Source organism: Pseudonocardia hydrocarbonoxydans, assembly GCF_006539565.1.
Classification (GTDB): Bacteria; Actinomycetota; Actinomycetes; order Mycobacteriales; family Pseudonocardiaceae; genus Pseudonocardia; species Pseudonocardia hydrocarbonoxydans.
The window spans coordinates 1-56,896 of sequence record NZ_BJNG01000006.1; the positions used below are offsets into that span (position 1 = coordinate 1).

The window sequence follows — 56,896 nt, forward strand, 5'->3', positions numbered from 1 at the left end:
TACGAAGCGGACGAACAGCCAGGCGCCCAGCACGCTGCCCAGCGGGTCGGCGGCCATCAGCAGGCCGACCACGGCCGGGCCCGCGTCGATCTGGTCGGCGTAGGGGGCGGCCAGCGCCTCGGGAACGACGTAGAGCCCGACCATCCACACCAGCACCACGAGTGCGCGCCGCCGCGGGTCGCCGGCGATGTCGACGACGCCGGCGAGCAGGTCGCGGGCACCGGTGCGGGTGGTGGTGTCGGCGCGCGGACGGCGGGCGAGCCCGAACCGGAACAGCAGGCCCGCCGCCAGGAACGTCACGGCGTTCAGCGCCAGCGCCGACGACGGGCTGACCGCCGCGACGAGCAGCCCGCCCGCCGCGAACCCGACGACCTGCGCGGTCTGGCCGGTGATCTGGGAGACGGCGAGGCCGCGTTCGTAGAGGTCACCGGGCAGCAGCTCGGGCAGCAGGGCGCCGCGGGCCGCGGTGTGCGGGGCGCCCAGCAGCACCACGACGACGAGCAGACCGCACAGCGCGGGCAGCGGGAGCCCCGGCACCGCCATCACACCGACCAGTACCGCGCGCGCCGCGTCGGTGACGGCCAGCACCTCGCGGCGCGGGAAGCGGTCGGCGAGCCCGCCGAGCAGGACCCCGCCGACGATCGCGGGCAGGAACGTCAGCGCGTAGGTGGCGGCCGCCCACGCCGCGGATCCCGTCCGCCCGTAGACGAGCACGGCCAGCGCGACCCTGGCCAGCTGGTCGCCCGCCACCGACAGCAGGTCGGCCAGCCACACCGCGCGGTACTCGCGTACCGCGAAGACCTGTCGCAGCGTCCGGTCCCTCATCGGTTCCCCCCGGGGACCGAGAGTAGGCACCCGGACGCCGCGCGTCACCCCGCTGAGGTGCCCGCGGTGGGCCCGAGCAGGTCGGAGACGTGGGCGATCTCGTTGACGGTGCGCACCAGCCTGCGCCCGTCGCGCGTGGCCAGCACCCGGCTGATCCCGGTGTAGTCCAGCGGGAACGCCAGCGGCCGGTCGATGCCCAGCAGGTGCGCCAGCCAGCAGTTGATCACCCCGGCGTGGGCGACGACCACGACGGCGCCGCGGCCCGGGTGCGCGGCGACGATCCCCTCCAGCGCGGCGGCGACGCGGGCGGTGAACCCCGCGACGTCGACGCCCTCGGGCAGCAGCCCGTCGACGATCCGCTGCCAGCCGGCCGGGTCGACCACCGGCATCTCGTGCACCGGGACGTAGTGCGGGGACTCGGCGTCGTACTCGCGCAGGTCGTCGACGACGACCGGCTCGACGCCCGTCGCGGCGGCCAGCGGCGCGGCGGTGGCGCGGGCCCGGGCCATCGGGCTGCTGTACAGCGCCTGCACCCCGCCGCCGACGGCGTCGACGACGCGGTGCGCCTGCTGCTGCCCCAACGCGGTGAGCCGCGGGTCGGCGACACCGCCCGCGGCGCCGTCGACGCGCTCGGGCAGGGCGTGGCGGACCAGTACCAGCTGCACCTCAGTCGGGGACGTGGGCGCCGTGCCCCGCGTCGCGCAACGCGGCCCGCAGCGCGTCGCGGTGGCCGTCCTGCTCGGCGGCGTCGACCGTGGAGGCCGCGTTGGCGAAGTCGAAGGCGGCCATGTCGTCGGCCGGGAAGACGTGCAGGTGCAGGTGCGGCACCTCGAACCCGGCGACGAGCAGCCCGACGCGCGGCGGCGCGTACACGGTGCGCACGGCCTCGCCGATCGCGTGCGACACCGACGTGAGGTGGGCGAGCAGCGCGGCGTCGGCGTCGACCCAGTGGTCGATCTCGGCGCGCGGCACGACGAGGGTGTGCCCGGGCGCCAGCGGGTTGATCGAGAGGAAGCCGACGGCGAGCTCGTCGGCCCAGACGAACCGGCCGGGCAGGTCGCCGTCGATGATCTTCGTGAACACGGTGGTCATAGGAGGCACACACTAACCTGGGGATCATGGCCCGAACCATCGCGACGAACACCACCGTCGACCGCGAGGAGCTCCTGGAGTTCCTGCGGCCCCGCCACCACGTGATCCTCATGACACCGCGTGCCGACGGCTCGTGGCAGGGCTCGCCCGTCACCGCGGGCGTCGACCCCGAGGGCCGGATCGTCGTCGCGACGTACCCGGAACGTGCCAAGTCGCGCAACGTCGCCCGCCACGGCAAGGCCTCGGTCGTCGTGCTGTCCGAGGAGTTCGACGGGGCGTGGGTGCAGGTGGACGGCGACGCCGAGCTGATCGAGCTGCCCGACGCGGTGGAGCCGCTCGTCGACTACTTCCGCTCGATCTCCGGCGAGCACTCCGACTGGGACGAGTACCGGCGGGCGATGGTCGACCAGGGCAAGGCACTGATCCGGATCACCCCCACCCGCTGGAGCCCGATCGCGACCGGGGGGTTCCCGGCCCGCCTCGCGTGAGACGGGCCGTCGGCCCGTCCCGGTAACCTCGCGCCGTACTCCCCACCGAATCGATTGCGAGAACCTCATGCGGCCGTGGCCGGGTCACGCCTACCCCCTGGGTGCCACCTACGACGGCGCGGGCACGAACTTCGCCCTGTTCTCCGAGGTCGCCGACCGGGTCGAGCTCTGCCTGTTCGACGACGCGGGGGCCGAGGAGCGGGTCCCGCTCACCGAGGTCGACGGGTTCGTGTGGCACGGCTACCTGCCCACCGTCGAGCCCGGGCAGCGCTACGGATTCCGGGTGCACGGCCCGTACGACCCGAACCAGGGCCTGCGGTGCAACCCGAACAAGCTGCTCATCGACCCCTACGCCAAGGCTCTCGACGGCCCGGTGAAGTGGGACGAGGCGGTGTTCGGCTACCCCTTCGAGGACCCCGACGCGCGCAGCGACGCCGACTCCGCGCCGTTCGTGCCGAAGTCCGTGGTCGTCAACCCGTTCTTCGACTGGGGCTCCGACCGGCCGCCGAAGATCCCCTACAACGAGACGGTCATCTACGAGGCGCACGTCCGCGGCCTGACGATCGCGCACCCCGACATCCCCGAGCCCCTGCGCGGCACCTACACCGGCCTCGCGCACCCGGCGATGATCGAGCACCTGAAGAACCTGGGCGTCACCGCGGTCGAGCTCATGCCGGTGCACGAGTTCCTCAACGACCACCACCTCCAGGAGAAGGGCCTGTCCAACTACTGGGGGTACAACACCGTCGCGTTCCTCGCCCCGCACCACGCCTACGCCATGCAGACCGGGCGCCCGGGCAACCAGGTGCAGGAGTTCAAGGCGATGGTCCGCGACCTGCACGACGCGGGCATCGAGGTGATCCTCGACGTGGTCTACAACCACACCGCCGAGGGCAACGACCGGGGCCCGACGCTGTCGATGCGCGGCATCGACAACCACGCGTACTACCGCATCGTCGAGGACGACCCGCGCTACTACATGGACTACACGGGCACCGGCAACTCGCTCAACGTCCGCAACCCGCACACCCTGCAGCTGATCATGGACTCGCTGCGCTACTGGGTCACCGAGATGCACGTCGACGGCTTCCGGTTCGACCTCGCGTCCACCCTGGCCCGCGAGTTCTACGACGTCGACCGGCTGTCGGTGTTCTTCGACCTCGTCCAGCAGGACCCGGTGATCAGCCAGGCCAAGCTGATCGCCGAGCCGTGGGACGTCGGCCCCGGCGGCTACCAGGTCGGCAACTTCCCGCCGCTGTGGACGGAGTGGAACGGCAAGTACCGCGACACCGTCCGCGACTTCTGGCGCGGCGAGCCCGGCACGCTCGGCGAGTTCGCCCAGCGCCTCACCGGCAGCTCCGACCTCTACCAGAACGACGGCCGCCGCCCGTTCGCCTCGATCAACTTCGTCACGGCGCACGACGGCTTCACCCTCAACGACCTCGTGTCCTACAACGACAAGCACAACGAGGCCAACGGCGAGGACAACAACGACGGCGAGAGCCACAACCGCTCGTGGAACTGCGGCGTCGAGGGCCCCACCGACGACGAGGGAGTGCTGGAGCTGCGGGCGCGCCAGCAGCGCAACATCATCGCCACGATGATGATCAGCCAGGGCGTGCCGATGCTGCTGCACGGCGACGAGCTGGGCCGCACGCAGGGCGGCAACAACAACGTCTACTGCCAGGACAGCGAGATCGCCTGGGTCGACTGGTCGCTGGCCACGAAGAACGCCCCGCTCATCGGGTTCACCGCCGGCATGGTCGCGCTGCGCCACGCCCACCCGGTGTTCCGGCGGCGACGGTTCTTCGCCGGGCGCCCGATCGCGCCGCGGCGCCGTTCCGACCCGGCCGCCGCCCTGCCCGACATCGCCTGGTTCACCCCGTCCGGCGAGCAGATGACCGAGCAGGACTGGGACTCCGGCTTCGGCAAGTGCGTCACGGTGTTCCTCAACGGCGACGCCATCTTCGACGTCGACTCCCGCGGCGAACGCGTCGTCGACGACTCCTTCGTGATCGCGCTGAACGCCCACCACGAGGACATCGACGTCGTGCTGCCCGGAGCCGACTACGGCACGCGCTGGGCGGTGGTCGTCGACACCACCTCGGGCCTGGTCACCACGCTGGCCAGCGCGCCGGGCATGGCGGCGGCCGAGCCCGACACCGTCGGCGCGGGAGCCACCCACCGCGTCACGGCCCGCTCGCTGGTGGTCCTGCAGCGCACCGAGGGCCCGTGATCCCGCGCCGGTCCCCGCGGGCGGACAGGGGCCCGCGCCCCCGCTGACGGGGGTCAGGGGCTCAGGGGGCGAAGCCGGCGTCCGGCGCCACCGCCACGTCCAGCAGGAGCGGTGCGCGCCGGGCGCCGAGGCCGGGCAGCTCGGCGTCGAGGACGGCGAGCAGCTCGTCGTGGTCCCCGATACGCCGCGCCGGGCAGCCCAGCGCCGTGGCCAGCCCGGACACGCTGACCTCCTCGAACGGCGGCCACGGGGCCCGGCCGCCGCCGTGCTGCTCGGCGAGCCGGTCCATCACCGCGTACCGGCCGTTGGCGAGCACGACGACGAGCACCCCGACGCCGTAGTGCGCCGCGCTCCACAGCGCCTGGATCGCGTACAGCGACGACCCGTCCCCGACGACGGCGACGACCGGGGTGTCCGGGCGGGCCATCCGCACCCCGACGGCGGCCGGGAGCGCGAACCCCAGCCCGCCCATCGCCGCGCTCAGGAAACCGAGCGGGGCGCGGGCCGGGACCAGCCGGTGCAGGTCGGGGCGGCTCGACGGGGTCTCCTCCACCAGCACCGACTCCGCGGGCAGCCGGGAGCCCAGCGCGGCGAGCACGTGCGCCGCGCGCAGCGGCTCCCCCGGCCCCGGCGCGGCGGGCGCCGTGCGGTCCGGGCCCGCGACCGGGACGCCGTCGCGGGCGGTCACCGTCTGCGCCAGCGATCGGCACACCGCGGCGGGTGGCGCGATCAGGGCGAGGTCGGCGACGCTGTGCAGGGCGTCCTCGGTGTCGTCGGTGACCAGCGCGACCCGGGTGCCCGGGGACACCAGCGGCCCCGGCTCGAACGGGTACTGGCGCAGGACCGGCGCGCCGACGGCGAGCACCAGGTCGTGCCCGTCCAGGGCCGCCCGCAGCCGGCCCCGGCCGGCCGGGAGGTGCCCGGCGAAGAGCGGGTGGTCCTGCGGGAAGCCGGCGCGGGCGGCGAACGGCTCCTGCCACACCGGGCAGCCCAGCCGCTGCGCCAGCGCCACCAGCGCCGCCCAGGTGTCGGGGTGGTCGGCGTCGGAGCCGACCACCAGCGCGGGCGCGTCCGCGGAGTCGACGAGCGCGGCCAGCTCGGCCACGGCCGCCGGGTCGGCGGCCGCGGCGTGCCGCAGCACCGCCGGGGCGGGGTGCTCGTCGTCCCCGGCCGGGGCGGCCCAGTCGTCGCTGGGCACGACCACCAGTGCCGGGCCGCGGCCGGTCACCGCCTCGTGCCGGGCCCGCGCCACCAGCCCGGGCACGTCCTGCGGGCGTTCGGGGCGCCCGACCCACACCGGGTGGCTCCCGGCCAGGCCGTCGAGGTCACCGGCCAGGAAGGGCCGGTAGGCGAGGTGGCGGCGGTCCTGCTGGCCGACCAGCACCACCAGCGGCACCCGGTTGGCCCGGGCCGTGGCCAGCGCCCCGACCGCGTTGCCCAGACCGGCGGTGGTGTGCAGGACGGCGAGGGCGGGCCGGTCGTGCCCGGTGGCCCAGCCGGTGGCGATCCCGACCACCGAGCCCTCGTGCAGGGCGAGCACGAACTCCAGGTCCGGGGGCAGGCCGGTGAGCAGCGTGATCTCGGTGGACCCCGGGTTGGCGAACACGGTGGTCAGGCCGTGCCGGCGCAGGACCTCGAACGTCGCGTCGCGGACGGTGCGGGTCACGCCCGCTCCGTCCGGGACCCGCCGGCGACCGCGGCGATCGCGACCGCCCCCACCGCGGCCACGGCCGCGAAGATGTAGAAGCCCCACGGGTAGGCGACCCCGGCGGTGAGCAGCGCCCCGCCGATCAGCGGCCCGGCGATGGCCCCGATCCGGCCCACGCCGCTGACGCTGCCCAGTGCCGTGCTGCGCATCGCCGCCGGGTAGTACTGGCCGACGAAGGCGTAGCAGAGCACCTGCGCGCTGAACACGAAGATCCCGGCCAGCAGCACGCTGAGGTAGACGCCGACCCCGGGCAGCCGGATGCTCAGCAGGGCCAGGAACAGCGCACCGAGGGCGAACCAGGTCATGGTGGCGAGGCGGGTGCCGATGCGGTCGGCCACCCGGCCCGCGACGAGCAGGCCGATCACCGCGCCCGCGTTCAGCGTCAGCAGCAGGGCCAGCGAGGCGCTCAGCTCGTACCCCGCGGAGATCATGATCTGCGGCAGCCAGGTGTTGAGCCCGTAGACCAGCAGCAGGCCCATCACCGAGGTCACCCAGAACGCGAGCGTGGCGCGCAGGTGGCCGCCCCGGAACAGCTCCCGCACGGGGTTCCCCGGCGCGGGCCCGTCGGCGGCGGGTTCGCGGGCGCGCAGGAAGTCCTCCGACTCGGGCAGGAAGCGCCACAGCAGCGGCACGAGCACGAGCGCGGGCAGCGCACCGATCACGAACATCGCCTGCCACCCCCACGCCGGGATCACGACGATGCCCAGCAGCGCGGTGGCCACCGCCCCGACGTGGTAGCCCGTCATGAGGACCGTGGTGGCGCTGCCTGCCCCACCGGCGGGCGCGTACTCGTTGACCATCGCCAGCGCCACGGGCAGCACGCCGCCCAACCCGAGCCCGGCGAGGAAGCGCAGCAGCCCGAACACCTCGGGGCCGGGGGCGAACGCGCAGGCCAGCGTCAGCACCGAGAACCCCACGACGGTGAGCAGCATCGTGCGGCGCCGCCCGATGACGTCGGCGACCGGACCGATCGCCAGCGCCCCCACCATGATGCCCAGCAGCCCGACCACCGAGATCAGCGCGCCGGAGTTGGGGTTCAGCCCCCAGTCCGAGCCGAGCAGGGCGGGCAGCACCACCCCGAGCACGACGATGTCGTAGCCCTCAAGGGCCACCGCCGCCCAGCACAGGGGGCGTACCCACCCCGCTCCGACCCGTGGACGCGTCCGTGCCGACTCCGTTGTCATGGGCGGGGAGTGTGACCCCGCCCGGACCGGCCGGTCAGGCCCGATTCCCACTCAGCGAAGAGCCCGGCCGATCGCGGCGGCGGCCATCCGGACCGCGGGGACCAGCGGCGCGAGGTTGTCGGTGGTGTGCGGGACCACGACGGAGATCCCCGCCAGAACCTCCCCCGCCGGCCCGAGGACCGGCGCGGCCACCGACGCCACGCCGTCGGTCATCTCCTCCCGCGAGAGGCAGGACCCGGTGCGCCGGATCTCGGCGAGGGCCGCGGCGAGGCGCTCGGGATCGGTGATGGTGCCCGACGCCAGGCGCGGCAGGCCGGTGGCGAGCACGGCGTCGAGGACCTCGGCGGGGGCGTGGGCGAGCAGGACCTTCCCCGGGCCGCTGGCGTGCAGCGGCAGGCGCTTGCCCACCTGCGAGCGCAGCTCGAGCGGGGTGTGCCCGGCGAGGCGCTCCAGGAACAGGGCGTGGGCGCCGTCGAGGACGACCAGGTGCACCGGGAACCCGGTGACGGCGCACAGGTCCTGCAGGACGGGCAGGGCGGCGTCGCGCAGCCCGCGCGCGACCGGCGCCAGCGACCCGACCTCCCACAGCCGCATCCCGACCCGGTAGCGGCCCCGGCCGACCCGTTCCAGCGCGCCCCACGCGACGAGCTCGGCCACCAGCCGGTACGCGGTGGCCGAGGGCAGCCCGGTCGCCCGGGCGAGGTCGCCCAGCGTCTGCTCGGGGCGGTCGGGGGTGAACGCGCCGAGCACGGCCAGGCCCCGGCCGAGCACCGACCGCGTGGCGGGGCTCACGCGGACCGAGGGTAGGGCCCGCTCGCCCGGCCGGGGAGTGGTTCGTCGGATAGGTTCCCGCGCGTGCCAGATGCTCGGAGAACCGTGGCCCCGTCGTCCACCTACCGGCTGCAGTTCTCGAAGGACACCACCTTCGACGACGCCGTCGCCCTGCTCCCCTACCTCGACGCCCTCGGGATCGGCGCGCTCTACGCCTCGCCGCTCCTGGAGTCCGGCGCCGGCTCCAACCACGGCTACGACGTCGTCGACCCCACCCGGGTGTCGGCCGAGCGCGGCGGTGAGGAGGGCAGGCGCCGCCTCGTCGACGCCGTCCGCGCGCGCGGCCTGCGGTTCGTCCTCGACATCGTGCCCAACCACGTCGGTGTCGAGGTGCCGAAGGCCAACCCCTGGTGGTGGGACGTGCTGCGGCTCGGGCGCGACTCCGAGCACGCCGCCACGTTCGACGTCGACTGGGCGGCGGGACCGATCCTGCTCCCGATCCTGGGCGACGACTCGCTCGACGACCTGGCCGTCGAGGGCGACGAACTGCGCTACTACGAGCACGCGTTCCCCCTCGCCCCCGGCACCGGCGACGGCACCCCGCAGGAGGTGCACGAGCGCCAGCACTACCGGCTCGTCCACTGGAAGCGCGGCGCGGCCGAGCTGACCTACCGCCGCTTCTTCGACGTCTCCACCCTCGCCGCCGTGCGCGTGGAGATCCCGGAGATCTTCGAGAAGGCGCACCGCGAGGTGCTGCGCTGGGTCGAGGCCGGCGACGTCGACGGCATCCGCGTCGACCACCCCGACGGCCTGTCCGACCCCGGCGCCTACATGCGCCGGCTGCGCGCCGCGATCGGCCCGGACCGCTGGCTGCTGGTGGAGAAGATCCTCGGCGTCGGCGAGGACCTGCCCGCCTCCTGGCCGGTCGACGGGACCTCGGGCTACGAGGCGCTGCGCGAGATCCAGGGCGTGTTCGTCGACCCCGACGGCGCCGGGCTGCTCACCCAGCTCGCGGCGGAGCACACCGGGGAGAAGCGGTCGCTGCACGCCGTCGAGCACGACGCCCGCCGGGAGGTGGCCGGCACGATCCTGGCCGCCGAGGTCCGCCGGATCGCGCGGCTGGTCCCCGGCGACACCGACCGCACCCGTGACGCCGTCGCCGAGCTGCTGTGCGGGTTCCCCGTCTACCGCTCCTACCTACCCGAGGGCCGCGACTCCCTCGACGTCGCGGTCTCCGTCGCCCGCACCCACCGCCCCGACCTCGCCGACGTCCTCGACGCGATCCGCGCCGCGATGCTCGCCGAGCCCGGTGGCGAGCTGGCCACGCGCGTGCAGCAGACCTCGGGCATGGTGATGGCGAAGGGCGTGGAGGACACCGCGTTCTACCGCTGGAACCGGTTCGTCGCGCTCAACGAGGTCGGCGGCGACCCGTCGCGGTTCGGGGTGTCGCCCGGGGAGCTGCACACCGCGCTCGCCGTCCGCGAGGCGTCCTGGCCCTCGACGATGACGACGCTGTCCACGCACGACGCCAAGCGCTCCGAGGACGTCCGCGCGCGGCTGGCCGTGCTCGCCGAGATCCCCGGCGAGTGGACCGGGGTGTTCCACCGCTGGGCCGCCGCGCACCCGCTGCCCGACCCGTCGCTGGACCTGCTGGCCTGGCAGAACCTGGTCGGCGCCTGGCCGATCTCCGCGGAGCGGCTGGCGTCCTACCTGGGCAAGGCCTCCAAGGAGGCCAAGCTCGTCACCAGCCACGTCGAGGCGGTGCCCGAGGTCGACGAGGCCGTCGCCGCGTGGCCGGCCGCCGTGCTGGGCGACGCCGCGCTCGTCGCCGAGATCGAGGAGTTCGTCGGGCGGATCCGCGGCCCGGGGTGGTCGAACTCGCTGGGCCAGAAGCTGCTGCAGATCGCCGGGCCCGGCGTGCCGGACGTCTACCAGGGCACCGAGCTGTTCGAGTACTCGCTGGTCGACCCGGACAACCGCCGCCCGGTCGACTGGGCCGCGCGCCGCGACCTGCTGGCCCGGCTCGACGGCGGCGAGCTGCCGGGCGTCGACGCGGACGGGGCCGCGAAGCTGCTGGTCACCTCCCGCGCCCTGCGGCTGCGGCGCGAGCGCCCCGAGCTGTTCGACGGCTACCGCGCGGTGCCCGCCCAGGGTCCCGCCGCTGCGCACGCGGTGGCGTTCGCCCGCTCGCCGTCGCTGGTGGCGGTGGCCACGCGGCTGCCGGTCGGGCTCGCCGCCCGCGGCGGCTGGGCCGACACCGTGCTGCCGCTGCCCGGGGCGGCCACCGGCTGGCGCGACGTCGTCACCGGCGCGGAGGTCGACGGGTCGGCGCCCGCGCTGGCCACGTTGCTCGCCCGCTACCCGGTGGCCCTGCTGGTGCGCTGAACATCTGGAAGGATTCAGTACCGTGACCGATTTCCAGGTGTGGGCCCCGCACCGCCACCAGGTACGCGTGCTCGTCGACGGCACGACCCACCCGATGACCCGCGACGGGGCCGGGTGGTGGCGCGCCGCCGTCGACGGGGCCGGGCCGGGCACCGCCTACGCCTTCCTCGTCGACGACGACGAGACGCCGCTGCCCGACCCGCGCTCGCGCTGGCAGCCCACCGGCGTGCACGGCGCGTCCCGCGTCTACGACGACGCCGGGCACCGCTGGCAGGACCGGATGTGGACCGGGCGCGCGCTGCCCGGTGCGGTGCTCTACGAGCTGCACATCGGCACGTTCACCCCCGCCGGCACCTTCGACTCCGCGATCGCCAAGCTCGACCACCTGGCCGGGCTCGGGGTCGACCTCGTCGAGGTGCTGCCGGTCAACGCCGTCGACGGCCCGCGCAACTGGGGCTACGACGGCGTCGGCTGGTACGCCGTCACCGAGAACTACGGCGGTCCCGACGCCTTCAAGCGCTTCGTCGACGCCTGCCACGCCCGCGGGATGGGCGTCGTGCTCGACGTCGTCCACAACCACCTCGGCCCCTCGGGCGCCTACCTCGACCGGTTCGGGCCGTACTTCTCCGGCAGCAACATCTGGGGCCCGTCGCTCAACCTGGACAAGGCGCACTCCGAGCCGGTGCGCCGGTTCGTCATCGACAACGCGCTGATGTGGCTGCGCGACTTCCACCTCGACGGCCTGCGCCTGGACGCCGTGCACGCCCTGCACGACGAGCGCGCCACCCACGTGCTGGAGCAGCTCGCCGTCGAGGTCGAGGCGCTGTCGGTGCACGTGGGGCGGCCGCTGTCGCTCATCGCGGAGTCCGACCTCAACGACGCGAGGCTGGTGACCGCCCGCGAGGGCGGCGGCTACGGCCTGCACGCCCAGTGGTGCGACGACATCCACCACAGCCTGCACTCGACGCTCACCGGCGAGGGCCAGGGCTACTACGCCGACTTCGAGACCGCGGGCCTGACCGGGCTGGCGCACGTGTTCACCCGCGCGTTCCTGCACGAGGGCACGTGGTCGAGCTTCCGGCAGCGGCTGCACGGCGCGCCCGTCGACACCCGGCGGATCCCCGGCCACCGGTTCCTGGCCTACCTGCAGAACCACGACCAGATCGGCAACCGCGCCACCGGCGACCGGCTCACCGAGACCCTCTCCCCCGGGCTGCTGGCCTGCGGGGCGGCGCTGCTGTTCTGCTCGCCGTTCACCCCGATGCTGTTCATGGGCGAGGAGTGGGGCGCGCGCACGCCGTGGCAGTTCTTCTCCCACTTCCCCGACCCCGCGCTGCGCGAGGCCGTGCGGAAGGGCCGCACCGCGGAGTTCGCCGAGCACGGGTGGGGCGAGGTCGAGGTGCCGGACCCGAACGCCGAGAGCACCTTCACCGACTCGAAGCTCGACTGGGACGAGCAGCTCGCCGAGCCGCACGCCACCCTGCTGCAGGTGCACCGCCAGCTCATCGCGCTGCGCCGGGAGTGGGCCGAGCTGTCGGACCCGTGGCTCGACGAGGTGGAGGTCGACGTCGACGAGTCCGCCCGCACCGTCGTGCTGCACCGCGGGAGGCTGCGGGTGGCCTGCAACCTGGGCCCGGACCCCGTCACCCTGGCCGTGGGCGCACCGGTCCGCCGGATCCTGCTGGCCAGCGAACCGGCCGAGGGCGACGACGACGCCCTGACCCTGCGACCGGAGTCGTTCGCGGTCGTGCAGCTGGGCTGACGCGCGCCCGTCACCTCACCGCTGTCCGGGACCTGTCGGCCCGGATCCAGCGGTGATCGCCAGGAGTGGGACATGAGCGCCACAGGTGGCGCTCATGTCCCACTCCTGCTGATCATGAACCCGTCGACGAGGGGCCCCGGCGGGCCCGCGGCGCTGCCCGAACGCACGACGGCCCCGCTCCGATCCGGAGCGGGGCCGTCGCGCGGGGGTGCGATCAGAGCAGGCCGAGCGCCTTGACCGCCTCGCGCTCCTCCACCAGCTCGGCGACGCTGGCGTCGATGCGCTCGCGGGAGAACTCGTTGACCTCCAGGCCCTCGACGATCTTCCACTCGCCGTTCACCGAGGTGACCGGGAAGCTGGAGATGATGCCCTCGGCGACGCCGTAGGAGCCGTCGGAGGGGATGGCCGCGGAGACCCAGTCGCCCTCGGGGGTGCCGTTGACCCAGTCGTAGACGTGGTCGATGGCCGCGTTGGCCGCCGACGCCGCCGACGACGCGCCGCGCACCTCGATGATCTCCGCGCCGCGCTTGGCCACGCGCGGGATGAACTCGTCGCGCAGCCAGGCCTCGTCGACCTGCTCGGCGGCGGACTTGCCGTTGACCTCGGCGTTGTAGAGGTCGGGGTACTGGGTGGCCGAGTGGTTGCCCCAGATCGTCAGCTTCTTGATGTCGGTGAGCGGCACCGACAGCTTGCCGGCCAGCTGGGCCAGCGCGCGGTTGTGGTCGAGGCGGGTCATCGCGGTGAACCGCTCGGCCGGCACGTCGGGGGCGGCGGCGGAGGCGATGAGCGCGTTGGTGTTGGCCGGGTTGCCGACCACCAGGATCCGGATGTCGTCGGCGGCGCCGGCGTTGATCGCACGGCCCTGGGGGGCGAAGATGCCGCCGTTGGCCTCCAGCAGGTCGCCGCGCTCCATGCCCTTGGTGCGGGGGCGGGCGCCGACGAGCAGGCCGACGTTGGCACCGTCGAACGCCGTGGTGGCGTCGTCGGTGATGTCGATGCCCGACAGCAGCGGGAACGCACAGTCCTCGAGCTCGAGCGCGACGCCCTCGGCCGCCTTCACCCCCTGCGGGATCTCGAGCAGGCGCAGGCGGACCGGGGTGTCCGGTCCGAGCAGCTGGCCGGACGCGATGCGGAAGAGCAGCGCGTAGCCGATCTGTCCGGCGGCTCCGGTGACGACGACGTTGACGGGTGCGGTAGGCGCAGACACGGCACGGAATCTAGCCCTCGCCGTCCGCGGGCGCCGCGACGGGCGGCACACGGCGGCGGCGAAGTGCGCAGCGACACACCCGCGGACATCGGTCGATCGAGGGACGCGCCCGCCCGCCGGCCCGTCATACGGTGATCCACATGACCGACCCCGGCGCCACCCCGACCTCCGCCCGGGCGCTGGCCCCCGACCTCGCCCGCGGCGCGATGCTGCTGCTGATCGCGCTGGCCAACGTGCACCTGTGGCTCTACGGCCATCCCCTGGGCCCCCGCGGCTATCCGGCCGACGTCGCCGGGGTCGACCGGGTCGTGGCGCTGGCACAGATGACGCTGGTCGACGGGCGGGCGTACCCGATGTTCGGGCTGCTGTTCGGCTACGGCGTCGGGCAGCTCACCCGGCGGCGCGCCGCGGGCGGGGCGTCCGCGGAGGCGACGGTGTCGCTGGTGCGCAGGCGCGGCGGCTGGATGCTGCTCCTCGGGCTGCTGCACGGGGTCCTGCTGTGGTCCGGCGACATCGTCGGCGCCTACGGCCTGCTCGGGGTGCTGCTCGCGGGCCTGCTCGTGCGCGGGTCGGACCGGGCCCTGCGCACCGTCGCCGTCGTCGGGATCGTGCTGACCGGCCTGTTCTACGCCGGGTCCGGGTTCACCCTGCCGGGTGACCCGCAGGCGTTCCTGCTGTCCATGACCGTCGCCGACCCCGGGCAGGCCCTGCTGTCGCGGGCGCTGGAATGGGTGTCGATCGGGCTGCTGCTGCAGGCCTTCGGGGTGTTCGGGGCGGTCGCCCTGGGGGCCTGGGCCGCGCGCCGCGGGTTCCTCGACGAGCCGGCGCGGCACGTTCCGCTGCTGCGGCGCACCGCGGCCGTCGGCATCCCGGTGGCCGTGCTCGCGGGGCTGCCGCTGGCGCTGATGTCGGCGCAGCTCTGGACCTCCGCCCCGTGGGGCGTGGTGGCCCTCGCCGGCACGCTGCACGCCCTCGGCGGGTACGCGGGCGGGCTCGGCTACGCCGCCCTGTTCGGCCTGCTGGCCGTGCGCGACGGCGGGGGCCGCGCCGTCACCGCGCTGCGGGCCTGCGGGCAGCGGTCGCTGTCGTGCTACCTCGCGCAGTCGGTCGCGTTCGCCGCGCTGCTCCCGGCCTGGACGCTCGGGCTCGGCGACGGCGCCCACCTCTGGCAGGGGGCGCTGCTCGCGGTCGGGGTCTGGCTGGTGATCCTGGGGGTCGCCGCGGCGTCGGACCGGGCCGGGCTGCGCGGGCCGGCCGAGGTGGCGCTGCGCCGGTCGACCTACCGGAAGCGGCACGCGCGCACCTGAGAGGGTGACGCCATGACCACCGCGGGGGACCCCGGCGCGACGCCCACCGCCGATCGGGCACTCGCCCCCGACCTCGCCCGCGGCGGCATGCTGCTGCTCATCGCGCTGGCCAACGTCCACACCTACCTCTACGCGCAGGGCGCGGGCGTCCGTGCCTACCCCGCCGAGCTCGACGCGCTCGACCGGGTCGTGGTGCTCGTCCAGATGCTGCTGGTCGACGGGCGGGCGTACCCGCTGTTCGCGCTGCTGTTCGGCTACGGCGTCACCCAGCTCGCCTGGCGCCGCGCCCGGGCCGGGCTGCCCGCCGCCGCCGTCGAGCAGCTGGTCCGCAGGCGCGGGCTCGTCATGATCGGGATCGGGTTCCTGCACGGGGTCCTGCTGTTCTCCGGCGACATCGTCGGCGCGTACGGCCTGGTCGCCGTCGCGCTGGCCGTCCTGCTCGTGTCGGGCTCCGACCGCGCCCTGCTGACGACGGCGGGCGCGGGCGTCGTCGTCGGCACGCTGCTGTCGCTGCTCGCCGGGCTGCCGATCCCCGACGAGATCGCCGACGCCCGGTCCGTCGCGGTGCCGGACCCCCTCGGCGCCCTGGCCTTCCGCGCGTTCGAGTGGGTGACCAACGGGCTGCTGGTGCAGGCGATCGCCGTGTTCGGGATGGTCGCGCTCGGGGCGTGGGCGGGGCGCCGCAGGCTGCTCGACGACCCGGCGGCGCACCGGGCGGTGCTGGCGCGCACCGCCGTCACCGGGATCGTGGTCGCGGTGCTGCTGGGGCTGCCGTTCGCGCTCGCCGCGGCCGGGATCGGGCCCGCGCAGGGCACCGGGCTGCTGGTGCTGGGCGCCGGGCTGCACACCCTCGGCGGGTACGCGGGCGGGGCCGGTCTCGCGGCGGCGTTCGGGCTGCTCGCGCTGCGCGCCGCCGGGCCGGTGGCGGCGGCGCTCGCGGCCTGCGGGCGGCGCTCGTTGTCGTGCTACCTCGCCCAGTCGGTCGCCTTCGTCGCGCTGCTCCCGGCCTGGACCCTGGGCCTCGGGGCGCGGGCCGGGGTCGCGGAGGCGGCGCTGCTCGCCGTCGGGACGTGGCTGGTGGTGCTGCTCGTGGCCGCCGCATCGGAGCGGGCGGGGTACCGCGGACCGGCCGAGACGCTGCTGCGCCGGCTCACCTACGGCCGCCCGCGCCGGTAGCGTCGCGGCCATGACGCGCCCCGACGACGACGAGCAGCGCCCCTCGTGGATGGGCGCGCCCGGCTACTCCCCGCCGCCCCCGGGCCTCGCCCCGCACGCCCCGATGCCCGGGGCGCCGCCCTACCCGCCGCACGAGGAGCATCCGCCGCCCCCGGTCGGCGACCGCGGCCGCACCGGCTACCTCCGCGTGCTCGGCGCCACGGCGGTGTGGGCCGTGCTCGACCTCGTGCTGCTGCTCGTGCTCGCCGGCCGGCTCCTGCCGGCCGAGGCCGTGGGTCGGGCGGTCGGGACCCTGCTGGTCGTCACGGCGGTCGCCGCTCTCGGGGTGTGGCTCGTGCTGCGCAGCCGGGCCCGGACGTTCTGGGTCGTCCTGGCCGTCGCGCTGCCGTTCTTCCTGGTGGTGCGCCTGCTCAGCGCGATCGGCGGCGTTGCGAGCTGATCACGCCGGTGTCGAACCCGGCGATGTGCAGGCCGCCGTGGAACCGCGCGTGCTCCACCTTGAGGCAGCGGTCCATGACCACCTCCAGGCCGCCGGCCTCCGCGCGTCGGGCGAGGTCGGCGTCGAACAGGCCGAACTGCAGCCAGAACGTGCGGACCCCCTCCCCCAGCGCCAGCACCTCGTCGAGCACGCCCGGCAGGTCGGCGGGGCGGCGGAAGACGTCGACGAGGTCGGGCACCTCGGGCAGGTCGGCGAGGGTCTTGTACACCGGCCGCCCGAGGATCTCCGGGGCGTGGGGGTTGACGAAGTAGACGTCGTAGTCGGTGCTCGCGAGCAGGTAGGTGGCCACGAAGTTGCTGGCCCGCGACGGGTTCGGCGACGCCCCGACGACGGCGACCGAGCGGGTGGCGCGCAGGATCTGCTGGCGGCGGCTCGCGGTCGGGTTCTCCCAGGTGCTCATGCCTGCTCCTTGGACGCCGCCGCGAGGGCCTGGTCGAGGTCCCACAGGATGTCGTCGACGTCCTCGAGCCCGACGCTGATCCGGACGAGGTCCGGTGGCACCCCGGCGTCGCGGAGCTGGTCGTCGGTGAGCTGCTGGTGGGTGGTGGAACCGGGGTGGATGACGAGCGTGCGGGCGTCGCCGATGTTGGCGAGGTGGCTGCACAGCTGCACCGACTCGATGAACCGCTGCCCGGCCTCGCGCCCGCCCGCCACGCCGAAGGAGAACACCGCGCCGGGCCCCAGCGGCAGGTACCGCGCGGCCCGGTCGTGGTGCGGGTGGTCGGGCAACCCGGCCCAGCGGACGTAGGACACGCGCGGGTCGGCGTGCAGCCACTCGGCCACCGCCCGGGCGTTCGCGACGTGTGCTTCCATCCGCTGCGGCAACGTCTCGACACCCTGGAGCAGCAGGAACGCGCTGTGCGCGGCGAGGGTGGCCCCGACGTCGCGCAGCTGCTCGGCGCGCAGCTTGGTGAGGAAGCCGAACTCCTGGAAGTTGCCCCACCAGTTCAGCCCGCCGTAGGACGGGATCGGCTCGGTCATCTGCGGGAAGTTGCCGTTGCCCCAGTCGAAGCGGCCGGACTCGATCACCACACCGCCGAGCGTCGTGCCGTGGCCGCCGAGGAACTTGGTGGCGCTGTGGATCACGATGTCGGCGCCGTGCTCGATCGGGCGGCACAGGTACGGCGTGGCCATCGTGGCGTCGACGACGAGCGGCAGGCCCGCGGCGTGCGCGACGTCGGCCAGGCCCGCGAGGTCGGCCACCTCCCCGCCCGGGTTCGACACGACCTCGGCGAACACCAGCCTGGTCTCCGGGCGGATCGCGGCGGCGAAATCGGCCGGCTCCCCGCCGGGCACGAACGTGGTGTCGACGCCGAAGCGGCGCAGCGTCACGTCGAGCTGGGTGATCGTGCCGCCGTAGAGGCCCGCGGCGGCGACGATGTGGTCGCCCGCGCCCGCCAGCGCGGCGAAGGTGAGGAACTCCGCGGCCTGGCCCGACGCCGTGGCGACGGCGCCGATCCCGCCCTCCAGGCTCGCCAGCCGCTCCTCCAGCACCGCGACGGTGGGGTTGGCGATCCGGCTGTAGATCAGCCCGTACTTCTGCAGCGCGAACAGGCTCGCGGCGTCGGTGGTGTTCTCGAACACGAAGCTCGTGGACTGGTAGATCGGCACGGCCCGCGCCCCGGTCGCGCCGTCGGGCACGTGGCCCGCATGCACCGCGCGGGTGCGGAATCCCCAACTCCGGTCACTCATGCCCCCCATCTTGCCCTGCCGCACGGCCGTGCTCATCTGCGACGAGGTCGTCGGGTGTGATCACCGCCGGCTGCACCCACCTCCGGTCGGCGAAGGCGTCGGAGTCGTCGACGAGGTAACCCGGCCGTCGCCGCTCCGTGCCCTGCCCGCCGCCCCCGCCCGCCATCGGCGGGTACAGGCCGGGCGTGGCCGCGGACCGGGTCGCCGCCGGGCCGGAGGACGCCGCTGCGGCGGTGCGGGCACCGGCGTCGGCGGGCGGCCGGGCCGTCGGCTCGGCCGGTGGCAGGAGCACGCTGCGCCAGCCCGGCGTCGGGGACCGCGGCGGCACGGCCGGGACGACGGGTCGGAACCCGTCCCCGGGACGGGCTCCGGTCGTCGCGCGGGTCCACGGCCCCGGCCCGGTGCCGCGCCCGCCCGGTGAGGGGGCGGGCCGGCCCACGGGGGACGGCGGCAGCGTGCCGGGCCCGCCGCGGCCGAGCGACGGCGCGGCGGCCGGCGTCCGGCCCCCGCGACCCGGACCCCCGGCCGGCACCGGTGCTCCCGGCCCTCCCGCAGCCGGTCCCCCCGCAGCCGGCGGGGCGCCTCCCGGCCGCACACCGCCGCCGGTGCCTGCACCCACCGGGACGACCCCGGCGGGACCGCCCGCCCCGGCCGACGGCGAACCCGCACCCGGACCCGCCACCCCGCCGCTCTCCCCCGCCCGCCCCGGAACCGCTCCCACCGCCAGGTCGGCCGACCCGGCCCCGGACACGGGGCTCGGAACTCCCCCGCCACCGGGCGAGACCCACCCGCCGCCTGCCCGACCGCTCGACCCGGCCGCCGCGGGCTCGACGGTGACCGTCGGCGGGACGGTCCAGAAGTCCAGCGTGCGGCGGGACTCGAAGCCGATGTTCTCGTACACCCGGGCGTCGGCGACGGCCTTGGCGGCAGCGCCGTCGCGTCTCGCCTGGACGGCCTGCTGGGCCGCGACCTCGTCGGCCGAGGGCCCGCGGGTGCCATAGCTCGCGTTCCGGTCCAGCGTCTCCATGATCGTCTCGGGCGGCACCGGCGGGTTGTCGCGCAGCTGGCTGCGCAGCACCGCCGAGGCGAGCGCCAGGTCGGTGACGGCGTTCGCGGTCAGTGCGGCGTCGCCGGCCGCGTCGAGGGCCCACTGCCCAAGCGGGCTGAGCCCGGTACGGGTGGCGTCGGCGGCCGCCCCCTCCCACTCCGACTCGCTGGCCTGCATCGCCGCGGTCAGGTCGCGCTCGATCCGCGCGACGGTGAGGCCGATCCGCCGCCACTGCTCCTCGACGTCCATCGAGACGGCCGGGCCGAGACCCTGGTGGACGACCGCGTCGTAGAGCGCGGTGTGGTCGAGGCCCTGCCACACGACGGGCTCGCTCACAACCGGCCCCACAGCGCCACGTTGTCGCCCTCGGTGCGGCGGTAGTCCGCCTCCATCTCCGCCAGCTGGTCACGGACTCGCACCAGCTCCTGCTGGTAGGTGACCATCGCGCCGAACGGGCCGTCGGGGGCGTCCATCACCCGGGCGTTGTAGAACTCGACCGTCCGGGCACTCACCGGGTCCCCCAGCCACGGTCCGGCGAGGTGGCCCACGTCGCGGAGCTTCTGCATCTCCCGACCGAGATCGTCGAGTGCCCGGTCGTAGGCGGCCCGCATGGCCGGGAGGGCCTGCGGGGAGAGCCGGAGCGTCGCGGGCGGGTAGTCGGTCAAGGCGGCCTCCTGGCACCGGGGACGGATCCGGCGCAGGCTAGGACGGCCGGGCCGTGACGCGGGCCCGTTCCGGGGGAATCGTTCACGCCCGCGAACGGGTCAGGCCAGCTTCACCAGCGTGCGCATCGCCGCCCGCGCCACCTCGACCGCCCCCGCGCACAGCTCCGGTTGGGGCACCGCCGGGACCCGGCCGCCGTCGGCGTACTGGATGCTCAGTGCCGCTCCCGGACCGAGGTCCACCGCCACCGAGCAGAAGTCGTCCAGCCGGGCCGGGACCGCCTGCACCCCGGGGAACCCCTCGATCGTCAACGGGGTCACCCGCGAGTCCACCCGTGCCGGTGCGAAGGCGTCGATCCCCAGCCCGTCGTAGGGCAACGACACCCCGACCGCTACCGCGCGGGGTTCGTAGGACCGAATGTTGCAGGTCGGCTCCGGCCCCTGGAACAGCGCCGACCGGCCGACGTTCACGCCGGGTTCGCCGTCGAGCTGCAGGTCGGCCCGCTGGGTCTCGGTGAGCAGCAGGCACGGGTCGAGATCGGCGATCGCCGCGTCCCGCGGCCGCGGCGGCCGCTCGACCGTCGTGGCAGGCCCCGGGTCCGCCACCGCCCCCGGCACCCCCGCCGACTCCCGTACACACGCGACCAGGGCCCCGCACAGGGCGACCCCGACCAGCACCACCAGCACCCGTCGCACACCGCAACCGTAGCCCGACGCTGCGTGCACGGGGTCACTTCCGCGGAACCCGCACCAGCCCCTCCTGCACGGTGGTGGCGATCAGCGTGCCGTCCTCGGTGGTGAACCGGCCGGTGGCCAGGCCGCGGGAGCCGGTCGCCGTCGGGGAGTGACAGGAGTAGAGCATCCACTCGTCGGCCCGGAAGGGGCGGTGGAACCACATGGCGTGGTCCAGGCTCGCCATCTGCACCTCCTGCCGGTCGTGGCGGGCGATCACCGACCCGAGCAGCGTGAGGTCGCTGGCGTAGGTGAGCAGGCAGACGTGCAGCAGGCGGTCGTCGGGCAGCGACCCGTCGGCGCGCATCCAGACCTGGGTGGGGGCGTCGGTGGCGCCCGGACGGTCGGGCGACCACACCGGCTCGGTGACGAACCGCATGTCGAGCGGCCGCGGGATCTGGCTCATCCAGCCCACGCCCTTGCCGGCCGCGACGCGCTCGCCGAGGTCGGGCAGCGACAGCGGCGGCGGCACGTCGGTGGGGGCGGGGACGCTGTGCTCCAGGCCGTCCTGCGGCAGCTGGAACGACGCCGACAGCGAGAAGATCGCCTCGCCGTGCTGGATCGCGAGCACCCGGCGGGTGGTGAACGAGCGGCCGTCCCGCACGCGCTCGGCCTCGTAGACGATCGGCACGCGCGGGTCGCCGGGGCGGATGAAGTAGGCGTGCAGCGAGTGCACCTCGCGGTCGTCGGGCACCGTGCGCCCGGCCGCCACGAGCGCCTGCGCGGCCACCTGCCCGCCGAACACCCGGGTCGGGCTGTGCGGCGGGCTGACCCCGCGGAACAGGTTGACCTCGAGCTGCTCCAGGTCGAGCAGGTCGACCAGCGCGTCCAGCACGGCCTGACCGCGCGGCATCCCGTCGGCGGCGAGCTCGGGTTCGGGCTGGGTGGAGGTCGTCACCGCGGCATCCTCTCAGGTGCCGCCGGCGTCAGCCCATGTCCTCCTCACCCAGGCGGTGGACCCGGATGAGGTTCGTGGAGCCCGCGGTGCCGGGCGGCGACCCGGCGACGATCACGACGAGGTCGCCGGGCTGGAAGCGCTCGATCGAGAGCATCGCGTGGTCGACCTGGCGCACCATGGCGTCGGTGGACTCCACGAAGTCGACGAGGAAGGTCTCGACGCCCCAGCTCATCGCGAGCTGGCTGCGCACCTCGGGTGTCGGGGTGAAGGCCAGCAGCGGGAGCCGGGTGTGCAGCCGCGAGAGCCGCCGCACGGTGTCGCCGGACTGGGTGAAGGCGACGATCGCGCGGGCGGAGAGCCGCTCGCCGACGTCACGCGCGGCGTAGGACAGCACGCCGCGCTTGGTGCGGGGCACGTGGTTGAGCGGCGGCACCGTCACCGGCCCGTCCTCGACGGCCTCGATGATCTGCGCCATCGTGCGGACGGTCTTGATCGGGTAGCGGCCGACGCCGGTCTCGCCCGAGAGCATCACCGCGTCGGCGCCGTCGAGGACGGCGTTGGCGACGTCGGAGGCCTCGGCGCGGGTCGGGCGCGAGTTGGTGATCATCGACTCCAGCATCTGGGTCGCGACGATCACCGGCTTCGCGTTCTCGCGCGCGATCTGGATGGCGCGCTTCTGCACCAGCGGCACGTGCTCCAGCGGCAGCTCGACGCCGAGGTCGCCGCGGGCGACCATCACACCGTCGAAGGCCAGCACGATGGCCTCCAGGTTGTCGACGGCCTCGGGCTTCTCCAGCTTCGCGACGACCGGCAGGCGCGCCCCGCGCGCGTCCATGATCTTGTGGACGAGGTCGATGTCGGCCGGGCTGCGCACGAACGACAGCGCGATGACGTCGACGCGCAGGTCGAGGGCGAACTCCAGGTCACCGATGTCCTTGTCCGACAGCGCCGGAACCGAGACGTTCATGCCGGGCAGCGAGATGCCCTTGTTGTCGCTGACCGGGCCGCCCTCGGTGACCCGGCAGACGACGTCGAGGCCCTCGACCGCGGTGACCCGCAGGCCGACCTTCCCGTCGTCGACGAGCAGGCGGTCTCCCGCGCGGGCGTCGTCGGCGAGGCCCGTGTAGGTGGTGGAGACGCGGTCGTGGGTGCCGGCGACGTCCTCGACGGTGATCCGCACCTCCTCACCGGTACGCCACTCCGTGGGGCCCGCGGCGAAGCGGCCCAGACGGATCTTGGGACCCTGCAGGTCGGCGAGGATCCCGACGGCCCGGCCCTCGGCGTCGGCGGCCTCGCGGACCATCTCGTAGACGCGCTTGTGGTCGTCGCGGCTGCCGTGGCTGAAGTTGAGGCGGGCCACGTCCATCCCCGCCTGGACGAGCTCCCGGATGCGGTCCGGGGTGGCGGTGGCGGGACCGATGGTGCAGACGATTTTGGTGCGTCGGGTCACAGCAGCGGAGTCTAGACCCGACTCTGGAACGATCAGGAAGGCCGGTCGGTGAACATCCGCCTACCGCCTCGGCTGCTCGCTCGGGCCCACGTGGTCGTCCAGCCACTCGGTGAGCGGGACCAGCAGCCGCCAGGTCGCGACGACCCGGTCGAGGGCCTGCGCGGAGTGCAGCGCGTCGTCGGGCGGCCACTCGCGCCACCCGTAGAGCCCCTTGTGCCGCAACAGGTCCAGCCGGGGGTGCTCCGGGTCGACGCCGCGCGGGCGGGTCTTGAGCCGCTCCCCCGCCGTCGCGATCCCGGCCTGCTCCAGCGCCGCGAGGCGGGCCTGCAGGTCGGTGCCGCGGCGCTCGTCGTCGACCGCGGCACGGAAGCGCGCGACCTGGTCGGGGGCCATCCGGTAGTAGCCGCCCGCGGCCATCAGCCCCGCGCTGCCGACCTGGACGTAGAAGCCGCCCGCGGTGGCCCCGCAGTGCGTCTTGTACGGGGTCTTGTCCTTGGAGAACCGCACGTCGCGGAACGGGCGGAAGACCTTGCCGGGCCCGAACTCCGGCTCGCACGCGGCGAGCAGCGCCAGCATCGGCGCGCGGACGTCGCGCTCGTAGGTCTCGCGGCGGTCGGTCCAGTAGGCCTTCGAGTTGTCGACGAGCAGGCCGTCGTAGAACTCCACGGCGTACTCGCCGAACCCGGTGAACGCCATCGTCAGGGGGTGCGCCCGGAGCGGGCGGAGCCGGGCTCGGGTCCTGCCGGGTCGGGGTCGGCCCCCTCGTCGGGGACGGCGACGGCGTCGGTGCCGTCCGGGTCCGGGGTGTCCGGTTCACCGGCCGGCGGCTGCAGCACCTCCCGCCCACGGGGGGCCAGCACGAAGTAGGCCAGGGCGGCGACCAGCACGACGACCGACACCACGTTGTTGATCCGGACCCCGCCGAACACCTCGGTGGCCGGGTCGGTGCGCATCAGCTCGATCCAGAACCGGCCGACGCAGTACGCCGCGACGTAGAGCGCGAACGCCCGCCCGTGCCCGAGCCGGAACCGGCGGTCGGCCCACACCACGAGCGCGGCGACGGCGAGGTTCCAGAGCAGCTCGTAGAGGAAGGTGGGATGGAAGACCCCGATCGGCGTGGTGTCCAGCGCGACGCCGTTGAGCGGGTCGGCCACCCCGCTCACCGGGTCGACGCGCTCGTAGATCTCCAGGCCCCACGGCAGGTCGGTCGGGCCGCCGTAGAGCTCCTGGTTGAACCAGTTGCCCAGCCGCCCGATGGCCTGCGCCACCACGATGCCCGGCGCCACGACGTCGGCGAAGAACGGCAGCGGCACACCCCGGCGGCGGCAGCCGATCCAGGCCCCGACCGCGCCGAACGCCACCGCGCCCCAGATGCCCAGCCCGCCCTGCCAGATGTAGAGCGCCTCGATCGGGTTGCGCCCGGGGCCGAAGTAGGTCGGCCAGTCGGTGGCGACGTGGTAGAGCCGCCCGCCCACCAGCCCGAACGGCACCGCGAACACCGCCACGTCGGTGACGACGCCGGACTCGCCCCCGCGTGCGACGAACCGCCGCTCGCTCCAGGTGACGGCCACGACGATGCCCGCAATGATGCACAGCGCGTACGCCCGGATCGGGATCGGGCCGAGCATCCACACCCCACGGTCGGGGCTCGGGATGGCGGCCAGCACGGCGGTCACGACAGGGCTCACGCCCCCCACGCTAGCGTCCCGCCCCGCGGCGGTCCGGGTGGGGGCGTCAGGCCGGGGTGGGGGCCGGGCGGCCCGCGCGCGCGACGCCGTCCGCCAGCTCCGTCGCCAGCGCCCGCACCCCGTCGACGCCGCCGGTCTCCGCGGCCGTGACGAAGGCCGAGCCCACGATGACGCCGTCGGCGAACCCGGCGACCTCCGCGGCCTGCGCACCGGAGCGCACCCCCAGCCCGACGCCGATCGGCAGCGAGGTGTGGGCGCGGCAGCGCGCGACGACCCCCGACGCCGCCCCGCCCACGGCGTCACGCGCGCCGGTGACGCCCATGACCGAGGTGGCGTAGACGAAGCCCCGGGACGCGGCCGTCGTGGACGCGATCCGCTCCTCCGTCGACGACGGCGCGACCAGGAAGATCCGGTCCAGGCCGTGGGCGTCGGAGGCCGCCAGCCACTCGTCGGCCTCGTCGGGGATGAGGTCGGGGGTGATCAGGCCCAGCCCGCCCGCGGAGGCGAGGTCGCGGGCGAAGGCGTCGACGCCGTAGCGCAGCACCGGGTTGAAGTAGGTCATGACGACCGCGCGCCCGCCCGCCGCCGTGACGCGCTCGACGACCGTCAGCAGGTCGCGCAGCCGGAACCCGGCCCGCAGCGCGGTCTCGGCGGCGGCCTGGATCGTGGGCCCGTCCATCACGGGGTCGGAGTAGGGCACGCCGATCTCCAGCAGGTCGCACCCCCCGTCGACCATCGCGTTCAGCAGGTCGACCGACCCGTCGACGGTCGGGTACCCGGCCGGCAGGTAGCCGATCAGCGCCCCCCGCCCCTGCTCCCGGCACCCCGCGAAGACCGACCCGACGCCGCTCATCGCTGCACGCTCCCCGTGTCGGCGCCCGCGGGCGACGGCTCGTCGGCCAGCGTGCGGTCGGCCGTCGCGCCCTCGGCGATCGCGGTGCCGCTGGCGTCCTGCGCGCTCTCCCCCTCGGCGATCATCCCGAACCACTTCGCCGCCGTGTCGACGTCCTTGTCACCGCGCCCGGAGAGGTTCACCAGCACGATCCCGTCGGGCCCCAGCTCGCGCCCGAGCCGCAGCGCCCCGGCGATCGCGTGCGCCGACTCGATCGCCGGGATGATCCCCTCCGTGCGGCACAGCAGCGCGAAGGCGTCCATCGCCTCGGCGTCGGTGACCGGCTCGTAGGTGGCGCGGCCGAGGTCCTTGAGCAGGGCGTGCTCGGGGCCGACACCGGGGTAGTCGAGCCCCGCGGAGATCGAGTACGACTCGCTGGTCTGGCCGTCGGTGTCCTGCAGCAGGTAGCTCATGGCCCCGTGCAGCGCGCCGGGCGAGCCCTCGCTCAGCGTGGCGCCGTGCCGACCGGTCTCGACGCCGTCACCGCCGGGCTCGAAGCCCACCAGGCGCACGGCGGGATCGTCGAGGAAGGCGTGGAAGATCCCGATCGCGTTGGAGCCGCCGCCGACGCAGGCCGCGACGGCGTCGGGCAGCCGGCCCGTCATCGCCTGCACCTGCTCGCGCGCCTCCAGCCCGATGACGCGGTGGAAGTCGCGCACCATCGTCGGGAACGGGTGCGGGCCGGCGACGGTGCCGAGCAGGTAGTGCGTCTCGTCGACGTTCGTGACCCAGTCGCGCAGCGCCTCGTTGATCGCGTCCTTGAGCGTCCGGGACCCGGTCTTCACCGGGATCACGGTGGCGCCGAGCAGCCGCATCCGGGCGACGTTGAGCGCCTGCCGCTCGGTGTCGACCTCGCCCATGTAGACGACGCACTCCAGGCCCAGCAGCGCGCACGCGGTGGCCGTGGCGACACCGTGCTGGCCCGCCCCGGTCTCGGCGATGACGCGGGACTTGCCCATCCGCTTCGTCAGCAACGCCTGACCCAGCACGTTGTTGATCTTGTGGGAGCCGGTGTGGTTGAGGTCCTCGCGCTTGAGCAGGATCCGCGCCCCGCCCGCGTGCTCCGCGAGCCGCGTGGCGTCGGTGAGCGGCGACGGGCGGCCGGAGTAGTCGCGGTGCAGCCGGTCGAGCTCGTCGAGGAACCCCCGGTCGGCGCGGGCCTTCTCGTAGGCCACGGCCAGCTCGTCCAGCGCCGCGATCAGCGCCTCCGGCACGAACCGGCCGCCGTAGCGACCGAAGTGGCCGCGCTCGTCGGGCTCGTGTCCCGAGGGCGTCTCGATGCCCTCGCTGGCCTTCACGGAGGTACTCACCCCGGAAGCCTAGTCAACGGACCATTCGCGAGCACGAGGGATGGAAACCCGCCGCCACCAGCCCGCGCACCGCGGCGCGCGGGTCTCCGCTGGTGACCAGGCCCTCGCCGACCAGCACCGCGTCGGCGCCCCATCCGGCGTAGGTCAGCAGGTCACCCGGGCCGCGGACGCCCGACTCGGCGACCCGCATGACCTCGCTCGGCAGCCCCGGCGCGATCTGCCCGAACACCGTCCGGTCGACCTCGAGGGTGTGCAGGTTGCGCGCGTTGACCCCGATGACCTTGGCCCCCGCCTCCAGCGCGCGGTCGGCCTCCTCCTCGGTGTGCACCTCCACCAGTGCGGTCATCCCGAGGGACTCCACGCGGTCGAGCAGCGAGTCGAGCGCGTTCTGCTCCAGCGCGGCGACGATCAGCAGCACCAGGTCGGCACCGTAGGCCCGGGCCTCGTGGACCTGGTAGGGGCTGACGACGAAGTCCTTGCGCAGCACCGGCACGTCGACGACGGCCCGCACCGCCGCGAGGTCGGCGAGCGAGCCGCCGAAGCGCCGCTCCTCGGTGAGCACGCTGATCACCCGCGCCCCGCCCTCGGCGTAGGACGCCGCGAGCTCGGCCGGGTCGGCGATCGATGCCAGGTCGCCCTTGGACGGGCTGCGGCGCTTGACCTCGGCGATCACGCCGATCCCCGGGGCCTGCAGGGCGGCCATCACGTCGCGGGCCGGGGCGGCCGCGGCCGCGCGCCGCTTGATCTCGGCGAAGTCGACGGCGGCCTCGCGGACCGCGAGATCGGCGCGGACGCCGTCCACGATGGAATCGAGAACACTTCCGCCTGCACTGCTGTGATCCACGCGGTATCGCCCCCTTCCGGGATCTCACCTGTCGGGCCGGATCTTCACGCGCCCGTCATGCTAGCCAGGCCCCGCCGTCGGGTCCCGACCGGCGTCGAGGTCCTGCCAGGCGGCACGGTCCGGGTCGGACGGCGCCGGGCGCGCCCCGGGGGCGGCGTAGCGGGCCCCCAGCCGGGGCAGCCGCCGCTCCCGCATCAGCACCACCAGCCCTGCGGCCACCAGCAGTAACCCCCCGACCACGGCCAGCAACGGTGCCGCCGTCGTGCCGGCCGCGGTGAGCAGGGACGCCACCGCGGACACCGCGACCGCCGCACCCGCGAGCACCAGCAGCCCGCCGACGACCCGCCGCAGCGGGCCCCCGGTCGCGACCACCCCCGCCACCCCGGCCAGCGCGAGCAGCGCGACCCCGCCGAACGCGGGCCGGGCCTGCGCCCCCGTCACCTCGACGACCTGCTGCCCGCCCCCGGGCACCGCCTCGGTGACCCGGTACCAGACGGCCTGCGACCCGCCCCACAGCGCGGCCGCCGCCGCGACCAGCCCGGCACAGACCGGGCCCAGCAGCCGGGACCGCCCGGGCGGGGCCGCGGTCACGCCGCCCCGTCGCCCGCCGGCCGCCCGGCCGCCGGCCCCGTGCGCGGCTCCGCGAGCGTCGCCGCCGGCCCCGTGCGCGGCTCCGCGAGCGTCGCCGCCGTGGCCACCGCCGACAGCACCGCCCGCGCCTTGTTCAGGCACTCCGCGTCCTCCGCGACCGGGTCGGAGTCGGCCACGATCCCGCCCCCGGCCTGCACGTAGGCGACCCCGTCGCGGATCAGGGCGGTGCGGATCGCGATCGCGGTGTCGGCGTTGCCGGCGAAGTCGAGGTAGCCGACGATGCCGCCGTAGAGCCCGCGCCGGGTCGGCTCCAGCTCCTCGATGATCGCCATCGCGCGCGGCTTCGGCGCCCCGGACAGCGTGCCCGCCGGGAAGCAGGCCGTGACGGCGTCGACGGCGTTGCGGTCGGCCCGCAGCCGGCCGGTCACCGTGGACACCAGGTGCATCACGTGGCTGTAGCGCTCCACCGAGAAGAACGAGTGCACCTTGACGGTGCCCGGCTCGCAGACCCGCCCGAGGTCGTTGCGCCCGAGGTCGACGAGCATGACGTGCTCGGCGCGCTCCTTCTCGTCGGTGCGCAGGTCCTTCTCCAGCTGGAGGTCCTCCTCCTCGGTGGCCCCGCGCCAGCGCGTGCCGGCGATCGGGTGCGTGGTGGCCACCCCGTCGACGACGGTGACCAGCGCCTCCGGGGAGGACCCGACGATGTGGAAGCGGCCGCCGTCGGCCGCCTCCAGGTTGAGCAGGTACATGTACGGGCTGGGGTTGGTGGCGCGCAGGACGCGGTAGACGTCGAGCGGGTCGGCGTCGCACGCGGTCTCGAAGCGCTGCGACACCACCACCTGGAACGCCTCCCCCGCCCGGATCTGCTCCTTGGCCACCTCGACGGCCGCGTGGTGCTGCGCGGGGGTGCGCCGCCGGAGGAAGTCGGGCTCGGCGGGCGCGTACACCGCCACCGTGGACGGGGCGGGCGCGGCCAGCTCGGCGGTCATCCGGTCCAGCCGGGCCACGGCGTCGTCGTAGGCCTCGTCGACGCGCTCGTCGGAGGCGTCCCAGTTGATCGCGTTGGCGATCAGCGTGATCGTGCCCTCGTGGTGGTCGACGGCCGCGAGGTCGGTGGCCAGCAGCATCACCAGCTCGGGGACGCCCATGTCGTCCGCGGCGAGCGCCGGCAGCCGCTCCAGCCTGCGCACGACGTCGTAGCCGAGGTAGCCGACCATCCCGCCGGTCAGCGGCGGCAGCCCGGGCAGCGGCTCGCTGTGCAGCTCCTCCACGACGGTGCGCAGGACGGCCAGCGGGTCGCCGTCGGTGGGCAGCCCGGCCGGGACGTCACCGGTCCACACCGCCGAGCCGTCGACGACGGTCAGCGCGGCCGCCGACCGCGCACCGACGAACGACCACCGCGACCAGGACCGCCCGTTCTCCGCGGACTCGAGCAGGAACGTGCCGGGACGGTCACCGGCCAGCTTGCGGAAGACCCCGACGGGGGTCTCGTCGTCGGCGAGCAGGCGGCGGGCGACCGGGATGACCCGGTGCCCCACCGCCAGCGCGCGGAACTCCTCACGGCTGGGGGTGACCGCGCCCAGGGTGCGGGCGGCGAACAGTGCGGTCATGCGGGCATCCTCTCAAACGACCCGGGCCCCGGACGGCGAGGCGGCCGCCCGGCCGGCGCGCACCCTCGTGGCCCCGCGCGCACGCTCGACGGTGCGCGCGTGGCCGGGACGTGCGCGCGGAGCCGGGCGGCGGGCGCTGCGCGACAATGCCGGGCGTGGCCGTCCCCCAGGAACCCGCCCGGCGCCGCGGCCGCCGCCGCAGTGGGGCCGACACGCGGGAGCAGGTGCTCACCGCCGCCCGGGCCGCGTTCGCCGAGCGCGGCTACGACGGGGCGACCGTGCGGCACATCGCCGAGCGGGCCGGTGTCGACGCGGCGATGGTCCACCACTGGTTCGGCTCCAAGGACGCCCTGTTCACCGCGTCGCTGGACATCCCGCTCGATCCGGCGGCCGTGTTCCCCGAGCTGCTGCACGGCCCCCGCGACCAGCTCGGCGAGCGGCTCGTCACGCGTTTCCTCACGCTCTGGGACGCCACCGGGGGCGCCCCGCTGGCGTCGATGCTGCGCAGCGTCGCCGCGCACGACGACGCCGCACGGATGCTGCGCGACTTCGTGACCCGGGTGATCCTCACCCGGGTCGTCGCGACGCTCGGGCCCGACCAGCCCGACCTGCGGGCGGCGCTGGTCGGGTCGCAGCTCATCGGGCTCGGCATGGCCCGCTACGTCGTGAAGCTGGAGCCGCTCGCCTCGGCCGACCACGCGACGGTGGTGGCCGCGGTGGCGCCGACGGTGCAGCGCTACCTGACGGGCCCGCTCGGCTGAGCGTCGGCCGGCGCCAGCAGCACGTCGGCGTCGAAGCAGGTGCGGGTGCCGGTGTGACAGGCCGGGCCCGTCTGGTCGACCACGACCACGACCGCGTCGCCGTCGCAGTCCAGGCGCACCTCGTGCACGGCCTGGGCGTGCCCGGAGCTCTCGCCCTTGACCCAGTACTCCTCCCGGGAGCGCGACCAGTACGTGGCGCGGCGGGTGGTCAGCGTGCGGTGCAGCGCCTCGTCGTCCATCCAGGCGACCATCAGCACCTCGCCGGTGCCGCGCTGCTGGGCCACCGCGCAGACCAGCCCGTCGGCGTCGCGCTTGAGCCGGGCCGCGATCGCCGGGTCGAGCCGGGAGTCGAGCACGCGGGTCATCGGACCTCCACCTCGGCCTCCCCGAGCGCCTGCTTGACGTCGCCGATCCGGAAGTGGCCGAAGTGGAACACCGTGGCGGCGAGCACCGCGTCGGCCCCGGCCCGGACGGCGGGGACGAAGTGCCCGACCTCGCCCGCTCCCCCGCTGGCGATCACCGGCACGTCGACGCGGGCCCGCACCGCGGCGATCATCCGCAGGTCGAACCCGGCGCGGGTGCCGTCGGCGTCCATCGAGTTGAGCAGGATCTCCCCGACGCCCAGTTCCTGGCCGCGCGCGGCCCACTCGACGGCGTCGATGCCGGTGCCGCGGCGCCCGCCGTGCGTGGTGACCTCCCAGCCCGACGGCGTGGGCGCGTCCCCCTCCGGCACGGTGCGGGCGTCGACCGAGAGCACGATGCACTGCGACCCGAACCGGCGGCTGGCCTCGTGCAGCAGCTCCGGGCGGGCGATGGCCGCGGTGTTGATCGACACCTTGTCGGCGCCGCTGCGCAGCAGCACGTCGATGTCGTCGGTGGCCCGGATGCCGCCGCCGACCGTCAGCGGGATGAACACCTGCTCGGCGGTGCGGCGCACCACGTCGAGCATGGTGGCCCGCTCCCCCGACGACGCGGTGACGTCGAGGAAGGTCAGCTCGTCGGCGCCCTCGGCGTCGTAGACGCGGGCCATCTCGACCGGGTCGCCCGCGTCGCGCAGGTCGACGAAGTTGACGCCCTTGACGACGCGGCCCCGCCCGTTCTCGTCGGCGGAGACGTCGAGGCAGGGGATGACGCGGACGGCGACCCCCATCAGCCGGTGGCCCGCTGCGCCGAGGCCGCCTCGACGGCGCGCATCGCGGCCAGCGCCTCGGGCAGGGTGAACCGGCCCGCGTAGAGGGCCTTGCCGACGATCGACCCCTCCAGGTTGACGCCCTGGGCCGCGATCCGCGCCAGCGCCTCCAGGTCGGCGATCTCCGAGATCCCGCCGGAGACGATCACCGGGGCCTTCGTGGCGTTGGCGACGTCGCGCATCAGGTCGGTGTTGGGGCCCTTGAGCATGCCGTCCTTGCCGACGTCGGTGACGACGTAGCGGGCGCACCCGTCGCGGTCGAGGCGCTCCAGGGTCTCCCACAGGTCGCCGCCGTCGGTGGTCCAGCCGCGCGCGGCCAGGCGGTGGCCCTGCTCGGTGATCCGGACGTCGAGGCCGACCGCGATCCGCTCGCCGTGGGCGGCGATCGCGCGGGCACACCAGTCCGGGTTCTCCAGCGCGGCGGTGCCCAGGTTGACCCGCGCGCAGCCGGTGGCCAGTGCCCGCTCCAGCGAGGCGTCGTCGCGGATGCCGCCCGACAGCTCGACCTGCACGTCCAGCTCCCCGACGACCGCGGCCAGCAGCTCGGCGTTGGAGCCCCGGCCGAACGCGGCGTCGAGGTCGACGAGGTGGACCCACTCGGCTCCGTCGTGCTGCCACTGCAGCGCGGCGTCGCGGGGGGCGCCGTAGCCGGTCTCGGTGCCGGCCTCGCCCTGCACCAGGCGGACGGCCTGGCCGTCGGCGACGTCGACCGCGGGCAGCAACGTGAAGGTCACGGCGGGCAGCCTACCGAGGGCCTCAGAACGGGGTGTTCGTCAGCCACCAGGTGTAGACGTCGTCGGGGTCCTGGCCCGCGACGAAGCCCTGCATCAGCGACGACCGCGTGCCCCAGGCGACCACGTAGACGCTGGTGCCGTCCTCCAGCGTGGTCGTGCCGCAGACCAGGTCGTAGCCCGCGTACTCCACCGAGGCGTCGCCGCCGATGGCGCAGTCCTCGTCCTCCCCGGAGGTGTTGCGGTCGACCGTGGCGAGCGACTCGGCGTAGGTCGGGACGTCGGCGAACTGCTGGAAGACGACCGCGGGCACGGCCGTGTCGGTGGTGGTGCAGCGGATCTGCTCGGTGGCGCCGTCGGTGAGCGGCTGGTCCTCGCAGGTCTCGGCGTAGAAGCCCGCCGGCTCCAGGCGCCCGAGCAGGCCACCGGCGGCGACCGGCCCCGCCGTGGTGCCGGCGGTGACGCCCCCGGCCGACGGGACGGTCGGGGTGGCCGCGGTCGTCGTCGCGGCCGGGCGCGGCCACAGCACGACCGCGGTGACGACGAGCGCGGCGAGCACCGCGGCCGCCACGGCGACGAGCGGCCCGCGGCGGCGCGCACCGCCCCGGGGCGCCCCGCCGTGCGGACCGGGGCCGTACGGGGCCGGCGCGGGGGCGCCGTGGGCGTAGGGGTGGGCGACGTGCGGGGCCGGGCCGAAGCCGGTCCCGGCCGGCGGGCCGAGCCGGGTGCGGTCCGCGGCGGGCGCCGGGGGCCACGACGGCGGCGGGGTCGGCGCGCCGGTGCCGCCGGGGTGCATGCGCGTCACCGGTGCCGCGACCTGCCGGGCCGGGGCCTGCGGGGGTGTCCCGGTGAGGGCGTGGGTCGCGGCCGCGGCGAGCTCGCCCGCGGTGCGGTGGCGCCGGTCGGGGTCCTTGGCCATGCCCCGCGCCACCACGGCGTCCAGCGCGGGCGGCACACCGGGCACCGACCGGCTCGGCACGGGCGGCTCGGCCGACAGGTGCGCGTGCATCAGCGCGGGCCCGCTCGCCCCGGCGAACGGCGGCTGCCCGGTGAGCAGCTCGAACAGCACGCAGGCCAGCGCGTAGACGTCGGCGCGGTGGTCGACGCGGTCGCCCAGGAACCGCTCGGGCGCCATGTAGCCCAGCGTCCCGACGGTCGCGCCGGTGGCGGTCAGCGCGGAGTCGCGGGAGCCGTCGACGGCGCGGGCGACGCCGAAGTCGGCGAGGTAGGCGAAGTCGCCGGTGAGCAGCACGTTGGCCGGTTTGACGTCGCGGTGCAACAGGCCGCTCGCGTGGGCGGCGTCCAGCGCGCTCGCGACCTGGGCCACGATCGGCACCGCGCGCGCCGCGGGCAGCGGGCCGTCGGTGGCGAGCACGTCGGCGAGGTCGCGGCCGGTGACCAGCCGCATGTCGAGGAACAGCCGCCCGTCGATCTCGCCGAAGTCGTGGATCGGGACGATGTGCGGCTCGGTCAGCCGCGAGGCGATCGCCGCCTCCTTGCGGAAGCGGGCACGGAAGTCGGGGTCCTCGGCCAGGTGCGCGGGCAGGCGCTTGAGCGCGACGGTCCGGTCGCGGCGCGTGTCGTGGGCGCGGTAGACCTCCCCCATCCCGCCCCGCCCGACCAGCTCCTCCAGCCGGTACGGCCCGAACTGCTCCATCGCGATCCCTCCCTCTGTTCTCCCGGTGGAGTCGCCGCGCGCCCGGAAGGTTTCGGACCTAGCGTGCGAAGTATGGATCTCGACGGGGCACGGGTGCTGGTGGCGGGCGCGAGCGGCGTCCTGGGCGCGGCGGTCGCACGGTCGCTGGACGGGCGCGGGGCCCGGTTGGTGCTGGCCGGGCGCGACGCGGCGCGGCTGCGCGACGTCGGCCCCGACGCCCCCGCGCTCACCTTCGACGCGCTGGACCTGGAGCGCTGCGCGGCCGTCGTCGACGAGGCGGCCGACGCCCTCGGCGGCCTCGACGTGCTGGTCGTCGCGTTCGGCGTCGCCGCGTTCGGGCCCGCCGAGCAGGAGGACGACGTGGTCACCGAGCACCTGCTCACCGTCAACACGATGGCGCCGATGGCGATGGCGCGCGCCGCACTGCGGCGGATGGAGACCGGCGGGACGGTCGCGGTGCTCAGCGCGATCCTCGCCGACCACCCCACCGCCGGGATGGCCGCCTACACCGCCAGCAAGGCGGGCCTGTCCGCCTGGCTCACCGCGGTGCGCCAGGAGCAGCGCCGCAGGGGCGTCACCGTCTTCGACGTCCGCCCGCCGCACATCGAGACCGGCCTCGCCGACCGCGCGATCGTGGGCACGGCGCCGTCGATGACGGCCGGGGCGACGGTGGACGAGCTGACCGAGCTCGTCGTCGACGGGATCCGCGACGGGCGCCGCGAGCTGCGCTACGACCTGCGCGAACGGTCCTTCGCCGGACGCTAGCCGACGACGTCGCGCAGCCAGTTCCGCAGCACGGCGGCGCCGGCGTCGCCGGACTTCTCGGGGTGGAACTGGGTGGCCGCGAGCGCGCCGTTCTCCACCGCCGCCACGAAGTCCTCGCCGTGGTGGGCCCAGGTGACCAGCGGCGGGCGCAGGGCCTCGGAGGGCTCCAGCTCCCAGCGCCGCACACCGAAGGAGTGCACGAAGTAGAAACGGGTCCTGGCGTCGAGGCCCTGGAACAGAGTCGACCCGGCCGGGGCCGCCACGGTGTTCCAGCCCATGTGCGGCAGCACGTCGGCCTTGATCTGCTCGACGGTGCCGGGCCACTGCCCGCAGCCCTCGGTGCGCTCGCCCCACTCGACGCCCAGGTCGAACAGCACCTGCATCCCGACGCAGATCCCGAGCACCGGCCGTCCGCCGGCGAGGCGGCGGTCGATGATCCGCGGCCCGTCGATCCCCCGCAGCCCGGCCATGCACGCGGCGAACGCGCCGACCCCGGGGACGACCAGCCCGTCGGCCTCCAGCGCGGCGTCGGCGTCGGCGGTGACCGTGACGTCGGCCCCGACCCTGGCCAGCGCGCGTTCCGCGGAACGCAGGTTGCCCGAGCCGTAGTCGAGCACGACGATCCGCGCCATCAGAGCGTGCCCTTCGTCGAGGCGATGCCGGTGATCCGGGTGTCCGCCTCCACCGCGGCGCGCAGGGCGCGGGCGACGGCCTTGAACTCGGCCTCGGTGATGTGGTGCGGGTCGCGGCCGTCGAGCACGCGCACGTGCAGGGCGAGGTGGCCGTGGAAGGCCAGCGACTCGAACACGTGGCGGTTGAGCACCGTCGGGTAGTGCCCGCCGACGACGAACCCCGTCATGACGTCGGGCTCGCCGGTGTGCACGGTGTACGGGCGCCCGGAGACGTCGACGACGGCCTGCGCCAGCGCCTCGTCCATCGGGATCCAGGCGTCGCCGAAGCGGCGGATGCCCTTCTTGTCGCCGAGCGCCTGGAGGATCGCCTGGCCGAGCACGATCGAGGTGTCCTCGACGGTGTGGTGCGCGTCGAGGTCGACGTCGCCGGTGGCGCGCACGGTGAGGTCGAACGCCCCGTGCTTGCCGAAGGCGTCGAGCATGTGGTCGAAGAACGGGACGCCGGTGGCGATCTCCGTCTTCCCGGTGCCGTCGAGGTCGATCTCGACGAGCACCGTCGACTCCTTGGTGATCCGCTCGACGCGGCCGATGCGGGTCATGCCAGCTCCTTCGTTGCGAGATCGGTGGCGACGGCGAGGAACGCGTCGTTCTCCTCGGGCGTGCCGACGGTGACCCGCAGCCGCTCCGGGATCCCGACGTCGCGGATCAGCACGCCGCGGTCGAGGAAGGCCTGCCACGCGCGCGGGGCGTCGGTGAACGCGCCGAACAGCGCGAAGTTGGCGTCGCTGGGCACCACGTCGTAGCCCGCGCTGCGCAGCTCGTCGACGACGCGGTCGCGCTCGTGGCGCAGCAGCGCGACCGAGCCGAGGGTGGCCTCGGCGTGCCGCAGCGACGCCCGTGCGGCGGCCTGGGTGAGCGCCGAGAGGTGGTAGGGCAGCCGGACCAGCTGCAGCGCGTCGACGACGGCGGGCGCGGCCGCGAGGTAGCCCAGCCGCCCGCCGGCGAACGCGAAGGCCTTGCTCATCGTGCGGCTGACGATCAGCTTATGGCCGTGGGTGTCCAGCAGCGTGACGGCGCCGGGCCGGTCGGAGAACTCCGCGTAGGCCTCGTCGACCACCACGATCCCGGGCGCCGCGTCGATCAGCACGGCCAGCTCGGCGGGCTCCAGCGACTGGCCGGTGGGGTTGTTCGGGCTGGTCAGGAACGTGATGTCCGGCCCGGTCGAGCGCAGCAGCGCGGCGGCGGCGTCGACGTCGATCGCGAAGTCGGCCCGGCGCGGGGCGGGCAGCCACTCGGTGCGGGTGCCCGCGGCGATGATCGGGTGCATCGAGTAGCTCGGCTCGAAGCCCACGGCCGTGCGCCCGGGCCCGCCGAAGGCCTGCATGATCTGCTGCAGCACCTCGTTGGAGCCGTTGGCCGCCCACACGTTCTCCGCCGTCAGCGGCACGCCGGTGGCGCCCGTCAGGTAGGCGGCGAGATCGGCGCGCAGGGCCGTGGCGTCGCGGTCGGGGTAGCGGTGCAGGTCGGCCGCGGCCGCGGCGGCGGCCGCGGTGACGTCGGCGACCAGCTCGGGCGGCGGCGGGTACGGGTTCTCGTTGGTGTTGAGCCGCACCGCCACGTCGAGCTGCGGGGCGCCGTAAGGGGTCTTGCCGCGCAGGTCGTCGCGCAGCGGGAGGTCGTCGAGCGTCACCTTCACGTGCGGAACCTCGCCGTGACGGCCTGCCCGTGCGCCGGCAGGTCCTCCGCACCGGCGAGGGTGACGACCGATTCGGCCACCTCGCGCAGCGCGTCCTGCGAGTAGTCGATCACGTGGACGCCGCGCAGGAACGTCTGCACCGACAGTCCGGCGGAGTGCCGGGCGCAGCCGCCGGTGGGCAGGACGTGGTTGGACCCGGCGCAGTAGTCGCCCAGCGACACTGGTGCCCACGGCCCGACGAAGATCGCCCCGGCGTTGCGGACGCGCAGGGCCACCGCGCGGGCGTCGGCGGTCTGGATCTCCAGGTGCTCGGCGGCGTAGGCGTCGACGACCGCGATCCCGTCATCGAGGTCGGAGACCAGCACGGTGCCCGACTGCGGCCCGGTGAGCGCGGTGCGGATCCGCTCGTCGTGCTTGGTGGCGGGCACCTGCGCGGCCAGCTCGGCGTCGACGGCGTCGGCCAGCGCGGGCGAGGTCGTGACCAGTACCGACGCCGCGGCCGGGTCGTGCTCGGCCTGGGAGATGAGGTCGGCGGCGACGTGCACCGGGTCGGCGGTGTCGTCGGCCAGTACGGCGATCTCGGTGGTGCCGGCCTCGGCGTCGATGCCGATCAGGCCGCGCAGCAGCCGCTTGGCCGCGGTGACGTAGATGTTGCCGGGGCCGGTGACCATGTCGACGGGCTCCAGCTCACCGCCGTCGGTGTCGGTGCCGCCGTAGGCCAGCAGCGCGACGGCCTGCGCGCCCCCGACCGCCCACACCTCGTCGACGCCCAGCAGCGCGGCCGCGGCGAGGATCGTGGGGTGCGGCAGCCCGCCGTGGTCGGCCTGCGGCGGCGAGACCACCACCAGCGACTCCACGCCCGCCTCCTGGGCGGGGACCACGTTCATCACGACGCTCGAGGGGTACACCGCCCGCCCGCCGGGGGCGTAGAGCCCGACGCGGCGCACCGGCACGAACCGCTCGGTGACCGTGCCGCCGGGCACGACGGAGGTGACGATGTCGGTGCGGCGCTGCTCGGCGTGCACGGTGCGGGCCCGCTCGATCGCCACCTCGAGGGCGGCGCGCACCTGCGGGTCGAGGGCGGCGAGCGCGGCGGTGACCGTCTGCGGCGGCACCCGCACCGAGGACGAGCGCACGCCGTCGAACCGCTCGCCGAACTCCAGCGCCGCCTCCGCCCCGCGCTCGCGCACGGCCTCCACCAGCGGCCGCACCTGGTGCAGCACGGTGTCGACGTCGACCTCCGCGCGGGGCAGCAGGGCCCGCAGGGCGGCGGTGGTGGGGAGCTTCTGGGGGCGCAGGTCGGTCCGGCGGAGCATGGTCCTCAGCCTACGGCCGACCGCTCGCCCCGCGGGCCGGGCCCGCGCCGGGCCTCAGCTGCGGTACCCACCGATACCGCGCGCGGAGTCCCAGGTGCCGGTGTTCGGGCGCTCGTGCGGGGCCGGCCGCGGGGTGACGCACGCCGTGAGGTGCACGTAGGCGTACACCCAGGTGATGCTGCCGTCGGCGTGGGCGTGGTCGATGTGCGCCAGGCGCACGAGGGACTCGCCGTCGCCGATGGGGGCGTAGCAGCGTTCGCAGATCATGGTCATGGTGACTCCAACCCGGCCGCCCGGCGCACGCCGGGGCCCTGCACGTGAGGGTGTGGTGGAGGTCCTCGTTGACGCTTTCCCGCACCGATTGTCACCCACCGGGTACCCGATGACCGAATCGCGGTGGCGTGGCGTCGCCCACGCACCGCCGGGCGTCAGCCGGGCAGCAGGTCCAGCCCCAGGTCGAGCGCGGTGACGGAGTGGGTGAGCGCGCCGACCGCGAGGTAGTCGACCCCGGTCTCGGCGTAGGCGCGGGCGTTCTCCAGGGCGAGGCCGCCGGAGGACTCCAGCCGGGTCGGGGCGTCCCCGCGCAGCGCGACGGCCTCACGGGTGAGCGCGACGGGGAAGTTGTCGAGCAGCACCAGCTCGGCACCCAGCGCGAGCACCTCGGCCAGCTGCTCCAGCGAGTCGACCTCCACCTCGCAGGGCAGGTCCGGGGCCCGCTCCCGCGCGGCCCGCAGCGCCGCCCCCACCGACCCGGCCGCCGCCACGTGGTTGTCCTTGATCAGCACGGCGTCGCCGAGGCCCATGCGGTGGTTGACGCCGCCGCCGCAGCGCACCGCGTACTTCTCCAGCAGCCGCAGGCCCGGCAGGGTCTTGCGGGTGTCGCGGATGCGGGCCCCGGTGCCGGCGACGGCGTCGACCCAGGCCGCGGTGGCCGTCGCCACCCCGGAGAGGTGGCAGAGCAGGTTGAGCGCGGTGCGCTCGGCGGTGAGGAAGGTGCGGACGGGGGCGCGCACGGTCAGCGCGGCGTCACCCGCCTGCACCCGGTCGCCGTCGGCGGCGCAGGAGAGCACCTCGTAGTCGCCGACGACGGCGTCGAGCACCGCGAGGACGGCCGGGATCCCGGCCAGCACCCCGGGGCGGCGCGCCGCGAAGGCGCCGACGGCGATCGCGTCGGCCGGGACCGTCGCCTCGGTGGTGGCGTCCGGGCCGTAGCGCAGGTCCTCCTCCAGCGCGGTGGCGACGACGCGGCGCAGGTCGTCGGGATCGGGGCCGGTCATGCGGCGACCGCCTTGCCCGCGCGGACCTCGGGACGGCCCGTCCCGTCCAGCACGACCTCCAGGCTCGCCCGCTGCCACACGTCGTCGCGGGCCGGGAAGTCGGTGCGCACGTGGCAGCCCCGGCTCTCGGTACGGGTGCCCGCGGCGGCGAGCACCGCCTGCGCGAGCAGCGTCAGCGCGGCGTCCTCGACACCGGCCCGGTCGATCGGCACCGCCAGCGCGGTGGCCGCCTCGACCGCGTCGGAGGCGGCGGCCAGGCCGGCCCCGTCGCGCCCGACGCCGGCGGCACCGGACATGGCCCGCTGCACGACCCCGCGGTCGGCCAGCGGCACGGCGGGCGCGGGAATGGCAGGAAGGCCACCTTCCCGCAGCAAGGTTGCGGGAAGGTGGCCTTCCTGCAGTTCGGCCACCACCGTCGACGCCACCCGCGCCCCCATCACCAGGCCCTCCAGCAGGCTGTTCGAGGCCAGCCGGTTGGCCCCGTGCAGCCCGGTGCGGGCCACCTCGCCCGCGGCGTAGAGCCCGGGCACGGCGGTCCGGCCGGACGCGTCGGTGACGACGCCGCCGCACGAGTAGTGCGCCGCGGGCGTCACCGGGACGGGCTCGCGGACCGGGTCGATCCCGGCGGCGCGGCAGGCCGCGTACACCGTGGGGAAGCGGGCGGCGAAGCCGTCGAGGGCACGGGCGTCGAGGTAGACGCACGAGGTGCCGGTCTCGGCGAGGCGGCGGGTGATGGCGGCGGCCACGACGTCGCGCGGGGCGAGGTCGGCCAGCGGGTGCACGCCGGTCATGAACCGGCGCCCGGCCCGGTCGAGCAGCACCGCGCCCTCGCCGCGCACGGCCTCGGTGACCAGCGGGCGCCGCCCGACGGCCGGGCCGGTGTAGAGCACGGTCGGGTGGAACTGCACGAACTCCAGGTCGGCCGCCGACGCCCCGGCCCGCAGCGCGAGCGCGACGCCGTCGCCGGTGGCGGTCTCCGGGTTGGTCGTGGAGGAGTAGAGCTGCCCGTAGCCGCCGGTCGCGAGCAGCACCGCGGGGGCCCGCAGCACCCCCGGGCGCCCGGAGCCGTCGAGCACGGCCAGGCCGGCGACGCGCCCGTCGGGCTCCCGCAGCGCGTCGACGGCGACGTGGTCGGTGAGCAGCGGCAGACCGCCGGAGGCGTGCACCAGCGCGCGCTCCACCTCGGCGCCCGTGGCGTCACCGCCCGCGTGCACCACCCGGAACGCGGAGTGCCCGCCCTCGCGCGTCCGGGCCAGCCTGCCGTCGGGCCCGGCGTCGAAGCGCGCTCCGCGCTCCCGCAGCCGCGCGACGGCCGCCGGCCCGTCGGCGATGATCGACGCGACGGCGGCCGGGTCGCACAGCCCGCCGCCGGCCTCCAGGGTGTCGGCGACGTGCGCGTCGATGCTGTCGCCCGCCACGTCACCGACGACGACGGCGACGCCTCCCTGCGCCCAGCGCGTCGATCCGGCGTCGACGGCGTCCTTGGTGACGACGACGACCCGCAGGCCCGCGGCGGCGGCGTCCAGCGCGGCGGTCAGCCCCGCGACGCCCGACCCGACGACGACGAGGTCCGCCTCCGCCTCCCAGGGGTTCACTCCCCACCCCCGGGCTGCCCGATCGCGATCATCCGCTGCACCGCGGCCCGGCCCCGCTCGGCCAGCTCCGGGTCGACGTGCACCTCGTCGCGGCCCTCGCGCAGCGCCCGCAGCAGCTTCGCCGGGGTGATCATCTTCATGTAGTGGCAGGAGGCGCGGTCGTTGACGGCGCGGAAGTCGACCTCCGGGGCCGCGCGGCGCAGCTGGTGCAGCATCCCGACCTCGGTGGCGACCAGCACGGTGCCACCCGGCGTCGCGGTGCGCGCGGCGTCGAGCATGCCGCCCGTCGAGAGGATCTTGACGCGCTCCTGCGGCACCGCCCCGGCACCGGCGAGGTAGAGCGCCGAGGTGGCGCAGCCGCACTCCGGGTGCACGTAGAGGTCGGCGCCGGGGTGCGCCTCGCTCTGCGCGGTGAGCGCCGGGCCGCTGATGCCGGCGTGCACGTGGCACTCCCCCGCCCAGACGTGCATGTTCTCCCGGCCGGTGATCCGGCGGACGTGCGCGCCGAGGAACTGGTCGGGCAGGAACAGCACCTCGCGGTCGGCCGGGACCGACTCCACGACCTCGACCGCGTTCGACGAGGTACAGCACACGTCGGTCTCGGCCTTCACCGCGGCGGTGGTGTTGACGTAGGACACCACCACGGCGCCGGGGTGCTCGGCCTTCCACGCCCGGAGCTGGTCGGCGGTGATCGAGTCGGCCAGCGAGCAGCCCGCGCCCGCGTCCGGGATCAGCACGGTCTTGTCCGGGCTGAGGATCTTCGCGGTCTCGGCCATGAAGTGCACGCCGCAGAACACGATCGTCGAGGCCGTCGACTCCGCCGCGATCCGCGAGAGGGCCAGCGAGTCGCCGGTGAAGTGGGCGACGTCCTGGATCTCGGGCAGCTGGTAGTTGTGCGCCAGCACCACGGCGTCCTGCTGCGCGGCGAGCGCCCGGACCTCCTCGGCCCATCCGGCGTCCAGCACCGGGGCTTCGGTCGTCGTCATGACCCCTCCTCGTGTTTTCGACTAGTAGTCGTAAACTGCCGACGATGCTAGCAGTGCCGCCGCCGGGAGGCACGTACCGCGTGACCCCCACCTCACCCGCCGGACACCCGTCGTTCACCCGGCCCCCCCTACGATCACCGCCGTGAGCGGACACGAGGTGCTCGCCGCGGTGCTGCGCATCGGGGACAGCGGGGACGTCGAGGTCCTCGCCTGGCAGCGCGCCCGCGACCCGGACCGCGGCTGCTGGGCCCTGCCCGGCGGCCGCCTCGGCGACGACGAGGACGTCGAGACCTCGGTGCTGCGCCAGCTCGCCGAGAAGGTCGACGTCCGGGAGGTCGCCCACGTCGAGCAGCTCGGGGTGTTCAGCGAACCGGGCCGCGTGCCCGGGACGCGGCTGATCGCCACCGCGTTCCTCGGGCTCGTCCCCTCCGACGTCGACCCCGCGGTGCCCGCCGACACCGCGTGGCGCACCGTCAGCCCGCCGCCCGCCGAGGGCGCCCCGGCCCCGGACGTCCTGCCCACCCCGGTCCGTGCCCCCGCACTGGCCTGCGCCGCCTTCGACCACGGCACGATCGTCGCCGCGGCCCGCGACCGCCTGCGCGCGAAGCTGTCCTACACCAACCTCGGCTTCGCCATCGCCCCGCGCGAGTTCACCATCTCCGCCCTGCGCGACCTCTACGTCGCCGCGCTGGGCCACCCCGTGTCGGCCACCAACCTGCAGCGCGTCCTGACCCGCCGCGCCCTGCTCGAACCGACCGGCGCCGTCGCCCCGCCCGGGCCGTCGGGCGGGCGGCCCGCGGCCCTGTTCCGGTTCACCGACCGCACCCTGCGCGTCACCGACGCCTTCGCGGTGCTCAAGCCGCCGGGCGAGCACGGGCGCGGCCCCGTACCGTAGATGGGTGGCCGAGACCGTCCCCGTGTTCCCTCTGGGAACCGTGCTCATGCCGGGGGCCCTGCTGCCGCTGCACATCTTCGAACCGCGCTACCGCCAGCTCACCATCGATCTGGTCACCGGCGCGGTGCCCGACAAGGAGTTCGGCGTCGTCGCCGTCCGCGAGGGATGGACGCCCGACGAGGACGGCATCGAGGGCCTGCACTCCGTCGGCTGCACCGCGGCGCTGCGCGACGTCCGGCGCCTGCCCGACGGCCGGTTCGACATCGTCACCCGCGGCGCCCGGCGCTTCCGGCTGCTCGAGCTCGACACCGAGTCCAAGCCGTACCTGATGGGGTCGGTCGAGTTCCTGCCCGACACCGGGTTCGAGGGCGGTGACGACCTCACCTCGATGCTCACCTCGTCCGCCCGCGACGCCCACCGCCGCTACTGCGACACGGCGTGGAAGACCGACGACTGGTCCGAGCCCGACGCCGCCATCCCCGCCGACGAGCTGCCGGCCGTCCTCGCCGCCGACTGCCTGCTCCCCCTGGCCGACAAGCAGGGGCTGCTGGAGCAGGCCTCCCCCACCGAGCGGCTGCGGATGGTCCGCCTGCTGCTGGCGCGCGAGACCGGCCTGCTCACCCAGCTGCGGGCCGTGCCGGCGCCGCTGACGACCTTCTCGGTCGAGCACAGCGCCAACTGACCCCGCGGGTCGCGGCCTCAGCTCCAGCCGAAGCGCCCGCGCAGCTGGTCGGCGACGCGGTCGAAGCGGGCGCGGTCGAGCACGGCGCCCTCCCGGCGGATGTCGTGCTCCCCCACCTCGAGCACGCGGTCGAGCCGGACGAACGACTCCCGCCCCTCACGGTCCCAGGCGCCGGACCCGATCGAGACCCAGTCGCGGTCGTCCGCCCGGTCGCCCTGGCTCGACAGCATGAGCCCGACGAGGTCGCCGTCCTGCCGCCCGACGACCAGCAGCGGGCGGTCCTTGCCGCGCCCGTCGTCCTCCTCGAACGGCACCCAGGCCCAGACGATCTCCCCCGGGTCGGCCGCCCCGTCGAGATCGGGGGCGTAGGCGACGGTGCGCGGGGCGTCGCCGGTGGGCGCGCTGCGGGCCCGGGGTCGCGGCGACCCGCCCGCGGGCGGCCTGCCCGTCTGCTGCGACGACCTCGACAGCAGGTCCATCCCGATCTTGGCCGCCTGCCGCAGCAGGCCTCCCCAGTTCGCCATCCGCCCAGCATGGCGGGTGCCGGGGTGCCCGCCGCGACCGCCCCCGCGGCCACCGGGAGACGGCGGCCGTCGGGGTCACGACGCGGCTCTCAGGCGTTGCGGAGCTCCCCGTGGCGGCTGCACCGGGCCGTCCAGCCCACCGGGTCGACCTGCACGACCATCCGCCGGGCGCACTCGGGGCAGTAGCGCGGCGGCTCGAGCTCGCGGCGCGCGACGCAGACCGGATGGTCCCCGGCCGGCTGCCCGCACTGGTCGCAGAAGGCCATCAGATCGTGTCGTTCAGCGCCTTGATCGGCATCTGCAGCTCGCCGAGCAGGTCGATGTCGGACTCCGCGGCGCGGCCCAGGGTCGTCAGGTAGTTGCCGACGATGACGGCGTTGATGCCGCCGAGCAGGCCCTTGCGCGCGCCCAGGTCGCCCAGGGTGATCTCCCGGCCGCCCGCGAAGCGCAGCACCGTGCGCGGCAGCGCGAGCCGGAACGCGGCGACGGAGCGCAGCGCGTCGGGCCCGGAGAGGACCTCCAGGTCGCCGAACGGGGTGCCCGGGCGCGGGTTGAGGAAGTTGAGCGGCACCTCGTCGGGGGTGAGGGCGGCGAGCTGCGCGGCGAACTCGGCGCGCTGCTCGAGGGTCTCCCCCATGCCCAGGATCCCGCCGCAGCAGACCTCCATACCCGCCTCGCGCACCAGGCGCAGCGTCTCCGCGCGCTCCTCCCAGGTGTGGGTGGTGACGACGTTCGGGAAGTGCGAGCGCGCGGTCTCCAGGTTGTGGTTGTAGCGGTGCACGCCCATCGCGGCGAGCTGGTCGACCTGCTCCTGGTCGAGCATCCCGAGCGAGCAGGCGATGTTGATGTCGATCTCGTCCTTGATCGCCGCGATGCCGGCGGCGACCTGCGCCATCAGCCGGGCGTCCGGGCCGCGCACGGCCGCGACGATGCAGAACTCCGTGGCCCCGGTCTTCGCCGTCTGCTTGGCCGCCTCGACCAGCGCGGGGATGTCCAGCCACGCGGAACGGACGGGCGAGGCGAACAGCCCGGACTGCGAGCAGAAGTGGCAGTCCTCGGGGCAACCGCCGGTCTTGAGCGAGATGATGCCCTCGACCTCGACCTCCGGCCCGCACCAGCGCATCCGCACGTCGTGGGCGAGCTGGAGCAGGTCGTCGAGGGCCTCGTCGGGCAGGCGCAGCACCTCGAGCACCTGGGCCTCGTCGAGGCCGACCCCCTCCTCCAGCACCCGGGTGCGGGCGGTGGCGAGGATGGCGGCGGCTTCGGCCATGACAGTCGGCGGGGTCGTCACGAACCGGGACTATGCCATTCCCCGCCGAGTTCGCACGAAAGACTGTGACGAGCGACGGTGGCGAACTCCGCCGGACCGAGCGTCCCCGCCCCCTCCGGCACCGCTCCCACCAGCGGGGACCCGGTCACGGACGGCAGGTCGGCGAGGTTGCAGCGGGCCGCCAGATCGGGGTCGCGCGGCCACGCCCCGATCACGACGCCCGCGCAGCGCAGGCCCCGCGCCGCCAGCGCCCCGGTGGTGAGTGCGGTGTGGTTGAGCGTGCCGAGCCCGGCCGCGGCGACGACGAGGACCGGCGCGTCCAGCTCGGCGGCGACGTCGGCGAGGGTCCCGTCGCCGTCGAAGCGCACGAGCAGGCCACCCGCCCCCTCGATGAGGACGAGATCGTGGTCGGCGGCCAGCTCCCGGGCGGCCGCGGCGGCCGCGGCCGGGGTGACGGTCGGGAGCCCGGCGCGGCGGGCGGCGGTGTCGGGGGCGAGCGGGTCGGGGTAGCGGGCGAGCTCGCGCCCGGTCACGCCCGGCACGAGCCGCGCCACGTCGGCGAGGTCGCCCGGCTCCCCGGGGCCCACCCCGGTCTGGGCGGGCTTGAGCACCGCGACCCGGCCCGGCGCGAGCGCGGCCACCGCGGCGGTGACGACGGTCTTCCCGACGCCCGTGCCCGTGCCGGTGACGACGAGCAGCCGGTTCACCGCGCGGCCGCCGGGGCCAGCACCTCGGCGAACACCCGGCGGACGTGGGCGAGGTCGTCGGCGGTGAGGGTGGCCCGCGCGGTGAGGCGGAGCCGGCTGGTGCCCTCCGGCACCGACGGCGGGCGGAAGCACCCGACGCGCACCCCGAGCTCGGCGCAGCGCCGGGCCGCGGCCAGCGCCCGCGCGGGCTCGCCGAGCACCACCGACACCACCGACGACGCCGGCGCGGGCACCCCGGCCGCGGCGGCCAGGTCAGCGGCGGCCCGCAGCACCGCCGCGGGCAGCGACGGCGTCGCCGCCAGCACCCGCAGCGCGGCGAGCGCGGAGCCGACGCACGCGGGCGCCAGGCCGGTGTCGAAGATGAACGACCGCGCCGAGTCGACCAGGTGCGCGGTGACCGCGGCCGGGCCGAGCACCGCGCCGCCCTGGCTGCCCAGTGCCTTCGACAGCGTCACCGTCGCGACCACGTCGTCGGCCCCGGCCAGCCCGACCCCGGCCAGCAGCCCGCGCCCGCCCGGCCCGCACACGCCCAGCCCGTGCGCCTCGTCGACGACGAGCAGCGCCTCCCGGGACCGGCTGATCGCGTGCAGCTCCCGCAGCGGGGCGAGCCCGCCGTCGACGCTGTTCACGCTGTCGGTGACGACCAGCGCGCGCGTCTCGGTGCGCTGCGCCAGCGCGGCGTCGACGGCGGCCGGGCCGTCGGCGACGACGATGCGCGCCCGGGAGAGCCGGCAGGCGTCGACCAGCGAGGCGTGGTTGGCGACGTCGGACACGATCAGCGCGCCCGGGCCGGACAGCGCGGTGAGCGCACCCAGGTTGGCCGCGTAGCCCGAGGAGAACACCAGCGCCGACTCGGCCCCGCAGAACGCCGCGAGCTCGCGCTCGAGCTCGGCGTGCAGGGCGGTGGTGCCGGTGACCAGCCGCGACCCGGTCGAGCCCGCCCCCCACGTGCGCAGGGCCTCGACCCCGCCGTCGACCACCCGCGGGTCGGTGCACAACCCGAGGTAGTCGTTGCCCGCGAGGTCGATGCCCGGGTCGCCGGCCGCGCGGGGCGTGAGCTCCCGGCGCAGACCGGCGGCGCGGCGGGCGGCGGCATGGGCGTCGAGCCAGGCCAGTGGGTGCACCCGCAGGACTCTAGGCGCCCGCGGGAGGTGGCCCCTCGGACCCCGGGCCGGTGAACCGGAACTCCCCCGCCTCCCGGTCGAGGGTCAGCACGCGGGCGGTGGGGATGTCGAAGAACAGCCCGACGAGCCCGGCCCCGGTGTGCTCCAGCGCGTCGAGCTGCACCGCGACGTTGACCATGGCCAGCGCCTCGGCCTCGCCGAACCCGTCGCGCAGCGCCGCCACGCCCACCGGGTGCCCCGCGCGGAACGCCTCCAGGGTGGGCTCCGCGGCGCGCAGCCAGTCGCCGAGCGGACCCTCGGCGGTGCCGTCGAGCAGCCCGCGCATCGCCCCGCAGCCGGAGTGCCCGCACACGGCCAGCGTCGGCACCTCCAGCACCGTCGTCGCGTACTGGACGGCCGCGCGCACCGAGGTCCCGGCCACCAGGTTGCCCACGTTCTGCACGGTGAACAGGTCGCCGGGGCCGCTGCGGGTGATCACGCTGGGCACCACCCGGGAGTCGGCGCAGGTGAGGATCAGGCCCGACGGGGCCTGCCCGGCGCCCAGCGAGCGCAGCGTCGGGCGCAGCGGGGCGGACTCCTCGTGGAACGCCGCCACGCCGTCGAGCAGCGGGTCCGCGCTCGCGCCCTGCCACTGCGACCACGTCGCGTACCGCCCCCGCGGCCGCCCACCGGCGCCCGGCGGCTCCGTGACCTCGGTGCTGGCCCCGCTCGCCCGGTGCCGGGTGGTCCAGGTGTCGAGGTGGTCGTAGGCGGCGTGGTCGAGGTAGTCGACGACGAGGTCGACCTGCACCGGGGCGCCCGCCGGCACCGCGCTCAGCGTCCGGGCCAGCGCCGGGACCGACAGGAAGCTCAGCGTCCCGCCGACGACCACGCGGTGCGGGTCGCCGTCGGCCGCGGGCGGCTCGTGGCGCAGGTCGGCCGACAGCGCGCGGCGCAGCATGAGGAACCCGGCCACGGCCAGCCCGACGGCGACGCCCTCCAGCAGGTTGAGCGCGAGCACACCGAGGATGGTCGCGACGTACACCGCGAGGTCGCCGTGGCGGCGGGCCTGCGTCACGTCGACCGGCTTGACGAGCTGGAGCCCGACCATGATCAGCAACCCGGCGAGCGCGGCCAGCGGCACCAGCTCGATGATCCCGATCAGCAGGATCGCGAACACCGCGATCCAGACGCCGTGCAGCACCGTCGACGCCCGGGTGCGCGCCCCGGCGCGGACGTTGGCCGAGCTGCGCACGATCACCCCGGTGACCGGCAGGCCCCCGAGCAGCCCGGACACGCCGTTGGCCGCGCCCTGCCCGATCAATTCCCGGTCGGGACGGGTGCGCGGGCCGTCATGCAGACGGTCGACCGCGACCGCGGACAGCAGGCTCTCCACGCTCGCGACCAGCGCCACGGTGAGGACACCGCCGGCGATCCCGGCCCAGTCCCCCGCGGGCAGCACGCTCGGCAGGGCGATCGACTCCAGCAGCCCGCCGGGCAGGTCGACCCGCGGGACGGCGGGCCAGATCACCGCCACCGCGGTGGCCGCGACGACGGCCACGAGCGGGCCGGGCACCGCCCGCACCGCCCTGGGCACCAGCGGCCAGGCCAGCAGCATCGTGATCGTCACCCCGCCGACGGCCGCGGCGGCCGGGTCGGCGGCCAGCAGCCGGGCCGGGAGCCCCAGCACGCTGTCGACGGCGCTGGACGGTGGCGTCCCGCCGAGCACGACGTGCAGCTGGCCCAGCGCGATCGTCAGCCCGATCCCGGCGAGCATCCCGTGCACGACGGCGGGCGGGATCGCCTGGCTGTAGCGGGCCACCCGCAGCAGCCCGAACACGATCTGCAGCAGCCCGGCCCCGACGGTGATCAGGCACGTGACCTGCCAGCCGAACCGCGCCACCAGCTCCGCGACGACGACGGTGAGCCCCGCCGCCGGGCCGCTGACCTGCAGCGGGGACCCGCCCAGCAGCCCGGCCACCACACCGCCCACGACCGCGGCGATGATCCCCGCCATGATCGGCGCGCCGGAGGCCAGCGCGATGCCCAGCGACAGCGGCACGGCGACGAGGAACACCACGAGCGAGGCGCCGACGTCGGCGCGCAGGGTGCTCAGGCGGCCGGGCGGGGCGTGCTGGGTCGGGCGCGCGGGCTGGGCCGTGGGGCGGACGGACACGGACATCGAGTTCTCCCGGGATGGGTCGGAGGGACGGGCGCCTCGCTGCACCGCGACCCGCCAACGAGGTGTCCGCGCTGTCCGTTCCGACCGCTATATCCGCCTCCGGCAGGAGTTAATGTGATTGTCATGTTCGTCTGAAGGAGGCGTTTCCGCAGGTCGCCGCCGTAGGAACGCACCCGCGCCGGACCGTCGGGCCGACACCGCCACCCGTCCGCGCCGCCCCGGCCGGGTGATCATCAATGAAGATGATCACCCGGCCGGGCTACCCCGCCGCCGCGGCCGCCACCACCGCACCGGTGATCGTGGCGAGGTCGTCGGGGCTGCAGACGTAGGGCGGCATCGTGTAGACGAGGTCGCGGAACGGGCGCAGCCACACCCCGGCGTCGACGGCCGCGGTGGACGCCGCCGCCATGTCGACCTCGTGGTCGAGCTGCACCACCCCGATCGCGCCGAGCACTCGCACGTCGACGACGCCGGGCAGGGCGCGGGCCGGGGCGAGGCCCGCGGTCAGCGCCCGGGAGATCCCGGCGACCTCGCCGCGCCAGTCGCGCTCGCCCAGCAGCCGCACGGAGGCCCCCGCGACGGCCGCGGCCAGCGGGTTGCCCATGAACGTCGGGCCGTGCATGAGGACCCCCGCCGCCCCGTCGGAGATGCCCCGGGCCACCTCCGAGGTGCACAGCGCGGCGGCCATCGTCAGGTAGCCGCCGGTCAGGGCCTTGCCGACGCACAGGACGTCGGGTGCGACGCCGGCGTGGTCGGCGGCGAACATCTCGCCGGTGCGCCCGAAGCCGGTGGCGATCTCGTCGAACACCAGCAGCACGTCGTTCGCCAGGCACAGCTCGCGCAGGACGTGCAGGTAGCGCGGGTCGTGGAAGCGCATCCCGCCCGCCCCCTGCACGACGGGCTCGACGATCACCGCGGCCAGCTCGTCGGCGTGGGTCTCGACCAGCCGCGCCAGCTCCGCGACGTAGGCGGTCTCGAACCCCCGCGGCGGCGCGGAGGCGAACACCTGCCGCGGCAGCACGTCGGTCCACAGGGAGTGCATGCCACCGTCGGGGTCGCAGACGCTCATCGCGCCGAAGGTGTCGCCGTGGTAGCCGCCGCGCCAGGTCATCAGCCGGTGCTTCTCCGGGCGCCCCCGCGAGCGCTGGTACTGCAGGCACATCTTGATCGCGACCTCGACCGACACCGACCCCGAGTCGGCCAGGAACACGTGCTCCAGCCCGGCCGGGGTGATCTCGACCAGCGATCGCGCCAGGTCGACGGCCGGTGAGTGGGTGAGCCCGCCGAACATCACGTGGCTCATGGCGCCGAGCTGGTCGCGCACCGCGGCGTCGAGGACGGGGTGGGCGTAGCCGTGGATCGCCGCCCACCACGACGACATGCCGTCGACGAGCTCGCGCCCGTCGGCCAGGTGCAGGCGCACCCCGGCCGCCGAGACGACGGGCAGCGGGGTGGCCGTCGCCGGCATCGGGGCGTAGGGGTGCCACACGTGCTGCCGGTCGTCCGCCACGATGCGCTCGATATCCACGTGCGCAGACAGTAGTGACTACGCTGGGCCGGTCATGTCCGCAGCCGAGTCCCTCCCCCACCTCCCCGGCGTCGAGCACCCGGCGCTGTCGCGGCGCCGCGAGCTGGGCGCGACCAGCGCCCGGTCGCTGCTGCTCACGATCCTGGGCGAGTTCGTGCTGCCGCGCGACGAGCCGGTCTGGACCCAGGTCCTGCTCGACGTGCTCGGCGCCCTCGGGGTGGAGCCGAAGTCGGCGCGCCAGGCACTCGCCCGCACCGCGGCGGAGGGCCTGCTGGAGTCCGACCGGGCGGGCCGCCGGGTGCGCTGGTCGTTGACCCCGTCGGGCAGGCGGTTGCTCACCGACGGGGCCGAGCGGATCTACGGCTTCGGGGCGGCGCCCCGGCCGTGGGACGGGCGGTGGCTGGTGCTGCTGGTCAGCGTCCCGGAGGCGCGCCGTCAGCTGCGTCACCGGCTGCGCACGCGGCTGGCCTGGGCCGGGCTCGGCTCGCCCGCGCCGGGCGTGTGGGTCTCCCCCGACCCGGGCAAGCAGCCCGAGGTGGCCGACGTCCTCGCCGACCTCGACCTGGGCGCCGTCTCGAGCTCGTTCGTCGGCCCGTTCGGCGCGATCGGCGCGGAGGGCGCGGTCGTCGCGCAGGCCTGGGACCTCGCCGAGGTCGAGGCGGCCTACGAGGAGTTCCTCGACGCCTTCGCCGAGGTGGAGCCCGCGTCCCCGGCCGAGGTGCTCGCCCACCAGATCCATCTCGTGCACGCCTGGCGCCGGTTCCCCTTCCTCGACCCGCGCCTGCCCCCCGAGCTGCTCCCGGAGCACTGGGCCGGCACGCGCGCCGCCGAGCGGTTCGCCCGGCTGCACGCGCTCTGGGACCGGCCCGCCCAGCAGCACTGGCAGCAGCTGGCCGGGCGGCCCTGAGCCCGCTGCTCAGCCCAGGCAGCCCGGACCGAGCAGCGCCTTGAGGTCGCCCATCAGCGCGCTGGACTGGGTGACCTTGAGCCCGTCGTCGAGCTTCCAGACCTTCGTGCCGCTGCCCCCGACCAGGGCCAGGTGCACCTCGGAGGTGCCCGGGTGGTGGCTGAGCACCTCCTTGAGCCGGGAGACCCGCTGCGGGGTGACCAGCTCGGTGCGCATGCTCACCCGGACCGGGGCACCGGCCCCGCCCCCGGCCACCGTGAGGTCGGGCAGTGCGAGGTCGTTGACGATCAGTGACACGCGGTCGTCGCGCCGGTTGACCCGGCCCTTGAGCAGCACGATCGCGTCCTCGGCGACGTCGACGCCGACCACCTGGTAGCAGCGGGGGAAGAACAGCACCTCGATGCCGCCCGCGAGGTCCTCGAGCTGCGCCGACGCCCACGGCTCGCCGTTCTTGTTCAGCCGGCGGTTGACCCCGGCGAGGATGCCGCCGACGGTGACCTGGTGCCCGTCGGGCACGGTGCCGTCGACGATGGCCGAGAGCGGGGTGTCGGTCTTGGCCGCGAGCACCTGCTCGACGCCGTGCAGCGGGTGCCCGGAGACGTAGAGCCCGAGCATCTCCCGCTCGACGGCGAGCTTGTGCTTGGTGTCCCACTCCTCGGTGGAGACCTTGACGTCGAACACCGAGTCGAGTTCGGAGGGCCCCGAGCCGTCCATGGAGCCGAACAGGTCGAACTGGCCCATCGACGCGGCCTTCTTCGTGCTCATCACCGCGTCGATCGCGTCGGCGTGCACGAGCAGCAGGCCCTTGCGGGTGTGCCCGAGCGAGTCGAACGCGCCGGCCTTGATCAGCGACTCGATGACCTTCTTGTTGCAGACCACCGCGTCGACCTTGCGCAGGAAGTCGGAGAAGTCGGTGAAGTCGCCCTTGTCCTTGCGGGCCTTCACGATCGCGTCGACGACGTTCACCCCGACGTTGCGGATGCCGCCGAGGCCGAACCGGATGTCGGTGCCGACGGGGGCGAAGTTGCGCACCGACTCGTTGACGTCGGGCGCGAGCACCGTGATGCCCATGCGGCGGCACTCGGCCAGGTAGACCGCGGCCTTGTCCTTGTCGTCGCGCACCGAGGTGAGCACGCCGGACATGTACTCGGCCGGGTAGTTGGCCTTGAGGTACGCCGTCCAGTACGAGACCACGCCGTAGGCGGCGGAGTGGGCGCGGTTGAACGCGTAGTCGGAGAACGGGAGCAGGATGTCCCAGAGCGTCTTGACCGCGGCCGCGGAGTAGCCGTTGTCCTTCATGCCCTGCGCGAAGCCGGCGTACTCCTTGTCGAGGATCTCCTTCTTCTTCTTGCCCATCGCCCGGCGCAGCAGGTCGGCCTTGCCCAGCGAGTACCCGGCGAGGGTCTGCGCGATGGCCATGACCTGCTCCTGGTACACGATCAGGCCGTAGGTCTCGCCGAGCACCTCCTTGAGCGGCTCGGCCAGCTCCGGGTGGATCGGGGTGACCTCCTGCCGCCCGTTCTTGCGGTCGGCGTAGTCGTTGTGGGCGTTGGCGCCCATCGGGCCGGGCCGGTAGAGCGCGCCGACCGCGGAGATGTCGTCGAACTCGGTGGGGGCCATGCGGCGCAGCAGGTCGCGCATCGGGCCGCCGTCGAGCTGGAACACCCCGAGCGTGTCGCCCCGGGAGAGCAGCTCGTAGGTCTTCGGGTCGTCGAGCCCGACGTCCTCGATGACGAGCTTCGGCTTGCCGTTGAGCTCGATGTTCTCCAGCGCGTCGTCGATGATCGTGAGGTTGCGCAGGCCCAGGAAGTCCATCTTGAGCAGCCCGAGCGTCTCGCAGGCGCCCATGTCGAACTGCGTGATGATCGCGCCGTCGGCCTCGCGCCGCTGGATCGGGATGACGTCGATCAGCGGCTTGCTCGACATGATCACGCCCGCGGCGTGGACGCCCCACTGCCGCTTGAGGCCCTCCAGGCCCCGGGCGGTGTCGATGATCTCCTTGACCTGCGGGTCGACGTCGTAGAGCGCGCGGACCTCGGTGGCCTCGGAGTACCGCTTGTGCGACGGGTCGAACACGCCGGACAGCGGGATGTCCTTGCCCATGATCGCCGGCGGCATGGCCTTGGTGATCCGGTCGGCCACCGCGTAGCCGGGCTGGCCGAACAGCACCCGCGCCGAGTCCTTGATCGCGGCCTTCGCCTTGATCGTGGAGTAGGTGATGATCTGCGCGATCCGGTCCTCGCCGTACTTCTCGGTGGTGTAGCGGATCATCTCGCCACGCCGGCGCTCGTCGAAGTCCATGTCGATGTCGGGCATCGAGATGCGCTCGGGGTTGAGGAACCGCTCGAAGAGCAGCTTGTGGTGGATCGGGTCGAGGTCGGTGATGCCCAGGGCGTAGGCCACCAGCGACCCCGCCGCCGACCCGCGGCCGGGCCCGCACCGGATGCCGACGGACTTCGCGTGCTGGATCAGGTCGGCGGTGACCAGGAAGTAGCCGGGGAAGCCCATCTGGATGATGACGCCGACCTCGTAGTCGACCTGCTTGCGGTACTTCTCGGTGAACCCGTTCGGGAAACGCGCGTGCATCCCCCGCTCGACCTCCTTGACCAGCCAGCTCTCCTCGCTCTCGCCCTCCGGGACGGGCGCGCGGGGCATGAGGTCCTGGCCCTCGGCGAAGGAGACGTCGACGCGCTCGGCGATCGCGAGGGTGTTGTCGCACGCCTCGGGGAACGCGTCGTCCCACTGGGCCCGCATCTCGGCCGCGGACTTGAGGTAGAAGTCCTGGGCGTCGAACTTGAACCGGTTGGGGTCGGCGAGGGTCTTGCCGGTCTGCACGCACAGCAGCACCTCGTGCGGCTTGGCGTCCTCGGCGTAGGTGTAGTGCAGGTCGTTGGTGGCCAGGCCGGGCAGCTCGAGCTGCTTCTTGAGCCGGTGCAGGTCGTCGCGGACCCGGCGCTCGATCTCGATGCCGTGGTCCATCAGCTCGCAGAAGAAGTTCTCCCGGCCGAAGATGTCGCGGTAGTCGCTCGCGGCCTGTACGGCGTCGTCGTAGCGGTCCTGCTGGAGCAGCCGCTGGACCTCCCCCGACGGGCACCCCGTGGTGGCGATGAGGCCCTTGCCGTAGGTCTCCAGCAGCTCGCGGTCCATGCGGGGCTTGTAGTAGTAGCCCTCCAGCGACGCCAGCGACGAGAGCCGGAAGAGGTTGTGCATCCCCTCGTTGTTCTCGGCCAGCAGCGTCATGTGGGTGTACATCTCACCCGGGTTGTCGTCGGAGACCTGCTGCCCGCCCAGGGTGGCGCGCTTGCGCTCGTGGCGGCTGCCCGGCGCGAGGTAGCCCTCCATGCCGATGATCGGCTTGACGCCGGCGGCCCTGGCCTTGCGCCAGAACTCGTAGGCCCCGAACACGTTGCCGTGGTCGGTCATGGCCAGCGCGGGCATCTCCATCCGCTCGGCCTCCGTGAACAGGTCGTCCAGGCGCGCGGCCCCGTCGAGCATGGAGAACTCGGTGTGGGTGTGCAGGTGGACGAAGCTGTCGCCTGAGCCGGCCATCGGGGTGGTGAGCTCCCTCCTGGCACGGCTCTCGGGGCCGTGCGATCGTCACGTCCCCGCGGCGGATCCTCGGCCGGGCACACACGTGGTGCGGACCGGCGGACGGCCCGCGGGGATGAGCCAGGTTAACCCCGGCCCCCGACAGTTCCGGCGCTCCGGTACCGCCCCGCGCCGAATGCGCTGCTCACCCCGCCCGGCGGCGTGTCGGCCCCGCCCGGGCGCACCCCCGCGCCCCGCGCGCACGGTCGACGGTGCGCGCCGGGCCGGCCGGTGCGCGCCGGCCGTGGGGCCGTGCCGGACGGCGCGGGGTTCAGGCCGCGCGGACGGCGCCGGCCTCGCGGCGCCCGAGCAGTCGCTGGTAGATCCCCTCGAACGTGCTCAGGGTCGCCCCGAGCTCGTGGGCGGCGACCAGGTCGCGGCTGGCGGCACCCATCCGGCGCCGCATGTCGGCGTCGCCGACCAGCGCGGCGAGGCGGGTCGTCAGCTCCGGCACGTCGCCGGGGGTGTAGAGCCAGCCGTTGCGGCCGGGGCGCACCAGGTGCGGCAGGGCCATGGCGTCGGCCGCGATCACCGGGGTGCCCGCGGCCATCGCCTCCAGCGTCACCAGGCTCTGCAGCTCGGCGATGCCGGGCATGCAGAAGACCGAGGCGCGCTGGTAGGCGGCCACCAGCTCCTCCTCGGAGACGAACCCGCGGAACGACGTGCGGGTGCCGATGCCCAGCTCGGCGGCCAGACCCGTCCACTCCTCCCGCATGACGCCCTCGCCGATGATCTCCAGCTCGGCGCGGTGGCCCGCGGGCAGCGCGGCGAAGGCGCGCAGCAGCTCGTCGACCCGCTTCTCCTGGTCCATCCGGCCGACGAACAGCACGCGCACCGGGCCGTCGCGG

54 protein-coding genes (1 of these 54 cut by a window edge) are annotated in these 56,896 nt (G+C 74.9%); 12 read left to right on the forward strand and 42 right to left on the reverse strand.

Annotation, left to right across the window (positions count from 1 at the left end):
- From PHY01_RS03890 to PHY01_RS03900, 3 genes are all read right to left on the reverse strand, one after another.
- Positions 1-825, reverse strand: an 825-nt coding sequence (locus PHY01_RS03890) for an MFS transporter (protein WP_141277123.1), incomplete at its 3' end; no start/stop codon positions are given.
- 44 nt (positions 826-869) lie between these two features.
- On the reverse strand, positions 870-1,490 hold the full coding sequence (locus tag PHY01_RS03895) for a histidine phosphatase family protein (protein WP_141277124.1): 621 nt from the start codon (positions 1,488-1,490) through the stop codon (positions 870-872).
- Between the two features lies 1 nt (position 1,491).
- Positions 1,492-1,917 carry an HIT family protein gene (locus PHY01_RS03900; protein WP_141277125.1) on the reverse strand — a complete coding sequence of 142 codons (426 nt, stop codon included), beginning with the start codon at positions 1,915-1,917 and terminating at the stop codon, positions 1,492-1,494.
- Between the two features lie 26 nt (positions 1,918-1,943).
- On the opposite strand from PHY01_RS03900, the gene PHY01_RS03905 reads away from it, so the two are divergent.
- A complete protein-coding gene (locus PHY01_RS03905) occupies positions 1,944-2,405 on the forward strand; it encodes a PPOX class F420-dependent oxidoreductase (RefSeq protein ID WP_141277126.1) in 462 nt (153 codons plus the stop codon).
- 67 nt (positions 2,406-2,472) lie between these two features.
- The gene (gene glgX, locus PHY01_RS03910; protein WP_141277127.1) at positions 2,473-4,641 is read left to right on the forward strand and encodes a glycogen debranching protein GlgX; all 2,169 of its coding nucleotides are present in this window, start codon (positions 2,473-2,475) and stop codon (positions 4,639-4,641) included.
- Between the two features lie 61 nt (positions 4,642-4,702).
- Here the strand turns inward: glgX and PHY01_RS03915 are convergent, their stop codons facing one another.
- The 3 genes from PHY01_RS03915 to PHY01_RS03925 are packed head-to-tail and all read right to left on the reverse strand — an operon-like array spanning position 4,703 to position 8,325.
- Positions 4,703-6,307, reverse strand: a complete 1,605-nt coding sequence (locus tag PHY01_RS03915; protein ID WP_141277128.1) for a thiamine pyrophosphate-dependent enzyme — start codon at positions 6,305-6,307, stop codon at positions 4,703-4,705.
- Positions 6,304-7,533: an MFS transporter gene (locus PHY01_RS03920; RefSeq protein WP_141277129.1), complete on the reverse strand. Its 1,230-nt coding sequence runs from the start codon at positions 7,531-7,533 to the stop codon at positions 6,304-6,306. The genes PHY01_RS03915 and PHY01_RS03920 overlap by 4 nt, the downstream gene beginning before the upstream one ends.
- Before the next feature lie 51 nt (positions 7,534-7,584).
- A complete protein-coding gene (locus tag PHY01_RS03925) occupies positions 7,585-8,325 on the reverse strand; it encodes an IclR family transcriptional regulator (protein WP_141277130.1) in 741 nt (246 codons plus the stop codon).
- Positions 8,326-8,409: 84 nt separating this feature from the next.
- Between PHY01_RS03925 and treY the strand changes: the two genes are divergently transcribed.
- Both treY and treZ read left to right on the forward strand, forming a co-directional pair.
- The gene (gene treY / locus PHY01_RS03930; RefSeq protein WP_141277131.1) at positions 8,410-10,689 is read left to right on the forward strand and encodes a malto-oligosyltrehalose synthase; all 2,280 of its coding nucleotides are present in this window, start codon (positions 8,410-8,412) and stop codon (positions 10,687-10,689) included.
- A 22-nt stretch (positions 10,690-10,711) separates the two neighbouring features.
- Positions 10,712-12,451 (forward strand): malto-oligosyltrehalose trehalohydrolase, encoded by a 1,740-nt coding sequence (treZ, locus tag PHY01_RS03935; protein WP_141277132.1) that lies wholly within the window; start codon positions 10,712-10,714, stop codon positions 12,449-12,451.
- A 214-nt stretch (positions 12,452-12,665) separates the two neighbouring features.
- On the opposite strand, the gene PHY01_RS03940 is transcribed toward treZ, so the two are convergent.
- Positions 12,666-13,658 carry a malate dehydrogenase gene (locus PHY01_RS03940; protein WP_141277133.1) on the reverse strand — a complete coding sequence of 331 codons (993 nt, stop codon included), beginning with the start codon at positions 13,656-13,658 and terminating at the stop codon, positions 12,666-12,668.
- A gap of 140 nt (positions 13,659-13,798) precedes the next feature.
- Between PHY01_RS03940 and PHY01_RS03945 the strand changes: the two genes are divergently transcribed.
- Genes PHY01_RS03945 through PHY01_RS03955 form a run of 3 tightly spaced genes read left to right on the forward strand, consistent with a single transcriptional unit; the run spans position 13,799 to position 16,580 of the window.
- Complete coding sequence (locus PHY01_RS03945; RefSeq protein ID WP_141277134.1) at positions 13,799-14,965, forward strand: DUF418 domain-containing protein; 1,167 nt, start codon at positions 13,799-13,801, stop codon at positions 14,963-14,965.
- 12 nt (positions 14,966-14,977) lie between these two features.
- Positions 14,978-16,141, forward strand: a complete 1,164-nt coding sequence (locus tag PHY01_RS03950) for a DUF418 domain-containing protein (protein ID WP_141277135.1) — start codon at positions 14,978-14,980, stop codon at positions 16,139-16,141.
- A 10-nt stretch (positions 16,142-16,151) separates the two neighbouring features.
- Positions 16,152-16,580 (forward strand): hypothetical protein, encoded by a 429-nt coding sequence (locus PHY01_RS03955; protein ID WP_141277136.1) that lies wholly within the window; start codon positions 16,152-16,154, stop codon positions 16,578-16,580.
- Here the strand turns inward: PHY01_RS03955 and PHY01_RS03960 are convergent.
- The 14 genes from PHY01_RS03960 to PHY01_RS04025 form a co-directional block, all read right to left on the reverse strand.
- On the reverse strand, positions 16,552-17,040 hold the full coding sequence (locus PHY01_RS03960; RefSeq protein WP_141277137.1) for a CoA-binding protein: 489 nt from the start codon (positions 17,038-17,040) through the stop codon (positions 16,552-16,554). The two genes, PHY01_RS03955 and PHY01_RS03960, sit on opposite strands and share 29 nt — an antisense overlap.
- Positions 17,037-18,332 carry an O-acetylhomoserine aminocarboxypropyltransferase/cysteine synthase family protein gene (locus tag PHY01_RS03965; protein ID WP_141277138.1) on the reverse strand — a complete coding sequence of 432 codons (1,296 nt, stop codon included), beginning with the start codon at positions 18,330-18,332 and terminating at the stop codon, positions 17,037-17,039. Before PHY01_RS03965 ends, PHY01_RS03960 begins: the two co-directional genes overlap by 4 nt.
- Complete coding sequence (locus PHY01_RS03970) at positions 18,325-19,716, reverse strand: hypothetical protein (protein WP_141277139.1); 1,392 nt, start codon at positions 19,714-19,716, stop codon at positions 18,325-18,327. The genes PHY01_RS03965 and PHY01_RS03970 overlap by 8 nt, the downstream gene beginning before the upstream one ends.
- Positions 19,713-20,045: a hypothetical protein gene (locus PHY01_RS03975; RefSeq protein ID WP_141277140.1), complete on the reverse strand. Its 333-nt coding sequence runs from the start codon at positions 20,043-20,045 to the stop codon at positions 19,713-19,715. Before PHY01_RS03975 ends, PHY01_RS03970 begins: the two co-directional genes overlap by 4 nt.
- 99 nt (positions 20,046-20,144) lie before the next feature.
- Entirely contained in the window at positions 20,145-20,738 is a 594-nt protein-coding gene (locus tag PHY01_RS03980) for a DUF3558 domain-containing protein (RefSeq protein ID WP_170183620.1), read from the reverse strand.
- A 34-nt stretch (positions 20,739-20,772) separates the two neighbouring features.
- Positions 20,773-21,627, reverse strand: a complete 855-nt coding sequence (locus PHY01_RS03985) for an acyl-CoA thioesterase (protein WP_141277259.1) — start codon at positions 21,625-21,627, stop codon at positions 20,773-20,775.
- A gap of 73 nt (positions 21,628-21,700) precedes the next feature.
- Positions 21,701-23,122 (reverse strand): pyruvate kinase, encoded by a 1,422-nt coding sequence (gene pyk, locus PHY01_RS03990; RefSeq protein ID WP_141277142.1) that lies wholly within the window; start codon positions 23,120-23,122, stop codon positions 21,701-21,703.
- A 60-nt stretch (positions 23,123-23,182) separates the two neighbouring features.
- Positions 23,183-23,818 carry a DUF2461 domain-containing protein gene (locus tag PHY01_RS03995; RefSeq protein ID WP_141277143.1) on the reverse strand — a complete coding sequence of 212 codons (636 nt, stop codon included), beginning with the start codon at positions 23,816-23,818 and terminating at the stop codon, positions 23,183-23,185.
- A 2-nt stretch (positions 23,819-23,820) separates the two neighbouring features.
- Positions 23,821-24,810 carry a prolipoprotein diacylglyceryl transferase gene (gene lgt / locus PHY01_RS04000; RefSeq protein WP_141277144.1) on the reverse strand — a complete coding sequence of 330 codons (990 nt, stop codon included), beginning with the start codon at positions 24,808-24,810 and terminating at the stop codon, positions 23,821-23,823.
- Positions 24,811-24,856: 46 nt separating this feature from the next.
- Positions 24,857-25,663, reverse strand: coding sequence for a tryptophan synthase subunit alpha (trpA, locus tag PHY01_RS04005; RefSeq protein WP_141277145.1), 807 nt, complete (start codon positions 25,661-25,663; stop codon positions 24,857-24,859).
- On the reverse strand, positions 25,660-27,012 hold the full coding sequence (gene trpB, locus PHY01_RS04010; RefSeq protein ID WP_218029992.1) for a tryptophan synthase subunit beta: 1,353 nt from the start codon (positions 27,010-27,012) through the stop codon (positions 25,660-25,662). Before trpB ends, trpA begins: the two co-directional genes overlap by 4 nt.
- Before the next feature lie 13 nt (positions 27,013-27,025).
- On the reverse strand, positions 27,026-27,856 hold the full coding sequence (gene trpC / locus PHY01_RS04015; protein ID WP_141277146.1) for an indole-3-glycerol phosphate synthase TrpC: 831 nt from the start codon (positions 27,854-27,856) through the stop codon (positions 27,026-27,028).
- Positions 27,857-27,916: 60 nt separating this feature from the next.
- Complete coding sequence (locus PHY01_RS04020; RefSeq protein ID WP_141277147.1) at positions 27,917-28,447, reverse strand: Trp biosynthesis-associated membrane protein; 531 nt, start codon at positions 28,445-28,447, stop codon at positions 27,917-27,919.
- Positions 28,444-30,057, reverse strand: coding sequence for an anthranilate synthase component I (locus PHY01_RS04025; RefSeq protein WP_141277148.1), 1,614 nt, complete (start codon positions 30,055-30,057; stop codon positions 28,444-28,446). The genes PHY01_RS04020 and PHY01_RS04025 overlap by 4 nt, the downstream gene beginning before the upstream one ends.
- A 146-nt stretch (positions 30,058-30,203) precedes the next feature.
- Between PHY01_RS04025 and PHY01_RS04030 the strand changes: the two genes are divergently transcribed.
- Entirely contained in the window at positions 30,204-30,818 is a 615-nt protein-coding gene (locus PHY01_RS04030; protein ID WP_141277149.1) for a TetR/AcrR family transcriptional regulator, read from the forward strand.
- On the opposite strand, the gene hisI is transcribed toward PHY01_RS04030, so the two are convergent.
- From hisI to PHY01_RS27885, 4 genes are read right to left on the reverse strand one after another with little or no spacing between them, the layout of a single operon-like run.
- The gene (gene hisI / locus PHY01_RS04035; RefSeq protein ID WP_141277150.1) at positions 30,794-31,183 is read right to left on the reverse strand and encodes a phosphoribosyl-AMP cyclohydrolase; all 390 of its coding nucleotides are present in this window, start codon (positions 31,181-31,183) and stop codon (positions 30,794-30,796) included. The genes PHY01_RS04030 and hisI overlap by 25 nt on opposite strands.
- Entirely contained in the window at positions 31,180-31,968 is a 789-nt protein-coding gene (gene hisF / locus PHY01_RS04040) for an imidazole glycerol phosphate synthase subunit HisF (protein WP_141277151.1), read from the reverse strand. The genes hisI and hisF overlap by 4 nt, the downstream gene beginning before the upstream one ends.
- Complete coding sequence (priA, locus tag PHY01_RS04045; protein ID WP_141277152.1) at positions 31,968-32,741, reverse strand: bifunctional 1-(5-phosphoribosyl)-5-((5-phosphoribosylamino)methylideneamino)imidazole-4-carboxamide isomerase/phosphoribosylanthranilate isomerase PriA; 774 nt, start codon at positions 32,739-32,741, stop codon at positions 31,968-31,970. The genes hisF and priA overlap by 1 nt, the downstream gene beginning before the upstream one ends.
- A gap of 22 nt (positions 32,742-32,763) precedes the next feature.
- Positions 32,764-34,395 (reverse strand): serine/threonine-protein kinase, encoded by a 1,632-nt coding sequence (locus PHY01_RS27885; protein ID WP_141277153.1) that lies wholly within the window; start codon positions 34,393-34,395, stop codon positions 32,764-32,766.
- Positions 34,396-34,467: 72 nt separating this feature from the next.
- Between PHY01_RS27885 and PHY01_RS04055 the strand changes: the two genes are divergently transcribed.
- Positions 34,468-35,160, forward strand: coding sequence for an SDR family NAD(P)-dependent oxidoreductase (locus tag PHY01_RS04055; RefSeq protein WP_141277154.1), 693 nt, complete (start codon positions 34,468-34,470; stop codon positions 35,158-35,160).
- Here PHY01_RS04055 and hisH read toward each other — a convergent pair.
- The 8 genes from hisH to nadA form a co-directional block, all read right to left on the reverse strand.
- The gene (hisH, locus tag PHY01_RS04060; RefSeq protein WP_141277155.1) at positions 35,157-35,792 is read right to left on the reverse strand and encodes an imidazole glycerol phosphate synthase subunit HisH; all 636 of its coding nucleotides are present in this window, start codon (positions 35,790-35,792) and stop codon (positions 35,157-35,159) included. The genes PHY01_RS04055 and hisH overlap by 4 nt on opposite strands.
- Entirely contained in the window at positions 35,792-36,391 is a 600-nt protein-coding gene (gene hisB, locus PHY01_RS04065; protein WP_141277156.1) for an imidazoleglycerol-phosphate dehydratase HisB, read from the reverse strand. Before hisB ends, hisH begins: the two co-directional genes overlap by 1 nt.
- Positions 36,388-37,488, reverse strand: a complete 1,101-nt coding sequence (locus PHY01_RS04070; RefSeq protein ID WP_141277157.1) for a histidinol-phosphate transaminase — start codon at positions 37,486-37,488, stop codon at positions 36,388-36,390. Before PHY01_RS04070 ends, hisB begins: the two co-directional genes overlap by 4 nt.
- A complete protein-coding gene (gene hisD / locus PHY01_RS04075) occupies positions 37,485-38,804 on the reverse strand; it encodes a histidinol dehydrogenase (protein ID WP_141277158.1) in 1,320 nt (439 codons plus the stop codon). Before hisD ends, PHY01_RS04070 begins: the two co-directional genes overlap by 4 nt.
- Positions 38,805-38,858: 54 nt before the next feature.
- Entirely contained in the window at positions 38,859-39,077 is a 219-nt protein-coding gene (locus PHY01_RS04080; protein ID WP_141277159.1) for a hypothetical protein, read from the reverse strand.
- A 155-nt stretch (positions 39,078-39,232) separates the two neighbouring features.
- Complete coding sequence (gene nadC, locus PHY01_RS04085; protein ID WP_141277160.1) at positions 39,233-40,081, reverse strand: carboxylating nicotinate-nucleotide diphosphorylase; 849 nt, start codon at positions 40,079-40,081, stop codon at positions 39,233-39,235.
- Positions 40,078-41,676, reverse strand: a complete 1,599-nt coding sequence (locus PHY01_RS04090) for an L-aspartate oxidase (protein WP_141277161.1) — start codon at positions 41,674-41,676, stop codon at positions 40,078-40,080. Before PHY01_RS04090 ends, nadC begins: the two co-directional genes overlap by 4 nt.
- The gene (gene nadA / locus PHY01_RS04095; protein WP_141277162.1) at positions 41,673-42,662 is read right to left on the reverse strand and encodes a quinolinate synthase NadA; all 990 of its coding nucleotides are present in this window, start codon (positions 42,660-42,662) and stop codon (positions 41,673-41,675) included. The genes PHY01_RS04090 and nadA overlap by 4 nt, the downstream gene beginning before the upstream one ends.
- A gap of 142 nt (positions 42,663-42,804) precedes the next feature.
- Between nadA and PHY01_RS04100 the strand changes: the two genes are divergently transcribed.
- Together PHY01_RS04100 and PHY01_RS04105 are read left to right on the forward strand one after the other, a co-directional pair.
- Positions 42,805-43,557: an NUDIX hydrolase gene (locus PHY01_RS04100; RefSeq protein ID WP_281283589.1), complete on the forward strand. Its 753-nt coding sequence runs from the start codon at positions 42,805-42,807 to the stop codon at positions 43,555-43,557.
- A 4-nt stretch (positions 43,558-43,561) separates the two neighbouring features.
- Positions 43,562-44,239 (forward strand): LON peptidase substrate-binding domain-containing protein, encoded by a 678-nt coding sequence (locus PHY01_RS04105; RefSeq protein WP_141277164.1) that lies wholly within the window; start codon positions 43,562-43,564, stop codon positions 44,237-44,239.
- A gap of 17 nt (positions 44,240-44,256) precedes the next feature.
- Here the strand turns inward: PHY01_RS04105 and PHY01_RS04110 are convergent, their stop codons facing one another.
- The 7 genes from PHY01_RS04110 to PHY01_RS04135 form a co-directional block, all read right to left on the reverse strand.
- Positions 44,257-44,763 carry a type II toxin-antitoxin system PemK/MazF family toxin gene (locus tag PHY01_RS04110; protein ID WP_141277165.1) on the reverse strand — a complete coding sequence of 169 codons (507 nt, stop codon included), beginning with the start codon at positions 44,761-44,763 and terminating at the stop codon, positions 44,257-44,259.
- 89 nt (positions 44,764-44,852) lie between these two features.
- Positions 44,853-45,029 carry a biotin synthase auxiliary protein BsaP gene (bsaP, locus tag PHY01_RS26185; protein ID WP_170183621.1) on the reverse strand — a complete coding sequence of 59 codons (177 nt, stop codon included), beginning with the start codon at positions 45,027-45,029 and terminating at the stop codon, positions 44,853-44,855.
- Positions 45,029-46,033, reverse strand: coding sequence for a biotin synthase BioB (gene bioB, locus PHY01_RS04115; RefSeq protein WP_141277261.1), 1,005 nt, complete (start codon positions 46,031-46,033; stop codon positions 45,029-45,031). The genes bsaP and bioB overlap by 1 nt, the downstream gene beginning before the upstream one ends.
- Before the next feature lie 17 nt (positions 46,034-46,050).
- Positions 46,051-46,731 (reverse strand): dethiobiotin synthase, encoded by a 681-nt coding sequence (gene bioD, locus PHY01_RS04120; RefSeq protein WP_218030003.1) that lies wholly within the window; start codon positions 46,729-46,731, stop codon positions 46,051-46,053.
- 5 nt (positions 46,732-46,736) lie between these two features.
- Positions 46,737-47,864: an 8-amino-7-oxononanoate synthase gene (locus PHY01_RS04125; protein WP_246085688.1), complete on the reverse strand. Its 1,128-nt coding sequence runs from the start codon at positions 47,862-47,864 to the stop codon at positions 46,737-46,739.
- A 10-nt stretch (positions 47,865-47,874) separates the two neighbouring features.
- Complete coding sequence (locus tag PHY01_RS04130) at positions 47,875-50,025, reverse strand: SulP family inorganic anion transporter (protein ID WP_141277168.1); 2,151 nt, start codon at positions 50,023-50,025, stop codon at positions 47,875-47,877.
- A gap of 259 nt (positions 50,026-50,284) precedes the next feature.
- Complete coding sequence (locus PHY01_RS04135) at positions 50,285-51,553, reverse strand: adenosylmethionine--8-amino-7-oxononanoate transaminase (protein WP_141277169.1); 1,269 nt, start codon at positions 51,551-51,553, stop codon at positions 50,285-50,287.
- Positions 51,554-51,587: 34 nt separating this feature from the next.
- Here PHY01_RS04135 and PHY01_RS04140 point away from each other — a divergent pair, with 34 nt between their 5' ends.
- Positions 51,588-52,460 (forward strand): PaaX family transcriptional regulator, encoded by an 873-nt coding sequence (locus PHY01_RS04140; RefSeq protein WP_246085689.1) that lies wholly within the window; start codon positions 51,588-51,590, stop codon positions 52,458-52,460.
- A gap of 9 nt (positions 52,461-52,469) precedes the next feature.
- On the opposite strand, the gene dnaE is transcribed toward PHY01_RS04140, so the two are convergent.
- Entirely contained in the window at positions 52,470-56,009 is a 3,540-nt protein-coding gene (dnaE, locus tag PHY01_RS04145; protein WP_141277171.1) for a DNA polymerase III subunit alpha, read from the reverse strand.
- A 310-nt stretch (positions 56,010-56,319) separates the two neighbouring features.
- Positions 56,320-56,896, reverse strand: partial view of a glycosyltransferase gene (locus PHY01_RS04150; protein ID WP_218029993.1) — the end only. 602 nt of this gene lie beyond the right edge of the window; 577 of the gene's 1,179 nt are visible here — the last part of the coding sequence; the start codon falls outside the window, past its right edge — the gene reads right to left on this strand; the stop codon is at positions 56,320-56,322.

Coding starts and splice junctions, on each gene's coding strand:
- PHY01_RS03965 (WP_141277138.1), bottom strand. CDS start 18,332: ATGAGTGACCGGAGTTGGGGATTCCGCACCCGCGCGGTGCATGCGGGC.
- hisH (WP_141277155.1), bottom strand. CDS start 35,792: ATGGCGCGGATCGTCGTGCTCGACTACGGCTCGGGCAACCTGCGTTCC.
- hisI (WP_141277150.1), bottom strand. CDS start 31,183: ATGACCCGCGTGCTCGACTCCCGGCTCGACCCGGCGATCGCGGCCCGG.
- PHY01_RS03900 (WP_141277125.1), bottom strand. CDS start 1,917: ATGACCACCGTGTTCACGAAGATCATCGACGGCGACCTGCCCGGCCGG.
- nadA (WP_141277162.1), bottom strand. CDS start 42,662: ATGACGACGACCGAAGCCCCGGTGCTGGACGCCGGATGGGCCGAGGAG.
- PHY01_RS03945 (WP_141277134.1), top strand. CDS start 13,799: ATGACCGACCCCGGCGCCACCCCGACCTCCGCCCGGGCGCTGGCCCCC.
- PHY01_RS04080 (WP_141277159.1), bottom strand. CDS start 39,077: ATGACCATGATCTGCGAACGCTGCTACGCCCCCATCGGCGACGGCGAG.
- PHY01_RS03905 (WP_141277126.1), top strand. CDS start 1,944: ATGGCCCGAACCATCGCGACGAACACCACCGTCGACCGCGAGGAGCTC.
- PHY01_RS03995 (WP_141277143.1), bottom strand. CDS start 23,818: ATGGCGTTCACCGGGTTCGGCGAGTACGCCGTGGAGTTCTACGACGGC.
- hisF (WP_141277151.1), bottom strand. CDS start 31,968: ATGGGGGTCGCCGTCCGCGTCATCCCCTGCCTCGACGTCTCCGCCGAC.
- PHY01_RS03920 (WP_141277129.1), bottom strand. CDS start 7,533: ATGACAACGGAGTCGGCACGGACGCGTCCACGGGTCGGAGCGGGGTGG.
- PHY01_RS27885 (WP_141277153.1), bottom strand. CDS start 34,395: ATGGAGCAGTTCGGGCCGTACCGGCTGGAGGAGCTGGTCGGGCGGGGC.
- nadC (WP_141277160.1), bottom strand. CDS start 40,081: ATGACCGGCCCCGATCCCGACGACCTGCGCCGCGTCGTCGCCACCGCG.
- PHY01_RS03955 (WP_141277136.1), top strand. CDS start 16,152: ATGACGCGCCCCGACGACGACGAGCAGCGCCCCTCGTGGATGGGCGCG.
- bsaP (WP_170183621.1), bottom strand. CDS start 45,029: ATGGCCTTCTGCGACCAGTGCGGGCAGCCGGCCGGGGACCATCCGGTC.
- PHY01_RS04030 (WP_141277149.1), top strand. CDS start 30,204: ATGCCGGGCGTGGCCGTCCCCCAGGAACCCGCCCGGCGCCGCGGCCGC.
- PHY01_RS04140 (WP_246085689.1), top strand. CDS start 51,588: ATGTCCGCAGCCGAGTCCCTCCCCCACCTCCCCGGCGTCGAGCACCCG.
- glgX (WP_141277127.1), top strand. CDS start 2,473: ATGCGGCCGTGGCCGGGTCACGCCTACCCCCTGGGTGCCACCTACGAC.
- dnaE (WP_141277171.1), bottom strand. CDS start 56,009: ATGGCCGGCTCAGGCGACAGCTTCGTCCACCTGCACACCCACACCGAG.
- PHY01_RS04025 (WP_141277148.1), bottom strand. CDS start 30,057: ATGACCGCACTGTTCGCCGCCCGCACCCTGGGCGCGGTCACCCCCAGC.
- PHY01_RS03985 (WP_141277259.1), bottom strand. CDS start 21,627: ATGCCGCGCGGTCAGGCCGTGCTGGACGCGCTGGTCGACCTGCTCGAC.
- hisB (WP_141277156.1), bottom strand. CDS start 36,391: ATGACCCGCATCGGCCGCGTCGAGCGGATCACCAAGGAGTCGACGGTG.
- trpA (WP_141277145.1), bottom strand. CDS start 25,663: ATGAGCGGCGTCGGGTCGGTCTTCGCGGGGTGCCGGGAGCAGGGGCGG.
- PHY01_RS04055 (WP_141277154.1), top strand. CDS start 34,468: ATGGATCTCGACGGGGCACGGGTGCTGGTGGCGGGCGCGAGCGGCGTC.
- PHY01_RS03960 (WP_141277137.1), bottom strand. CDS start 17,040: ATGAGCACCTGGGAGAACCCGACCGCGAGCCGCCGCCAGCAGATCCTG.
- bioB (WP_141277261.1), bottom strand. CDS start 46,033: ATGGCCGAAGCCGCCGCCATCCTCGCCACCGCCCGCACCCGGGTGCTG.
- hisD (WP_141277158.1), bottom strand. CDS start 38,804: ATGCTCCGCCGGACCGACCTGCGCCCCCAGAAGCTCCCCACCACCGCC.
- PHY01_RS04130 (WP_141277168.1), bottom strand. CDS start 50,025: ATGTCCGTGTCCGTCCGCCCCACGGCCCAGCCCGCGCGCCCGACCCAG.
- PHY01_RS04110 (WP_141277165.1), bottom strand. CDS start 44,763: ATGGCGAACTGGGGAGGCCTGCTGCGGCAGGCGGCCAAGATCGGGATG.
- PHY01_RS03950 (WP_141277135.1), top strand. CDS start 14,978: ATGACCACCGCGGGGGACCCCGGCGCGACGCCCACCGCCGATCGGGCA.